Raw genomic sequence first — 55563 nt, forward strand, 5'->3', positions numbered from 1 at the left:
ACTCGAACTGCTGCCTGCTGCCGCCTACGGCACGCAGTGGCTTCAGGTGCAGGACGACAACGGCAAGTTTCTGGCGAAGTGGCCCAGCAATGACGCGGTGAGCGAGATCTACACGCTCGATCGGGACAAGTGGTGGAGGTTGATCAATCCGGATTGGATTGATCCGGCGGGGCAGGCCGGAAAACCCAAGGAAGAAGGAGGAAAGCCGACGAACCAAATAGGCCTGGAAGCCACGACGACCCGGATCGAAGATGCAATGAGATTTGCGGACGCTATCCGGGACACGTTCCATCCACGCACTTATGCGCACTACGGCAGCGACCCAGTGCAGCCGGCTTGGAACGACTTGGTATGGCGCGTGGTCGATGGCGACCCTGTCATCGCCGGCGATCCGTTGACCTGGACCTTGTTGCCCGGAACCGAGGGAGACAACGGCGAGGGGGCGTTACGCGTGAAAGGCGACCGAGGCGAAGTTCTCAAGCTCAAGCTTCAGCCCCCGATGACCCCCAGCGACGGCACAGTGCCCGTGGAACGCAGCGCCGCCAAGGTGCGCGCGAAGGTCAAGTGCGTGCAGGCCGGATACGACCACCAGGGCAGCTACAGCGACGCCAACGCCAGCGCAGCCACGCTCTACGGGATCGTGCGCATCGCGGCGGATTTCGATCCCCAGTGGTGGTCGGAAAAATACTGAACACGGCCACTATCTTTGACGATCAAGGACTCCCCATGAATCGACGCATCGAGACATTGTTCGAGCACACCAAACTGCTGTGCTTCGGGCGCTATGTGCTGACCGCACCGACGGATTCACGACTGGCGTTTGGCCGCGACTTTCCGACGCTGCTCAACCGGGCCAATGACATCGAGCAAGTGATGGCCGCCGACCGCGCAAAGATATTGTCAGCCGACAAGACGGCCGAGATCACCTACTTCGGCAAAGGGCCGGCACCGAACCTCTGGCTCATGCGTTCGTTCAAGAGCGTATCGGCGAAGAAGTACGGGCTGGAGAGCTTCGACGTCTACTACGTTGTGGGGCCTCACATCTTTGTCGGCGGCAACGCCACGGCCAAGAGCTACAACATAACCGCGGATTCAATACTTCAATATACGGTCGAGACGGCCAGCAACCTGCGCGCACGCGAGCCCGACGAGGTCCCCACGGAGCAGGGCCTTTGCCATGAGTACGGCTTCACCCGCGTCGATGGCTCCCGAGGTCCGGCCCTGTCCCAGGCCGGCCTTCACATGGCGGCGCTGCCCGACGTCGTGTTCAGCGTCCAGAGCAACCAGAGCCAGAGCACCAAAGGCAGCAATGGCTACGGCCTGCTCAAGCTCATCAACGACCGCAAGCGAGACGCCGGCAGCAGCTATCCCAAGCTGACGACGCTGCGCGAGGGAAAGAAGAAAGTCCACGGCTGGGACGGCGAGGAGTCGCTGGTCCGCGAAGCCGATGGTTCGCACGACTTCGAGTGGATGTTCATCGGTGAAACCGGCAACGTCGCACGCCCGGCATTGCTGCAAGCGGCAATGTTCACCAAGGTGGCCTCCGACCGCGTGGGCGCTGCCGCAGCCTCCTCGCTCAACGACGAAGAAGCCATCGCCCTCTGGGACAAGCTGCTCGACGGCCTCAAGTTCCGCGTGGCCGTGCCCGGTGCCCCGGCCAGCGCGGTAGCAATCAAATGAATCGATCTGCAATGACACAAACACAAGCTCCCACCCGCCGCGATGCTCTTCAAGCCCTGGCATCGATGCTCGCGCTGCCCCTCTCTCCCCTGCCGCAGGTACAGGCCGCACTGCTTCCGACGCAGGAGGCCGTGAACCGGCTCTGGCGTCCGATCAACGCCTGACGATGCCGGACGTCACATCCAGCAACAACCGGCACCAAGACCCACCACCCGAGGGCGATTCCTGATGTCTGCAGAATAGGAGCCCATGCACGTCCGACTCCCGCGCCATCCGGCGCGCTCTCTCGCCCCCGCCTGCGCCCTCCTCTCCCTCGCGCTCCTCCTGCCCTCCGCATCGGCCGCACCCGATGGGACGACGGCTGCCCCACAGCAGCAACAACAGGACGCAGACGCCCGCATCGAAGCCCTGATCTCCCGCATGACCGTGCAGGAAAAAGCCGGCCAGCTCAGCCTGTACGGCCCCGCCGACATCGACACCCCCAACAACCCGCAGGCCGGCTGGCGCAACGCGCAGCAGGAAACGGCCGACGTGCGCGCCGGCCAGCTCACAGGCCTGTTCAACAACGCGGGCCTCGAAGGCAAGCGGCGGCTGCAGCAGATCGCGGTGAAGGAGTCGCGCCTGGGCATTCCGCTGATCTTCGGTGCGGACGTGATCCATGGCTTTCGCACCATGTTCCCGATGCCACTGGCCGAGGCCTCCAGCTGGGAGCCGGCGTTGGCCGAGCGCACCGCCCGCGCGGCGGCGGTGGAGGCCACTGCGGACGGCTTTCGCTGGACTTTCGCACCGATGGTCGACATCGCACGCGACGCCCGCTGGGGCCGCGGCCTCGAAGGCGTGGGCGAGGACGTCTTCCTCGCGAAGCAGTTCGCGGCCGCGCGCGTGCGCGGCTTCCAGGGCACGGACCTCTCCCGGCCCGACTCGATGCTGGCCACGCCCAAGCACTTCGCCGCCTACGGCGCTGCCGAGGGCGGGCTCGACTACAACGTGAGCGACATCTCGGAGCGCACGCTGCGCGAGGTGTACCTGCCGCCGTTCCGCTCGGCGCTGGATGCGGGCGCGCTGTCGGTGATGAGCGCCTTCAACGAGATCGGCGGCGTGCCCTCCACCGCCAACCCCGCGCTGCTCACGGGCGTGCTGCGCGACGAATGGAAGTTCCGGGGCTTCGTGGTCTCCGACTACACGGCCGACGAGGAACTGGTGGAGCACGGCTACGCCGCCAACCCGCGCGAAGCCGCCAAGCTGGCCTTCATGGCCGGCACCGACGTGAGCATGCAGAGCGGCCTGTACATGCGCTACCTGCCCGACCTCGTGGCCTCGGGCGAGGTGCCGATGGCGCGGCTCGACGAGGCCGTGCGCCGCGTGCTGCGCGTCAAGCAGAAGCTCGGCCTCTTCGACGACCCGATGCGCGGCCTCGACGGCCTGCCCGCCTCGCAACGCCCCGAGAACCCCGAGTTCATCGCGCTGGCCCGCGAGAGCGCGCGCCGCTCCATCGTGATGCTGAAGAACGATCGCATGCTGCTGCCGCTGCCCAAGGCCGGCACGAAGATCGCGCTGATCGGCCCTTTCGCCGAAGGCACCATCGACCTGATGGGCGCGTGGAGCCTGTTCCCGGGGCAGTCGGCGCCGGTGGGCATCGACCAGGGCCTGCGCTCGGCGCTCGGCCCGAACTCTTCGGTGAACGTGGTGCGCGGCTCGGGCATCGAGTCGGCGCTGCCCGGCGGCATCGACGCCGCGGTCGCTGCAGCGCGCGATGCCGACGTGGTGCTGCTGGCCATCGGCGAAAGCCAGAAGATGTCGGGCGAGGCGCGCTCGCGCAGCGACATCGGCCTGCCGCAGGCGCAGCAGGACCTGGCCGAGGCCGTGGCCGCCACCGGCAAGCCGGTGGTCGTGCTGCTGAGCAACGGCCGCGCGATGGCGCTCAAGGGCGCGGTGCGCAGTGCGCGCGCCATCCTCGTCACCTGGTTCCTCGGCGTGCAGACCGGCAATGCGATCGCAGACGTGGTGTTCGGCGACTTCAATCCCTCGGGCCGCCTGCCGGTCAGCTTTCCGCAGACGGCCGGGCAGGTGCCCTACTACTACGCCCACAAGCGCACCGGCCGCCCCTCACCCGAGAACGCACCCGACACGGCCTTCAAGACCCGCTACGTCGACGCGACGAACGAAGCGCTCTACCCCTTCGGCTTCGGCATCGGCTATGCGCCCGTGCGCTACGACAGCGTCGAGCTGAGCACCGAGCGCCTGCGGATGTCGGACACGCTGCGCGTGCGCGCCACCGTCACCAACACCGGCGCGCGCGAGGCGGAGGAAGTGGTGCAGCTCTACATCGACCAGCGCGCCGCGAGCGTGACGCGGCCGGTGCGCGAGCTCAAGGACTTCCGCAAGCTGAGCATCGCGCCCGGTGCGTCGGTGCAGGTCGAGTTCACGCTCACGAAGGACGACCTGCAGTTCATCGGCCGGGACATGAAGCCCACGGTCGAGCCCGGCGAGTTCGACCTGTGGGTCGCGCCTTCGGCTGCCGACGGCATCCGCAGGCGCTTCGTGCTCACGCGCGATTGAAGACTGGCAAAGCCGCGTCTCACTCGCCCATTGCGTGCACGGCCGACGAGTTCGCCGATGCCACGGGCGGCGCCACCTGCGACTCCATGATCTCCGTCGGATGAATGCCGTTGTTCGCACGAATCGCCTCGGCCTGCACCTGCGCACGGTCGGCGCCCGCAACGGACGGCTGCACCTGCGACTCCGGCACCTCCGTCGCGTGGATGCCGTTGTTGGCACGCGCGGCATCGTCGGCGACCGCATCGCGCGACATCGTCGAGTGCGAGATCTGCGGATAGTCGGGGTCGGCGCGGCCACCCGCGTGCGCGAGCGAGGCCAGCGCCAGCGCGGGCACGGCGGCGATGCACAAGGCTGCTGTACGGACTCTCATGGCTGTCTCCTTGAGTGATGACGATGTTTCACTCTAGGACGCGGTACTTACCGGTCGGTGAGGGTCCGCTTAGGCCGCAGTGAGAGTTCGCTTAGGTGGGCGTGAGGGCGCAAGAAACCAGCAGATGACGAGCAAGGGCTTCGGCATACGCAAGGATGCACAGCGCAGGGATCTGTCGGATCACGCGACCCTCATCTATATTCGGTCGATCAGTCCTCCGGAACCACTTGCCGCCGAATGCGCCCCTTGATCGAAACAAAGGCCTTCCCGCAATCGCTGAATGGCGAGGTGGCACGGGTCGCCTCACGACTCGTCCATGAGGAAGATCATCAGGGCAGCGGCAACTTTTGCGTACAGGTACAGGGCGAGTTGCTGGAGATACCGAACCGGCTCTACTACCGCCCAACACTGCTCGACCGCGCGATCGAGGGGTCGGAACTCTCGCACCAGATCGCAGCCTGCCTGGGCACCCGGCACCATGATGGCTTTGCACGCCAACGCTGCCTCGAGCGCCTGCTGCCGATAACGCAGCCATGGGTCGTGCCGTACGTAGTCGCATTGCTGGGCGAGTACGTCCTCCCCATCATCATGGTCATCGAAGCGCATAGCCGAAGCGATGACCTTGGGCTCTATGGCGAGTTCCTAGCGCGAAACACGCAGTACCTCAAGAAGACCGAGCGCCGCGTGATGAGCTACTGGGATGCCTACCACCGGCATCTCTATCCCCAGCGCGCGCAATACCCTGGCTTCCTGGCAATGACCGCGCTCGAGAACGCGGCGAACAACGCAGCAGCAACAATCGGTCTCGATCTGTCCACCCGAGGAGCGAATGTATGACCGCCACCGCAATCCCCCTCGACCACACGCTGACCCTCGTGTCCGACACGGCCATCAACATCTACCGCTTCAATGCGAGCGGCCAGGTCGCCGCCACCATCGGTACGAAGAACGGCCCGGTGTGCGGACCGCTTTTCAGCTGGCGTGTTTTGTCCGCAGATTGCATCGAGATCGCCGACTCGGACGGCCACACCGACCGATGGACGAACATCCGCGTCGAAAGGGACCTGCTGCACGCCGAGTGCAACGGCCTCGCCCGGACCTTCACGATCAGAAAGCCCTCCCAATGAAAGTCAAACGACTGGTCGCCAACTTCGCCACGCCGGAGCCCGCGCGCGCCGCCGTCTTCTACAAGGACATCCTCGGCCTCGACCTGCTGATGGACCACGGCTGGATCCAGACCTACGGCTCGCAAGCCGGCATGACGGTGCAGCTCAGCTTTGCATCGGAGGGCGGCTCGGGCACGCCGGTGCCCGACCTTTCCATCGAGGTCGACGATGTGAACGAAGCCTTCGAGCGCATGAAGGCCGCCGGCTTCGCCATCGAATACGGCCCGGCGGACGAGCCATGGGGCGTGCGCCGCTTCTACGTGCGCGATCCGTTCGGCAAGCTCGTCAACATCCTCGCGCACGCCTGAGCAAGCCTGCGCAAGGCTCGCTCAGTCGAGCCCGTGGAAGACGCTGTCGTCCGGCCCGATATGCGAGGGCGGCGTCCAGGCCGCGTCGCGCATCGAGCGGCTCACCAGCTTTTCGACGCCCAGCAGCGTGGCGAAGATCGCCATGCGCACCGGGATGCCGTTGTCGGTCTGGCGGAAGATGGCCAGGCGCGGGTCGTTGTTGAGATCGACGCTCAGGTCGTGCGAGCCGGGGCGGCCGTCGCGCGGCAGCGGGTGCATCACGACCACGTTGGGCCTGCAGGCCGATTCGACAAGCGCGCGGTTGATCTCGAAGGCGTTGTCGAAGCCTTCCAGCACCTCGTCTTGCGCGAAGCGCTCCTTCTGGATGCGCGTGGCGTAGATGATGTCCGCGCCGGCCAGCGCCTGCGCGGGCGTGGCGGCCGTCTCGACCACGTGGCCGTTGCGGCTCACGGCCTCGACGATCTCCGCGGGCATCGCGAGCGAAGGCGGCGAGATCAGCGTGAACTTCAGCCCCTTGTAGAGCGCCAGCAGCTTGATGAGCGAATGCACCGTGCGCCCGTACTTCAGGTCGCCGACCATCGCGATGTGAGCACCGTCGACCAGCTTGCCCAGGCGCGAGAACTCGCGCTGGATGGTGTACAGGTCGAGCAGCGCCTGGCTCGGATGCTCGCCCGGCCCGTCGCCACCATTGATGACCGGCACGTTGGTGGCACGCGCGAACTCCGCCACCGAGCCCTGCTCCGGATGCCGCACCACGATGGCGTCGACGTACCCGCTGATGACGCGACTGGTGTCGTAGATCGATTCGCCCTTGGCCATCGACGAGAAGGTGAAGCCGGTGGTGTCGCACACCGAGCCGCCCAGCCGGCAGAACGCGGCGCCGAAGCTCACGCGAGTGCGCGTACTGGCCTCGAAGAACAGGTTGGCGAGCACCGCCCCTTCGAGCACGCGGCTGACCTTGCGGCGGCGCGCGATGGGCTGCATCACGTCGGCCAGTTGGAACAGCTCGTCGATGGCATCGCGATTGAACTGGCTGACCGACAGCAGGTGGTGCGAGCCCTCGATGGCCAGCGACTTCCGCAGTGCGCCTTCATGTGCGCTTTGCGTATATTCACTGCGCCGCCCGTCGGATGCCAGGATTTCGCTCACGAAGCGCCGCGCGACCTCTGGCATCGCCCGGAATTCATTGGATTCGTCGGGCAGCAGCCAGGCGTCGAGCGCTCTCCTGCGGCTGCCGATGCGCTCCGCGAAGGCGTCGCGCGTCATGTTGAGTTGACGCATCGCGTCGCGGAGAAGCACTTGCTGCGGCATGTTCATGGGCCGCAAATATATACTCAATGCGTATATTTTCCAAGCATAGGCAGTAAACCAGGAAAAACTATCTCCTGGCCTTCCTCGCTGGCTTCTTCGCGGCGCCCTGCCGTGGCGAACGTTGCCGCAGGGTCGAACCGGAGCCGCGCGGTGGGTTTGGCGGTGCCACGTCGTGCTGGCTTGCCCTCAGGGTGAAATCGCATGTCTTCACCGCCAGCTCGACGATGCGCGCGAGCGCCGGGCTCGAGCTGTCGCGCCGGTAGACCGCGCTGTAGACCAGCGGCGGCGGCATCGGGTCGCTCCTGACGATGCGCAGCAGGCCGCTGCGGATGTCCGGGCGCACGTAGTCGAGCGCCTGCTGGCTGATGCCGAAGCCGCTGATCGTCAGTTCGCGCAGCACGGTGGTGCTGTTCGTCAGCATCACCTTGCCGAAGCGGAAGCCGTGCTCGGCGCGCCACGCTTCGTAGAACCTGTTTTTCGAGGCGCCGGCCGGCTGCTCGATCACCGGGTAGTCGGCGAACTCGTGCGGCTTCAGCGCCCGGTTGGGAATGACGAGGCGCGGGCTCGCGATCCAGGCCTGGTCGACCTGCCCTACTTTCACCGACTCGAAAGCCTGCCCCCAGAAGATGCCCGGCATGATGGTCAGGTCGAGCTTGTTGGCCTCCAGCCGCTCGAAGAGCGTGAGCCCCGCATCCACCACCGGCTCGAGCGTCACCTCGGGATGCAGCTTCTGCAGCAGCTGGATGAGCCGAGTGAGCCAGGTCATCGCGATCAGCTCCGTCACGCCCACCCTGAAGGTGCCACGCAGCGTCTTGTCGACGCTGATGTCGTGCTCGATGCGCTGCCACAGCCGCAGGGCCTCTTCCGCGAGCGGCAGCAGCTCGCGCCCTGCATGGGCCAGCTCCAGCCCGTGCGAGGTGCGATGCAGCAAGGGGCCGCCCAATGAATCCTCCAGCTCGGCCAGGCGCTTGGAGATGGCCGACTGCGTGGTGTGCAGCTTTACCGCCGCGGCGCTGAAGCTCTGGAGCTTGGCGCTGAAGAGAAAGGCCTCCAGCTGCTTGAAGGTGAAGTTCATGCCAGCGGAATGTACGCCCATGGGTTGCCAGGAAAAAAAGGAATACCGCGCCGGTCCGATTTCTCGTTTGTCCTGCGAGGCATGCACTTTGATACTGCATGCATGCTTCACATCGCACCACGCCTGAATCGAATCAAACCGTCTCCCAGCTCCATGGCCGGCCAGCGGGCCCGCGAGCTGCGCGCCGCGGGCCGCGACATCCTCGGCCTGACCGCCGGCGAGCCCGACTTCGAGACGCCCGAGCACATCAAGCAGGCCGCCATCCGAGCCATGGCCGCCGGGCAGACCCGCTACACCGACGTGGGCGGCACGCCTGCCCTCAAGGAAGCCATCGCCGGCAAGTTCCTGACCGAGAACGGACTGGCCTACACGCCGGGCGAGATCATCGTCGGCACCGGCGCCAAGCAGGTGATCTTCAACGCGCTCATGTGCACGGTCGCGGCGGGCGACGAGGTCATCGTGCCGGCGCCCTACTGGGTGTCCTACCCCGACATCGCGCTGCTGGCGGGCGGCGTTCCGGTCTTCGTCGACTGCCCCGCCGCGTCGGGCTTCAAGCTCCAGCCCGCCGACCTCGAGCGCGCCATCACCGGCAAGACGCGCTGGCTGATGCTCAACTCCCCGAACAACCCGAGCGGCGCGACCTACACGCGCGCAGAGCTTCAGGCGCTGGCCGAAGTATTGCGCCGTCACCCGCACGTCTGGGTGCTGACCGACGACATCTACGAGCACCTGATCTACGGCGACGTCGAGTTCGCCACCATGGCCGAGGCGGCACCCGACCTCAAGGATCGCACGCTGACGGTGAACGGCGTGTCCAAGGCCTATGCAATGACGGGCTGGCGCATCGGCTACGGCGCGGGGCCTTCCGCGCTGATCAAGGCGATGGTCAAGCTCCAGTCGCAAAGCACCTCCGGCCCCAACTCGATCGCGCAGGCTGCATCTATCGCGGCGCTCACGGGCCCGCAGGAAACCATCGCCACGAACCGGCTCGAATACCAGAAGCGGCGCGACACGGTGGTCGCGGCGCTCAATGCCATCGACGGCATCCAGTGCGACGTGCCCGATGGCGCGTTCTACATCTTCGCCTCGTGCAGCGCCCTCTTCGGGCTGCGCAACCGCAAGGGCACCGTGATCGAGAGCAGCGACGACTGGGTGATGCACCTGCTCGACTCACAGGATCTCGCAGCGCTCCAAGGCAGCGCCTACGGCGTGCCAACGCATTTCCGCCTCTCCTTCGCCGCCAGCACCGAACAGCTGCTGGAAGGTTGCCGGCGCATCGCGCGGGCACGCGAGGAACTCTCGGGCCAAGCAATCAACCAGGAACCGCAATGAAACTCCGCACCCTTCTGAAGCTGCTGCCGGCCCTTGCCGCGGGCACCGTCTGGCTTGGCGCCCCCCACGCGCAGGCCGCCGACTCCTTTCCCTCGAAGCCCGTGAAGATCCTCGTCGGCTTCTCGCCCGGAGGCTCCAACGACGTGGTGGCACGGCTGATCGCACCGAAGCTGGCCGAAGGACTCGGGCAGCAGGTGCTGATCGACAACCGGCCGGGCGCCGGCGGCAACATCGCGGCATCGGCCATGCTCGCCGCGCCCGCCGACGGACACACGCTGCTGATGTGCACCACGGGAACGCTGTCGATCCAGCCGCACGTGCTCAAGAGCATGCCCTTCGACTCCGAGAAGGACATCGTGCCGGTCACGCAGATCGTCAATGCACCTTACATGCTGCTGGTCAACTCCAGCCTGCCGGTGAAGAGCGTGAAGGAGCTCGTCGCCTACGCCAAGCAGAAGCCGGGCGAGATCAACTTCGCTTCCTCGGGCACCGCCACGGGCGGCCACCTCGCAGGCGAGATGCTGAAGAGCCGCGCGGGCATCGACATCGTGCACGTGGCCTACAAGGGCACGGGCCAGGCCATGACGGACCTCCTCGCCGGCCAGGTCTCGATGATCTTCGACCAGCCCGTGAGCTCGATGCAGTACGCCCGCTCCGGCAAGCTGCGTGCGCTGGCGGTGGCCAGCCCGCGCCGGCTGGCGGCCTTCCCGGACATCCCGACCGTGACCGAAGCCGGTGTCCCCGACTTCGACCCCGTCACCTGGGCTGGCATCTGCGCCGCGAAGAACACGCCTCCGGCCGTGGTCGAGCGCATCCAGCGCGAAGTCGCCAAGGTGCTCGCGATGCCCGAGATCTCCAAGCGGCTCGCGGCCGATGGCCTGGAGCCGGTGGGAAGCACGCCCGAGCAGTTCCGCGCCTTCCTGACGGCGGACAAGCGCAAGTGGGGCCGCGTGGTGAAGGACGCGGACGTCAAGGCCGAATGAGCGGAAACCAGAACATGAACCAGCTTCCGGACATCGTTCGCGACTTCGAGCGCGTTTCCTCCAATCTCGTTCAGCAGGCCTCGGCCTTCCAGCCGGCCATCCTCGCCGACGTGGCCGGCCGCCGGGGCGCCCTGCACGGCCGCATCCAGGCCCTGCGCCACCGGATGAAGCTGGCGGGCAGCGCGCTCACGGTGGAAGTGCGGCCGGGCGACAACTTGATGATCCACGCCGCCATCGCGCTCGCCAAGCCTGGCGACGTGCTGGTGATCGACGGCAAGGGCGACCAGAGCGCGGCTCTCATGGGCACGATCATGATGAACGCCTGCCGCCAGGTCGGCATCGCCGGCGTGGTGATCGACGGCGCAGTGCGCGACAGCGTGGAGATCGACGAGATGGGCTTTCCTGTCTTCTCGGTCGGCACCAATCCCAACGGCCCGACCAAGCTGGCCTCGGGGCGCATCGGGCATCCGGTGTCGGTCGGCGGCGTGGCCGTGCGCCCCGGCGATCTGGTCGTCGGCGATGCAGATGGTGTGGTCGTCGTCGAACGCGAGAAGGTGGAAGCGCTTCTGCTGGCTGCGCAGAAGAAGGTCGAAGACGAAGCCGCGCGCATCGATGCCATCAAGCAGGGCAACACGGCGGCCAAGTGGCTGGACGCCGCCTTGCGCAACGCGGGCGTGCTCAAGGAAGGCGAGAAGCTGTAGGCATTTGAGCCGGGCAATGCCGCAGATGCGGCTGCGGCGACTGCGGGCTTCGGTCCGCCTCGCTCACGTCCAGTTCGTCTGCACCCAGCTGCGCACCGCCGCCCACTCGGGCGAGGTTTCGATGTAGCTCTGCGTTGCACTCACCAGCTCGCCCACGTTCTTGTAGTCGTCAAGGCCGAACGGCTCGGCGAGCGGAACGTTGCCGCGCATGTAGTTGCCGCCGAGCAGCTGGCCGGCCTGGACCGCCGCCAACTCTGCGGTGGCATCCATGGTGAGGTTGAGCAGCGCAGTGGCCGGCACCACGCCGTCGCTGAACGGCCACAGCCAATGCGTGACGCCCCAGTCCAGCGGGTTGGAGACGGAGGTTGGCGGCACGCCCACCGGATTGGCGCCGGTGCCCAGCGACAGCATCACGATGTCCGACGTGGCGCTGGCGTAGCCCTGGTAGATCGCTTCCACGATCGCCGTCATCGAGGGGTTGTTGGCGAAGGTGCCGCCATCGGCGAAGTAGCCGAAGCCGCCCACCTGGTACGGCGGGAAGTACGTCGGCGCGGCCGAGGTGGCCAGCGCGGCATCGACCATGCTGATGCCGCGGTAGGCGTTGTTCGGGCCGTTGGAGATGGTGCACGGCGCCCAGCTGTTCTGGCTTGCGTCCCACAGTCGTGCGGAGTTGACGGCCACGAAGCGGCTCGCCGACGACAGCGCGCCGCTGCCCACCAGCTGCTGGGCGACCGTCTGCAAGCCGGTATTGACGTACTGGCACTTGAAGATGCCCGGGCCGCTGCCCAGCAGCTCTTCCGTCGACTGCGCCGGCGCCTTGTCCTGCTGCTTGGCCTGTGCGTCCAGCAGCCAGCCGTTGGGCTTGAAGATGGTGGAGCCTTCGTTCTCGTAGAGCTTGACGATGGCATCGATGCCAACGTTGTTCACCAGGCCCAGCGAGATCAGGCCACCGGTGGAAGTGCCGGCGAAACCGTTCGCGCTTCCGATGATGCCGAAGCTCTGGTCCAGATCCTGGATCAGCAGTGCCGTGATGACGCCCCGGATACCGCCGCCGTCGCAGCAGAGAATCTTGAAAGACATGGCTGTGCTCCTTGCTCGAGTGGATGGATGGCAAGTGCGTTGCTCGATGCGCGCACCCGTGCCCCTGAACTCAGGCCGGAATGTGCGTCAATCCTTCAAGCGGTGCATCACTCGAACGAGGGAGGTACGGCCTCTCTTGTGCCAACGCGGCAGGTCGGGCTCGACCTTTCATTAATACCAATGTTCAAGAAACGAAGAAAGGGCCCTCGGGCCCTTCTTCTTTTGCACTCATGAAGCCGATGCGATCCGATCGGCTTACCGGTTCGCTCGGCTTACAGGCCAGCCTGGCGCGTGAACGACACGCTGGGCTTCTTGTAGGCAGCCGGCACTTCGTCGCGGTAGAACGCGCGGCGGTCGAGGCTGGCGAGCGGGTCGTGCGCCTTGGCGACGGCTTCGGCCTGCACGGTCGCGCGGTTGGCGGTCGACGTGAAGGTCTGGGCACCGGCGCTCGATGCATCGCTGTATTCGTTGCCGGCACGGGCGGCGGCAGCGGCTTGCGGTGCGACTTCAGCGCGGGTCACGGACGAATTCACGACGTGCACGCCGTCGTAGGTTTCTGCGTGGGCTCCGGCAGCAGCCAGGAGCGAGAGGGCAGCAGCGGCGAGGATCTTCGAGGCATTCATTTCAATCTCCTTCAGGGCAAACGGTTGGTTGGTGAGGAGAAGTTTGATCCTGAATGAGCACGAAAAACGCACGCAAATTGAACCGCGGCGTTCACGGGATTGAAACAATGCGGATCTTGAAATCCGCCCCCGTCAACCGGGTTTGCCCCGAATCGGTCAGGGTTGGGCGCCTGCAACCTCGCCCGCAGGCCGGTTCCACCACCCTCCTCCCAGCGCCTGGAACAGCGCCGCGGTGTCGCCCAGCCTCGTGGCCTGCGCCTGTGCCAGCGCCAGCGCGGCCTGGTGGTGAGCCTGTTCGGCGTTGAGCAGCGCCAGCCTGTCCACATAGCCCCTTCCGAGCTGCCGGCGGATCAGTTCCATCGAGATGCGGCTGGTTCGCTCCAATTCCACTGCCGCGGCCAGCATGTGGAGGGCCAGGGCAGCGGGCTCGGACTGGCGATCGTGCGCGACATCGTGGCGCTGCATGGCGCAACGGTGACGCTGACGCGCAGCGCCTCCGGCGGCGCCTGCGTCACGATCCGCTTCAGTGGCTGATCATCCACGGGCGCCGTGATGGCGCCGACTTCGCGCCGCTGGGCGCCGTCACCGTCGCGCCGCGCTTGCCCGAGCTGCAGCAGCCGCAACCCGCCGGATGCTTGAAGCGCGCATAGTCGCGCGAACTGCCGGGTTCGTGCCGCGCACGCTCGTTGGTTTCCATCGCGCGGCGCGTACCCGAGGCCATCAACGCCAGCCGCGGTGCCGCTGACAGCACGCGCGGCGAAGCGTTGCCGCAGTCGGGGCACGCGGCCGGCTCGTCGCGCAGGCCCGAGGGCCGCAGCGCTTCGAAGCCGCCGCAGTGACCGCAGGCGTAGTCGTAGGTGGGCATGCAGCGTCTTCCTCTTCTCTTCAGCGCAGGTCGTGCGACAGCGGCATGCTGACGCTGCCGTCGATCATCTTCACCGGCCCCGAAGCGTTCGGGTTGATGTCGAAATCGAAGATGCCCGTGGGCAGCCACAGCGTGGCGCACGAGTTGGGCACGTCGACCACGCCGCTGATGTGGCCCTGCACCGGCGCCGTGCCCAGGATCGAATAGGCCTGTGCGCCCGAGTAGCCGAATTTCTTCAAATACTCGATGGCGTTCAGGCAGGCCTGGCGGTAGGCCACATTCACGTCGAGGTAGTGCTGCTTGCCGCTCTCGTCGACCGAGATGCCTTCGAAGATCAGGTAGTCGTTGTACTGCGGCGTGATCGGGCTGGGCTTGAAGATCGGGTTCTTGATGCCGTACTTGGCCATGCCGCCCTTGATGAGCGTGACCTTCATGTGCACCCAGCCGGCCATCTCGATGGCGCCGCAGAAGGTGATTTCGCCGTCGCCCTGGCTGAAGTGCAGGTCGCCCACGCTCAGGCCCGCGCCGTCGACGTACACGGGGAAGAACACCTTCGAGCCGCGCGACAGGTCCTTGATGTCGCAGTTGCCGCCGTGCTCGCGCGGAGGCACGGTGCGTGCGCCTTCGGCAGCGGCCTTCGCCCTCGCCTCGCCGGTCATCTTGCCCATGTGGGCGGTGCCGGCGAATGGCGGATTGGCCAGGCCGGGCACGCGATCAGGGTCGGTGGCAATGAGTGCCTTCTCGCGCTCGTTCCACATGTCGAGCATGGGCTTGTCGGGCAGGCAACCGATCAGGCCGGGATGGATCAGGCCCGCGAAGTTCACGCCCGGCACGTGGCGCGAGCTGGTGAACATGCCCTTGAAGTCCCAGATCGATTTTTGCGCTTCGGGGAAATGATCGGTGAGGAAGCCGCCGCCGTTCTTCTTCGAGAAGAAGCCGTTGAAGCCCCAGAGGCTGTCCTGCTTGGCGCCGATGTCGAGCAGGTCGACCACCAGCAGGTCGCCGGGCTCCGCGCCCTTCACGCCCACGGGGCCCGAGAGGTAGTGCACCGTGCTCAGGTCGATGTCGCGCACGTCGTCCGCGCTGTCGTTGTTCTTGATGAAGCCGCCGGTCCAGTCGAAGGTCTCGAGGATGAAGTCGTCGCCCGGGTTGACCCAGCATGCCATCGGGATGTCCGGGTGCCAGCGGTTGTGAATCAACTCGTTCTCGGTAGGCGACTTGGTCAGATCGACCTTGATCAGCGTGTCCGTCATTTGCAGTGGCTCCTGGGGTTGTGGTTAAACAGAGAGATAGGCCTTGATGTGGTCGACGTCGGTCTTGTCGCGCGCGGTCTCGTGCACCAGCCGGCCGCCTTCAATGACGAACAACCTGTCGGCCACATCCATCGCAAAGCTGAGCACCTGCTCGGACACGACGATGGTGATGCCGCGCAGCTTGCGGATCTCGTTGAGCGCCTTGGCGATGTCCTTGATGATCGAAGGCTGAATACCTTCCGTGGGCTCGTCGAGCAGCAGCACCTTGGGATCGGTGACGAGGGCGCGCGCGATGGCGAGCTGCTGCTGTTGCCCGCCCGAGAGGTTGCCGCCCTTGCGGTTCTTCATGTCCCACAGCACGGGGAACAGCGCGTAGATCTCCTCGGGAATGCGGCGGGTCTGCGAGTTCTCCAGTCCGGTCTGGATGTTCTCCTCCACCGTCAGCGTCGGGAAGATCATCCGGCCCTGCGGCACGTAGGCGATGCCCTTGGCGACGCGGCGAAAGCTCTCGTCGCGCGACACGTCCTGGCCCGCCACCTCGATGCGCCCGCTCTTGAGCGGCAGCACGCCCATCAGGCTCTTGAACAGCGTGGTCTTGCCCATGCCGTTGCGGCCCATGATGGCGACGGTCTCGTTGGCATGGCCATCGAACGAGATGCCGTGCAGGGCCTCGCTCTGGCCGTAGGCGACGTGAAGGTCCTCGACCTTGAGGTTGATGTTGCTCATGTCAGTGCCCCAGGTAGACGTCGATGACCTTCGGATCGGCCTGCACCTTCTCCATCGGCCCCTCGGCGAGGATCTTTCCCTGGTGCATCACCGTGACCTTGTGCGCGATCTGCTTCACGAAGGCCATGTCGTGCTCGATGACGATCACGGCGCGGTTCTGGCAGATGCGCTTGAGCAGGTCGGCCGTGAGTTCGCGCTCGCGCGCGCTCATGCCGGCGATGGGCTCGTCGAGCATCAAAAGTTCGGGTTCCTGCATCAACAGCATTCCGATCTCCAGCCATTGCTTCTGGCCGTGGCTCAGCAATCCTGCCTCGGTATCGAGCCTGTCGGCAAGGCCGATTTCTTCGGCGACGGCCTGCACCCTGGCCTTGACCTCTTCGTCGCACTTGAAAGCAAGCGCTCCGAACACCGAACGGCCCTTGGGAAACGAGACCTCCAGGTTCTGGAATACCGAAAGGTTCTCGTAGATCGACGGCGTCTGGAACTTACGGCCTATGCCCAGCCGCACGCGCTTGTGCTCGGCCATCTTCGTGAGTTCGGTGTTCCTGAACTTGATGCTGCCTGCGCTCGCGCGCGTCTTGCCGCAGATCAGGTCGAGCAGCGTGGTCTTTCCCGCGCCGTTGGGGCCGATGATCACGCGCAGCTCGTTGCGGTCGATGTACAGCGTGAGGTCGTCGATGGCCTTGAAGCCGTCGAAGGAGACGGTGAGGTCTTCCACTGCGAGCGCGAAGTCTGTGTTGCTCATGGGGGTGCTCCGTGCTCAGGCGCGCTGGCTGCCGACGCCTTCGGGCAGCGTCGGTTCGGGTTGTGATGGCACGGTCGGTGCCACGGGTGCGGTTGCAACTGGAGGCGGCTTGACGGCTGCATCGCGCAGCGCCTGCCGGCGCGACTTCCACCAGGGCCGGATCTTTTCCTCCCACACACCCGCAAGCCCCATCGGGAAGGCCATCGTCACGCCGATGAAGAGCCCAGCCATCAGGAACAGCCACAGATCCGGGAAGCTCTCCGAGAACAGCGTCTTTCCCGCATTCACCAGCAGCGCGCCGTACACCGCGCCCACCAGGCTCATGCGTCCGCCGACCGCGCAGAAGATCACCATTTCGATGGAGGGCACGATGCCCACGAAGCTCGGCGACATGAAGCCCACCTGCAGCGCGAACATCGCACCGCCGATGCCCGAGAGACCGGCGGCCAGGCAGAAGATAAAGACCTTGAAGTTCGACACGTCGTAGCCCGAGAAGCGCACGCGGTCTTCCTTGTCGCGCATCGCCAGCAGCAGCGTGCCGAGCTTGCTGGTCTGTATCCAGCGGCACAGCAGGATGCTCGCCACCAGCAGGCCGACGCAGACGTAATACAGCACGTACTTGGCGCCGTCGGTGCGCGTGTCCCACCCAAGCATGGTCTTCAGGTCGGTCATGCCGTTCACGCCACCGGTGTAGCCCTGCTGGCCGATGATGAGCACCGTGCAGATCAGTGCCACCGCCTGCGTGATGATCGCGAAATACACCCCGCCCACGCGGCGCTTGAACATCGCGAAACTCACGAGCCAGGCCAGTGCCATCGGCGCCAGCACCACCAGCACGAGGCTCAGCGGCAGGCTCTTGAAGGGCAGCCACAGCGCGGGCAGCTCGGTGATCTGGTTCCAGTCCATGAAGTCCGGGATGCCGGGCGTGGTCTGGATCTTGGTGGAGACCGGGTCGGAGGCCTCGAGCTTGAGGAACATCGCCATCGCGTACCCGCCGATGCCGAAAAACACACCCTGCCCCAGGCTCAGCACGCCGCCGTAGCCCCACACCATGACGAGGCCCACGGCCACGAAGGCGTAGGTGAGGTACTTGCCCACGAGGTTGAGGCGGAAGATGTCGAGCGACAGCGGCAGCACCACCGCGAGCAGCAGCACCAGGAGCAGCAGGCTGCCGAGCTGGTAGCGCTGGATCGAGGCCTTGATGAAATTCATCGGAACGTTCTCCAAAGAGGAATCGGGTTCAACGTCGCACTTTCACGGCGAACAGGCCTTGCGGTCGCATCATCAGGATCAGCACGATCAGCGACAGCGTGAGCACCTTGGCCATCGAGCCGGTCATGAAGAACTCGGAAATCGACTGCGTCTGGGCAATGCCGAAGGCCGAGACCACGGTGCCGAAGAGGCTGGCCGCGCCGCCGAAGGTGACGACCAGGAAGGCGTCGACGATGTAGAGCGAGCCCGAGGTCGGCCCGGTCGAGCCGATGGTGGTGAAGGCCGCGCCCGCCACGCCCGCAATGCCGCAGCCGATAGCGAAGGTCAGGCGGTCGGTCTTCTTGGTGTCGATGCCGGTGGCGTTGGCCATCGTGCGATTGGCCACGGTGGCGCGCACCCTGAGGCCCCAGCGGCTCTTGTGCAGCGCGATCAGCACGCCGCCCGTGACCAGCGCGGTGAGCGCCAGCACGAACAGGCCGTTGATCGGAATGTCCAGGCCCTCGTGCGGCGTCCACGAGCCCATGAGCCACTCGGGCAGCGTGGGGCTCACCTCCTTCGGGCCGATGAAGGTGCGGAAGATCTGCTGCAGCCCCAGGCTCACGCCCCAGGTGGCCAGCAGCGTATCGAGCGGGCGCTTGTAGAGATGGCGGATCAGCGCCCACTCCACGATCCAGCCGACGATGAATGCGAAGACGAAGGCCAGCGCGATGGCGATCGGGAAGTAGTACGGCATGAACTCGGGCGCGAGGCTCTCGGTGACGCGCGCCGCGAGGTAGATCGAGTAGGCGCCGATGGTCATGAACTCGCCATGCGCCATGTTGATCACGCCCATCTGGCCGAAGATGATCGCCAGGCCCAGCCCCATCAGCAGCAGCACCGCGAAGAGGCTCAGCCCCGCGAAGCCCTGCATGAGGCCGATGTTCAGCATGTCCGACAGAGTCATGGCTAGTTGTTCCGGGGTTGTGGTGTCGGCTCCCTCCCCCGCGCGGGGGAAGGAGCAACGGGACAGGCTTGCGGCTTACTGGTAGCCCTTGGGGAACGGATCGGGCTTGATGAGCTCGGCCGATTCGGCAACCACCTTGAAGGTGCCGTCCGCCTGCCCCTGCCCGATGCGGGCCTTGCTCCACAGGTGGTGGTTGGCGTCGAGCTTCACGTAGCCCTCGGGCGCGGTCTTCAGCTCGATGCCCGGCGAGCCGGCCACCACCTTGTCCACGTCGAAGCTGCCGGCCTTCTCCACCGCGGCCTTCCACAGCCAGGGGCCGAGGTAGCCCGCCTGCGTCACGTCGCCGATGACGGCGTCCTTGCCGTACTTCGCCTTGAAGGCTTCCACGAACTTCTTGTTGTTCGCGTTGTCCAGCGTCTGGAAGTACTTCATCGACGAGTAGAAGCCCGCGAAGTTCTCGCCGCCCACGCCGGTCATTTCGTCTTCCGTCACGGCCAGCGTCAGCAGGAACTGCTTGTCGCCCGTGATGCCCGCGGCCTTGAGCTGCTTGTAGAAGGCCACGTTCGAGCCGCCCACCACCGCCGCGAAGATGCAGTCGGGCTTGGCCACCTTGATCTTGTTGATCAGCGAGTTGAAGTTGGTGTGGCCCAGCGGGTAGTACTCCTCGCCCTTCACCGAACCCTTCTGGAAGTTCTCGATGTGCTTGCGCGCGATCTTCATCGAGGTGCGCGGCCAGATGTAGTCGGAACCCACGAGGAAGAAGGTCTTGGCCTTCTTCTCCTTCGCACCCCAGTCCAGGCCCCAGATGATCTGCTGCGTAGCCTCCTGGCCCGTGTAGATCACGTTCTTGCTCTGCTCCAGGCCTTCGTAGAAGGTCGGGTAGTACAAGAGGCCGTTCTCCTTCTCGAACACCGGCAGCACGGCCTTGCGCGAGGCGCTGGTCCAGCAGCCGAAGACGGCCGCGACCTTGTCGTTGACCAGCAGCTTCTTCGACTTCTCGGCGAAGGTGGGCCAGTCGGAGGCGCCGTCTTCCTTGATGACCTTGATCTTGCGGCCCAGGATGCCGCCCATGGCGTTGATCTGGTCGATGGCGAGCTGCTCGGCCTGGATGGAGCCGGTCTCCGAGATGGCCATGGTGCCGGTGGACGAATGCAGTTGGCCCACCGTCACCTCGGTGTCGGTCACGGCGAGCTTGGTGGTGTTGACCTTGGCCGTGGGGAACTGGCCCTGGCCGAAGCTCAGGCCGCTCAGGCCCATCACGGGCAGCGCGGCGGCGCCCTGCAGCAGGCGGCGGCGGCGCAATGCCATGGCATCGAGGGAAAGATCGGTATCACGCGACATCAGGAAACTCCAGGCAGGTTGTTGGAAAGGAAGGCCGCGCACCATCGCAGTGCATCGGACGGTGCCCCAAGCACCATGGCTGGAACTTTAGAAATCACTCGGGTTTGCGCGAATACGTCATTCAACGTAGCGGCGGAGGTCCGCCCTGCCTGCAGACTCGCGAGCCAGACATCGGCCGAAGTCATCACGAAAGGGGCACAGGGAGCGCTTCTTGCTGTACCCGCCTCATGCCACCGCCGCCGCGAGAACCCGCCATGCAATCCGTCTCCGGACAGAAGATCTTTCGCATCCGCCGCGACTACAACGCCTGGGTCGCGAACGAGACGCTGGAGGACTACGCGCTGCGCTATACGCCGCGCAGCTTCCGCAAGTGGTCGGAGTTCCGCGTGGCCAACGCGGCCTTCGGCGCGACCTCCTTCCTGGCGCTGGAGGCCATCGGCGGTGCCATCGCGCTGAGCTACGGCTTCTCGAACGCGCTGTGGGCCATCCTCGTGGTCGGGCTCATCACCTTCCTGACGGGCCTGCCGATCTCGTACTACGCGGCGCGCCACGGCGTGGACATGGACCTGCTCACGCGCGGCGCGGGCTTCGGCTACCTGGGCTCCACGCTCACATCGCTGATCTACGCGAGCTTCACCTTCATCTTCTTCGCGCTGGAGGCGGCCATCCTCGCGCTGGCGCTGCAGATGTACCTCGACTGGCCGCTGTGGCTGCTGTACATGGTGTCGTCGATCGTCATCATTCCGCTGGTGGCGCGCGGCATCACGCTCATCTCGGGGCTGCAGCTGTGGACGCAGCCGATCTGGATCGTGCTGTTCGTCTGCCCCTTCATCGCGGTGCTGGTGAAGAAGCCCGAGCTGTACGCCGACTTCACCGGGCTGGTCGGCCGCACCTCCGACAGCAGTGGCTTCGACCCGCTGATGTTCGGCGCCGCCGCCACCGTGGCCTTCTCGCTGGTGGTGCAGATCGGCGAGCAGGTCGACTACCTGCGCTTCCTGCCCGAGAAGACCGCCGCCAACCGCGTGCGCTGGTGGACGGCCGTGCTGGTCGCGGGGCCGGGCTGGATCGTGCCGGGCATGCTGAAGATGATGGGCGGCGCGTTCCTGGCCTTCCTGGCGCTGCAGCACGAGATTCCGGGCAACCATGCGATCGAGCCCACGCAGATGTACCTCACGGGCTTCTCGTACGTGCTGCGCGATCCGGCCTGGGTGCTGGGCATCACGGTGCTGTTCGTGCTGGTGTCGCAGATGAAGATCAACCTGACGAACGCCTACGCGGGTTCGCTGGCGTGGTCGAACTTCTTCGCGCGGCTCACGCACAGCCACCCGGGGCGCGTCGTGTGGCTGGTGTTCAACGTGGTCATCGCGATATTGCTGATGGCGCTGGGCGTGTTCGCCGCGCTGGAGCACGTGCTGGGCTTCTACAGCAACATCGCCATCGCCTGGGTCGGTGCGCTGGTGGCCGACCTGGTCATCAACAAGCCGCTGGGCTGGAGCCCGAAGACCATCGAGTTCAAGCGCGCGCACCTGTACGACATCAACCCGGTGGGGCTGGTGTCGATGCTGGTGGCGGCGGCGCTGGCCATGCTCGCCTACTCGGGTGCCCTGGGGCACTGGGCGAAAGCCTTCTCGCCCTTCATCGCGCTCGCAACGGCGATGGCGCTGTCGCCGCTGCTCGCGTGGCGCACGCGCGGGCGCTACTACCTCGCGCGCAACGACATCGAGCGCTGGAAGCCGGGCCAGGGCGTGAAGTGCTCGGTGTGCGACAACAGCTTCGAGTCGGAGGACATGGCGCACTGCCCGGCCTACAGCGCGCCGATCTGCTCGCTGTGCTGCACGCTCGAATCGCGCTGCCATGACCGCTGCAAGACCGACTCGCGCGCCGCCGAGCAGATGAGCGGCTGGCTGCAGGCGCTGCTGCCGCCTGCCCTGTCGGCGCGGCTCAACTTCCGCGTGGCGCACTACATGCTGGTGGCGGCCTCGCTCATCGCGCTGCTGGCCACCGTGGTTGGCGTGGTCTATGCGCAGGAGGCGCTGGCGGGCACCAGCGATTCGGTCATGGCGACTGCCTTCCTGAAGGTGTTCGCGCTGCTTTCCGTCGTGGCCGCGGTGGCTGCGTGGTGGGTGGTGCTGGGCAGTGAGAGCCGGCAGATGGCGCAGGAAGAATCGAACCGCCACAACAACCTGCTGGCGCTGGAGATCGAGGCGCACCGCCGCACCGATGCCGCGCTGCAGACCGCCAAGGAAGCCGCCGAGGCCGCCAACCAGGCCAAGACGCGCTACGTGGCCGGCATGACGCACGAGCTGCGCACGCCGCTCAACAGCATCCTCGGCTACTCGCAGATCCTGCTCAAGGGCGATGCCGTCACGCCGCCGCGCGATGCGGTGCAGACCATTCACCGCAGCGGCGAACACATGCTGGGCCTGATCGACGGCCTGCTCGACCTAGCGCGCATCGAGGCCGGACGGCTCCAGCTCGAACCAGCGCCGCTCGCGCTGCCGGCCTTTCTCGACCAGCTCGTGCACATGGTTCGCCCGCAGGCCGAGAACAAGGGCCTGGCCTTCGTCTACACGCATGCGGGTCGGCTGCCGCCGTGGGTGCATGCGGACGCGAAATGGCTGCGGCAGATCCTCATCAACCTGCTGACGAACGCGGTGCGCTTCACAGACAGCGGTACCGTCACGCTGCACGTGGACGCGCGGCGCGAGGTGCTGCGCTTCGACGTGGTCGACACCGGCATCGGCGTGGCGCCGCAGGACCATCAGCGCATCTTTTTGCCCTTCGAGCGCGGCGCCGCGGGCCGCCGTCGCGGCGAGCCGGGCACGGGGCTGGGCCTGACCATCACCGGGCTGCTCACCTCGCTGATGGGCGGCGAGCTCAAGCTGGCATCGACCTCGTCGCAAGGCAGCACCTTCAGCGTGCGCGTGTACCTGCGCGAGGTGGCCGACCCGGGCCCGCAGGCCGGCAAGGCCGGCGCGCTGCGACAGCCGGTGTCGGGCTACATCGGCGCGCGCCGCACGCTGCTGGTGGTGGACGACCAGCCGGTGCAGCGCCAGATGCTCGCCGGCATGCTCGCGCCGCTGGGCTTCGAGGTGCGCGAGGCCGCGAGCGGCACCGAATGCCTCGACAGCCTGCGCGAGGAGCTGCCCTCGGCCATCCTGCTCGACCTGACGATGGACGACATGGACGGCTGGCAGACCGCAGCCTCGGTGCGCGCCGCGGGCTTCGGCGACATCCCGATCATCATCGTCTCGGCCAACATGTTCGAGAACCAGGCCGAGCGGCTGCGCGCGGCAGGCTGCCAGGCCTTCGTGGGCAAGCCGGTGATCGAATCGGAGCTGATCGCCACGCTGGAGCGGCACCTGGGCCTCGAATGGCTATCGGGCAGCGCTGCCTTGCCGGGCACAGGCGGCGAGGAAGAAGACGTGCCGCAGCGCCCGTGCCAGCTCGCCCTCTCCGAAGACGACCGCGCCGAACTCATGCGCCTCGCGCAGATGGGCCACGTGCGCGGCCTTCACACCACGCTCGACCGGCTGGCCGCCGCATCGCCCGCGGCAGCATCGACCTGCACCTGGCTGCGCGGCATGGTCTCGCGCTTCGAACTCGACAAACTCCGCAACGCACTGGCCGAAGATGCAGACACCCTCGCCTCCTGAATCGCCATCGTCCGAACGCCCCGTCGTGCTGGTGGTGGACGACGCGCCCAGCAGCCTAGGCATGCTGTGCGACACGCTGGAGGCAAGCGGCTACACCGTGCTGGTGGCGGCCGACGGCGAGGCCGCTCTGCAGCGGCTCGAACTGGTGGTGCCCGACGCGATATTGCTCGACGGCCTGATGCCCGGCCTCTCAGGCTTCGAGACCTGCAGGCGCATCAAGGCCAACCCGGCGTGGGCGCACATCCCCGTTCTGTTCATGACGGGCCTGTCGGAAACCACGCACGTGGTCGAAGGCTTCGAGTGCGGCGGTGTCGACTACGTAGTGAAGCCGATCCGCGCGCAGGAGGTGCTGGCGCGGCTGCACACGCATGCGCGCAACGCCCGCATCACGCGCATGGCCCGCGACGCGGTGGACGTGGCCGGCATGGGCGTGGTGTTCGTCGACACGCGCGGGCGCATCGCGTGGCGCTCGCCGCAGGCCGCGCTGTGGCTGCATGCGCTGGAAGACCCTGTGGCGCCGGGACTGCTGCCGGCGTCGCTCGATGCGGCGCTTGCGCCCGGTGCGGCCATTGCCATCGGCACGGCCACCGGCATGCGACTGTCGGTGCGCAACCTCGGCGCGGCGGCGCTCGGCGAGACGATGCTGCTCTTCGCCATCCAGCGCGAGGGGCCGGCAACCCGCCTGGCCGAGGCCGCGCTCACGCCGCGCGAGACGGAAGTGCTGTCATGGCTCGCCAAGGGCAAGACCAACCGCGACATCGGCGAGATCCTGGGCACCAGCCCGCGCACGGTGAACAAGCACCTGGAGCACATCTTCGAGAAGCTGGGCGTGGAGACGCGGGCGGCGGCTGCGGCGCTGGCGAGCGGTATGTAACCTCCATGGGGTAACTGCCCCAACGGCACTGGGCTATAGCGCCCGGGAGCGCCGGTTGCGCCCAGAATGGGCTGGCCACCGGAGAAAGAAATGCTGTCCAGCCTTCTGCCGTTTCCGCCCCGCGAAAGCGCCTACAGGCGCAAGTTCCTCGCCAACACGGACGAGAACCTCTTCATGGGTTCGTTCGAGAGCTTCGCGGCGGCCGAGGCCGGAGCGCCTTCCAGCAAGGCCGTGGGCTATGCCAATGCGGACGCGGGCGAGCTCTACAGCCCGCAGATCTACTTCTACGACTACCCCGGCCTCTTCTGGCTCGGCCGTTCCATCGACGCGGGCATGACGCGCGTGTTCGACCTGGGCGGGCACGTCGGCATCAAGTACTACGCCTTCCGGCGCGTGCTGAGCTACCCCGACAGCCTGCGCTGGACGGTGTGCGACGTGCCCGGCGTGGTCGAGAGCGGCCGCGCGATGGCCATCAAGCGCGAGGCGACAGCGCAGTTGAGCTTCACCACCGACTACCGCGATGCGAGCGGCTGCGACCTGCTGTACGTGTCGGGCAGCCTGCAGTACCTGCCGGTGCGCATGGACGCGATTCTTTCCTCGCTGGCGGTGAAGCCCCGGCGCATCGTGATGAACACAACCGCCGTGCACCCGGAGCGCACGATCTACACGCTCAACAGCATCGGCGTGGCGGTGTGCCCGTATCGCATCCAGCATCACGACGAACTGCTGGCCGATCTCGCGCGATCCGGCTACCGGAAGCGGGATGTGTGGCGCAACGAGGGCAAGCCGATCGAGGTGCCCTTCGTCGACGGCGGCGACAAGCCGTACTACGCGGGCTGCTGCTTCGACCTCGCCGACTGATGCACCTCGTCAGGGAATGACGGCCGGCAGGTTCTGGTCGGCGATGTGGCGCTGCTCGGGCGTCATCGCTTCATAGAGCTTCGCGAGCGTGTCGCTCACCGCCTGCACGTGCCGCGCGCGGTCTTGCGCCTGGACGGCGCGCTGCTGGGCGAACTGCACCGCGGTCTGGTCGTCCGATGGCGCCGCGGCGGCCATGCCGGCGCGGCCGGCGAGATCCCACACCGCATCGGAGAAGCGGTCCCACAGCGGAGACTGCTCGGGCGTGATCATGAGCTGAACGCGCAGGTCGTAGAGCTTGTCGCGGACCTTGGCCGCTGCGGTTGCGGGCGTAGAGAGGCCGTCACCGGTGCGCGGACTCGTGGTGCTGTCGGGCCTTGCGCCGCGCCGGCCGCCGCCCATGCCTGCGCCGCCTCCACCGAACTGCGCGAATCCGTGTCCGCTCACGGCGACGAGGGCCGCGGCGAGCGCGAGGCGTTGCAGAGAGCGATTCATTGCTGGTTCCTTCCTCGATGGCCGGCCCTCGAAGGACCACCGCGCATTTCAGATGCGGCGGCTGTCCGGTGCGTTGCGAGCCGGTAAACCGGGGGTAAAGCAGGCCGTCTTTACTTCGGCGCGGGCAGCAGGCGGCGCAACTCGCGAAGCGGCATGGTCTGCGTGGTGTCGATGCTGGTTGGCGCGCCCTGGATGAAACCATGCACCGCATCGCCCCGGACTTCGAGGATCGAGCCGCAGGGGCCGACGTTCAGGGAACCCTCGCCGTTGTCCCACGCCAGCACGATCCATTCGGAGCCCTGGGGCAGCGGCTCCAGGCGCCCCGGCGGTGCCACGTTGAGCATGAAGTGCAGAACGCCGTTGCCGATGAAGCGGCCTGCGGCCTTGCCGCCGCGTCTGCCGTCGAGGAACTCGACCGGCTCGAACATGAAGGAGTCCGGCGGTGGCGTGTAGTTCGGCACACCCAGGTCGAAGGGCACCACCCGCACGCGCATCACGCGGGCGCGTGGCTCCGCGCGCGCGGCCGTGACCGAATCGAGGAATGAGGTGCGGCCGGCGCATGAAGTGGCGCTGGCCGGCACAGCGCCAAGCAGGCTCGTCGCCAGCACGGCGACGGAAAGCCAGAACGGTCGTCGGGAAATCGGAAACATCTTGACTGCCCTCAAAAAGATATTAAAGTGATATCACTTTCAACGGAGGCATCGATGCCAGAGAAGACCCCCAACACCAATCCCCGACCGGTCCGCAAGGAGCGCCCCTACCGGTCGATCAACGGCTACGGCGTGACCGCCGTGGTGCTGCTGCTGATCGCCGTCGGCGTCTGGGCGATCGTGCAGCGCCTGATGCCGCTGCCCATGAGCATCCTGCTGATCGTGATCGGCCTCGTGCTCATTCCGGGCCTGTACATGCTGCAGCCCAACGAGGGCATCATCCTCACGCTCTTCGGCGAGTACCAGGGCACCGACCGCACCGAGGGCCTGCGCTGGACCAACCCGCTGCAAAGCGGCCAGAAGATCTCGCTGCGCGCGCGCAACCTCAACACGCCGCCGCTGAAGGTGAATGACAAGCGCGGCAATCCGGTGGAGATCGGCGCGGCGGTGGTGTGGAGGGTCTACGACACGGCGCAGGCCGTGTTCGAGATCGACGACTACAACAAGTTCGTCGCCATCCAGGCCGAAGCCGCCATTCGCCACCTCGCCACCCTCTACGCATACGACAGCGGCGACGACCTGCAGAGCGAGGAAACCACGCTGCGCGCCGGGCTCGACACGGTGGCCGATGCACTCAAGGCCGAGCTGAACCAGCGCTTCGCCAGCGCGGGCGTCGAAGTGCTCGACGCCAAGCTCACCCACCTCGCCTACGCCCCCGAGATCGCGCAGGTGATGCTGCGCCGCCAGCAGGCGGTGGCCATCGTCAGCGCGCGGCACCAGATCGTGGCGGGCGCGGTCGGCATGGTCGAGGCGGCACTCAGGGGCCTGTCGGAGCGCAACCTCGTGGTGCTCGACGACGAGCGCAAGGCTTCGATGGTGTCGAACCTGCTGGTGGTGCTGTGCTCCGACCGCGAGACGCAGCCCGTGGTGAACACCGGTACGCTCTACACCTGAGGCCAAGGTCTCCACCCGCACCCGATGGCCAGTCCCGGAAAAAAATCCTACCCCTTGCGCATCGATCCAGCCCTGTGGGCCGAGATCGAACGCCTGGCGGCGCAGGAGCTGCGAAGCGCGAACGCGCAGGTTGAATTCCTGCTGCGCGAAGGGCTGGCCCGGCGCGGGCGGCTGCCAGCCACGGATGCAGGCAAGCCCGACGAGCCCGCGGCGCCTCAGTGATAACCCCGAATTCGCTGAAGGCCGAATGACAGCCCCGGCTTCTACGATGACGCCAGCAGACGGCAACCACGCCGCAGCCCTCTTCCTCCTGGAGACATCGTGACGAAGCCCCTTTCCTCCTTTCGCACCCTCACCCGCCGCGCAGCCCTCCCGCTGGTCGCGGCCCTCGCGCTCGCCGGCTGCGGCGGCCTCGGCGGCAGCGCCAAGCCCGCCGGCGGCGCCGACATCCACGTCATGACCTCCGGCGGCTTCACCGCCGCCTACAACGACCTGCGCCCCGAGTTCGAGCGCAGCAGCGGCCGCAGCGTGAAGACGGCCTACGGCGCCTCGATGGGCAACGCCGACGACTCCATCCCCAGCCGCCTCGCGCGCAACGAGCCGGCCGACGTGGTGATCCTCGCGCGCCCAGCACTCGACGCGCTCGTTGCGCAGGGCAAGGTGGTGCCCGGCAGCCAGGTCGACCTGGTGCGCTCGGCCATCGGATTCGCAGTGCGCAAGGGCGCGCCCAAGCCCGACATCAGCACCGTCGATGCGTTGAAGCGCACACTGATCGCCGCGCCTTCCATCGCCTACTCGGCCAGCGCGAGCGGCACCTACTACGAGACCGAACTGCTCAAGACGCTGGGCATCGAGGAGCAGGTCAAGCCCAAGAGCAGGCGCATCCTGAGCGAGCGCGTCGGCTCGGTGGTGGCGCGCGGCGACGCGGCGCTCGGCCTGCAGCAGGTGAGCGAGCTGCTGCCCATCGCGGGCATCGACTACATCGGCCCGCTGCCGGCCGAGGTGCAGCGCGTGACGGTGTTCTCCGCCGGCGTCGCCACCGCGTCGAAGCAGCCCGATGCGGCGCGGCAGCTGATCCGCTATCTCAACTCGCCCGCTGCCGCGCCCACCATCGCGAAGACGGGGCTGGAGCCGCTGACGGCTCGCTGAAAGGCGCAAGCCGTCAGAGCGTCCAGCCGTCGCGCCGGAAGAACTCGACCAGCGCATCGCCGACCTTCTCCGCCTGATCGAAGGCGATGGTGTGGCCCGCATCGGGCAACAGCTCGACGCGCACCTGCGGCGCCAGGGCCTTCACGCGTGCGCTGGCGCGCACCGCGTCGTACAGCACCTCGTCCTCGCCGAGCATCAGCAGCGAGCCCTTCGGCAGCGCGCGCAAGTCGGCGTCGGTCATTCGGCCCGGCGGCCGTGGACTGCCGCGCTGGCAGCGCCAGCGCACGAGCATGTCGTCGATGGCCCAGGGCGGCGGCTCGGGCGCCATCGGCGACGACACCAGCGCCTGAAGGGCACGCACCTGCCGCTCGGAGGGAAACGCCGCCGCAAGCCCCGCGCGCAGCACGGTGCCGATGCGCAGCGACTCGAGGTTGGGCGGTGCCAGCAGCGCGAGCTTGGAGACGCGGCGCATGGTCTGGCGCGTGTACGCAGCCGCGAGCCAGGCGCCGAAGGAGGCGCCGCACAGCCCCACCTTCGGCCGGCCCAGCCCGATCAGCACGTCTTCCAGCCAGTTGCAGTACGCGTCTTCAGTCGAAGGCCGGTGTCCCTCGGTGCGGCCGGCGTCTCCGATGATGTCGACCGCGTAGACCTGCAGCGAGCCCGCGAGCCGCGCGATGTTGTGAACCCAAGTGGTGGCGTTGCCGCCCCCGCCGTGCAGCAGCACCACCGGCGGCGCGTAGGTCGGCCCCGAAGCCAGCACGTGCGCGCGGCCATAGCGCGTTTCCACGTAGCGGCTCTCGTGCGGCACCGGCCAGCGCGCAAGCACTTGCGCATACGAAGCCAGCAGCGAGGAATGGGCTTCCGGCGAGCGGAAGTTGCCGGCGAAGAGGCGCGCTTCGGAAAGGCTCATCGGTGTCTCGTTCTCTTCTTCGTGGTGTTGGACGAACACCCGCATGGTGAAGCGCATAGATGAAGGTCTGCTGAAATTCCGGCACCCTGCCACCGCGCCAGCGCCCCCGTTTCTTTGGGATTCCTTCAGCTTCGCCGGGTAGATTGCCCGCCATGAAGATCCTGCTGGCCGAAGACGATTTCGACCTTGCCACCGGCATTCGCGTCGCCTTGCAGACCCAGGGGATGGAGGTGGTGTGGGTGCGCCGCGTCGAGGAAGCGCTGCGCATCCTCGAGACCGAAGGCTGCGACCTGCTGCTGCTCGACCTGGGCCTGCCCGACGGCGACGGCCTCGAGGTGCTCGAACGCCTGCGACGCGACGGCACGCGGCTGCCCGTGCTGATCCTCAGCGCGCGCGACGGCCTGCACGATCGCCTGCAGGGGCTGGACAGCGGCGCCGACGACTACATGGTCAAGCCCTTCGCGCTGGCCGAGCTGCTGTCTCGCGTGCGCGCCCTCGCGCGGCGCAGCTACGGCGGCGACGGCGCCACCTTCGAGGTGCGCGGCCTCTGGCTGCACGAGCCGACCCACCGCGTGCGCGTCGACGGCGTGCCGGTCTCGCTGTCGCGCAGCGAATTCAAGCTGCTGAGCCTGCTGATGCGGCGAGCCGACCGCGTGGTCGCGCGGCGCGTGCTCGAGCAGCTCATGCTGGCAGGCTCCCAGGGCACCGCACAAGGCCAGAGCCAGGGCAGCAACGTGCTCGACGTGCACGTCTCCAACCTGCGCCGCAAGATCGGCGACGGCTACATCCGCACCGTGCGCGGCATCGGCTACGTGATCTACCTCGCCGCGCAGCAACCGCTGGAGCGGACATGAGCGAGCTGGTCGCGTCCATCGCGCTTGCGCCCGCCAGGCTGCTGCGCAGCGGCTGGCGCCGCATCCGGAGGCCTTCGCTGGTGCGCCGGCTCATGTTCGCGCAGATCGCGATGATGACGCTGCTGTGGAGCCTCGCGGTCGGCCTGCTGCTGGGCTCCGCGTTCACCGACGACCTGTCGGTCATCGACTCGACGCAGCGCAGCATGCTCGTCGTCGCGCGCAACCTCACCGATCAGCCCGCCAGGCAGTACGAGAGCCTGCGCGCGATGGACATCGCCATGCGCAACGGCTTCGGCAACGGCGACGACGTCTACATGTCGCCGAGCGTCATCGTCTGGCAGAACGGCCACGAGGTCTACCGCTCCAGCGGCCTGCCGGGCGGCATCGCCAACACGCGGCCCGACATAGGCGAGACGGTGGAAGCCGACGGCAAGAGCTGGCGCGCGCGCACCATCGAGTCACCCTCGGGCAAGACCCGCGTCACGCTGGTCACGCCCGGCACCGTGCAGATGTGGCTCACCTTCCAGTCGCGCGGCTACTACATCCTGCCGCTGGTGATCAGCATTCCCTTCCTGCTGCTCCCCGCATGGCTGTCGATCCGGCTCGCGCTGCGGCCATGGCGCAAGGTGGCCAACGAGATCGCCTCGCGCGGCCCGCATGACCTGGCGCCCGTGTCGGTGCTGCCACGCCACGACGAGCTGCGGCCGTTGGTGAGGAACTTCAACGCGCTGATGGAGCGGCTGCGCGCCAGCATCGCGCGCGAGCAGAGCTTCATCGCCGACGCGGCGCACGAGCTGCGAACGCCCATCGCCGCGATGCGCGTCAACGTCGAGGCGCTGCAGTCGCTGCTCATCGAGCACATTCCAACCGAGCGGCAGGACGAGCTGTTCGCGCGCGTGCTCAGCAGCAACGCCCGCGCCGAGCGGCTGGTGGGTCAGCTGCTGCGGCTCATGCGCAGCAACGCCCAGGCTTCGGCGCCGCGCGCGCTGCGGCTCGACGACCTCGTGCAGGAGCGGCTGGCGGCGCTGTCTGCGCTGGCATACGTGCGCGAGGTCGAGATCGAGCTGGTGGAAGACGAGCCCGTCGAACTCATGGGCGACCGCGACAGCCTGGTCTCGATGATCGACAACCTGATCGACAACGCGACCAAGTACAGCCCCGTCGGCGCGGTGGTGAGCGTGGGTATCCGGCGCGACGGCGACCTCGCCGAGCTGACGGTGTGCGACCAGGGCCCAGGCATCATGCCGGCGCTGCGCGAGCGCGTGTTCGACCGCTTCTTCCGCGACCCCGACCAGACGCAGACTGGCAGCGGCCTCGGGCTGGCCATCGTGCGATCGGTGGTCGATGCGCATGGCGGCGCGATCGCGCTCGGCGACGCCGGCACGGGGCCGGGCCTGCGCGTCACGGTGCGGCTGCCGCTCGGGCCGCTGGGCTCGCTCGGGATCGTGACACCGGCCGGGTCCTAGGCACGCCCGGGGGCGCCCGTAAACTGGCGGCCATCTCCACCCATCGCTGCCGCAACGCCATGACCCAGCCGACGACGATCTCCCCCGCCCTCGTTTCCGCCTTCGCGCCCAACGGCACGCTGCGCGCCTCGATCAACCTCGGCAACCCGATCCTCGCCAACAAGGACGCGGCCACCGGCGAGCCGGTGGGTGTTTCCATCGACCTGGCGCGCGAGTTCGCACTGCGGCTGGGCGTGGGCATCGAACTGGTGGTGCTCGAGAAAGCGGCCGCGTCGGTCGATGCGGTGAAGAACGAGAAGGCCGACATCGGCTTCTTCGCCATCGACCCGGCGCGCAGCGAAGGGCTGCTGTTCACCGCACCGTACGTGCTCATCGAAGGCAGCTACCTGGTGCCCGATGCCTCGGCGCTCAACGACAACGCCCAGGTCGACACCAAGGGCAACCGCATCTCCGTCGGCTCGGGCAGCGCCTACGACCTGTTCCTCACACGCGAAATCAAGGCGGCCGAGATCGTTCGCCTGCAAGGCGCGGGGCCTGCACTGGCCGCACTGCGCACGGGCGAGGTCGAAGTGGCGGCCGGCATCCGCCAGATGCTCGAAGGCGAGGCGCAACGCGCGCCCGGCGTGCGCGTGCTGCCGGGGCGCTTCATGGTGATCCAGCAGGCCATGGGCACACCGGCCAGCCGTGGCCTCGAAGCGCAGGCGCTGCTCGCGGCCTTCGTCGAGGAGATGAAGGCCAGCGGCTTCGTCGCCGATGCGCTGAAGCGCCACCGCATCGAGGGCGCGAGCGTGGCGCCCGCGGCCTGAGCCTTCAGAGCTTGTACGCCTCCACCGGCCCGCGCGAATAGAACAGGAAGTAGCCGGTCGAGGTCTTGAAGCCGTTCTTCTGCCAGCCCGCCGGCACCTTGAAGATGCCGAGCTGCTCGCTCGCCACGCCGACGAAGGCGGTGTTCTCCCTGTCGGTGGTGATGCGGGCCCAGTGCTCGCGCGTCACCGGCTTGAGCTGCATCTTCGGCTCGCTCCACTCGGGCGTGCGCACCTTGTCGCGCATCACGTAGCCGTCGCCCTGCTTCTCGATCTTGATCAGCTCCTTGAGCGCGCCGTCCTGCTTCACGGCGTAGGTGCCAACCAGCTCGGCCTCGGGTGCGCTACCGCCGCTGTTCGCTCCGCAGGCGGCCAGCAGCAAGGCCGATGCGCCAGCAGCCAGCCATTTCAGTGCTGTGTTCATGATGTTCCTTGTCGAAGGGGCGCGCGCCACCCCTGGGGCGAGCGGCGCGCGCCGGTTTCAGGCGAAGAGGCTCAACGCTTCTCGTTGTCGCGCAGCTTCAGGCTGCCCTGGAAGCGCAGTGCGTGCGGATACTCTTCCTTCTGCTCGCCCGCGGAGACCGCCGCCATCGTCTGCTCGCTCAGCTGCGTCTTGGCCAGCAGCGGCGCCGGCAGGTTCACCACGCCCTTGATCTGGTCGTACTGCGCCTGCGTGATGCGGCCCACGCTCAGCAGCCTGAACGCATCGCGCTCGATGTTCAGCAGCAGCGGCTTGTTGCCCGCGAAGCTCTGCGCCTTGGCCAGCAGCGCGCTCCACGATTGCGCGCTGTAGTTGCTCACGTAGTAGTCCTGCCCGGTCGGCCCGGCCAGCACCGCCGTGCAGCCCGGCAGCTCCACCTGAGTGCTGTTGCCCGACATCACGAAGGTCTTGCGCTGCTCCATCGAGTCGCCGTAGGCGAGCGTGACGGGAATGGTCCACGTCGAGGCCGGGTACAGGTTCTGGTTGGGGAACGACTCCTGCGTGATGTTCACGTAGGTGCTGTTGCCCGCGCACTGCGCATCCACCGTGAGCAGCGGAATGCCGGTCTGGCGGATCAGGCTGTCGCCGATCTCGCTCACCTTCTTGCCGTTGCTGGCCTTCTCCAGCGAGCTCCACAGGCGCGAGGGCGTGACGTTGCCGAAGGCGTAGTCCTTCAGGTAGATGCGCAGGCCCTTCTGCATCGCCTCCTCGCCGATGTAGTTCTGGATGGTCTCCAGCACGTGGCTGCCCTTGTTGTAGACGAAGATCGACGGGCTGATGAAGCCGAACGAACCCGCGTCGTTGAGGTTGCGCTGCACCGGCACGGCCGTGCTCTTCAGGTCGGCCACGATCACGTTGTGCTTGTCCAGCACGTAGTCGGAGAAGCTGTAGTACTCGGGGTGGAACTTGATCGTGGTGCGCCTTTCGAACCAGCGCGCGAACGACTCGTTGAGCCACACGTTGTCCCACCAGTCGAGCGTGACCAGGTCACCGAACCACTGGTGCGCCACCTCGTGCGTCACCACCGTCACCGAGTACAGCGTGGGCTTGTCGCCCGGCTTGGTGAGCACCGCATCGGCGAACTCGAAGATCGAGCCCCAGTTCTCCATGCCGCCGAAACCGGTGTTGGGCTTGTTGTTGTAGCTGTCGTTGGCAGCCACGGTGTCGAACTTCTTGAAGGGCAGCGGGATGCCGGTGTACTTGTAGTAGTAGTCCATCGACACCTTGGTCCACTCCATCGCGAACTTCGCCCAGTCGGAGCGGCCCGGCGGCGTGAACCAGCGCAGCGGCATGTCGCTGCCGTCGAGCGGGTTCTTGAAGGTGTCGGCCAGGATGTCGAACTTGCCGCCGCCGAAGAAGGTGAGGTACATCGGCATCGAGGGCGTCTTCTCGAAGGCCACGCGCTGGTAGCCGTCGGGCAGCTTCGTGGCCTCGATCTGCGCACCGTTCGACACCGTCTTCCAGTCGCCCGGCACCTCGGCCGAGATCTCGAAGGTGTGGCGGAAGGCCGGCTCGTCCCACCCCGGGAACCACTGCCGCGCGTAGTTGGTTTCGCCCTGCGTCACGATGGCGTCGCTGCTCACGCCCTCGGGCGTCGACAGCCCCACCTTGAAGATGCCTGTGGCAGCCGAGCAGAACGGGTTGCGCGCCACTTCGGCGGGCGGGCAGTACTCGGCGTCGGAGAACTGGATCTTGCCGTCCCACTCCATGTGCAGCAGATACTTGCCCTTGGCGATCTGCCCGTCGTTCAGGCGCAGCTGCACGAAGTCGCCCAGCGTCTGCGGCGTGGGGATCAGCGGAATCGCCTCGCCTGGCTTCGACACCTTGCGCAGCGTGGTGCGGCCTCTTGCAAAGTTCAGGTTGTGCGCGGCGACCACGATGGCATCGACCGGCTTGAGCACCTCGATCTCCACATCGCCGCGGCCCACGAAGGTCTTGAGCGCCGCATCGGGACGGAACCACAGCTTGTAGTTGCTGGGCCAGATGGTGTCGGGCAGTTCCATCGGCCTGGCCGAGCGATCCACTGCGGATGCCGCGGCATCCGCCAGGTTGTTGGGCACTCCATCGTCGGGAGTCTTGGCCGTGGGATCGGACACCGGCGCGCTGGCTACCTGATCCGACGGCGCACTGAGACCGACGCCACCGCCGCCGAACGATGAGCCACCACTGTCTCCGCCGCCGCCGCATGCCGTGAGAACGGCAAGGGTCACTGCGGTGATGGCAAGATGATTGACCACGGGTGTACTGAATTTTTTCATGATCGCCTCTGAGTACTCTTGGTAAGAAGGAACATGCGCCGTCCCGCAAGCGCCCGGCGGATAGCCGGCGATGCGCGTGACGCGCGCGGTGATGAGATGAACAACGGGGTTATCTGAAAGAAAAGGGCAACACAGCGCCCTCCCGGCGAACGCAAGCGTTCGTCAGGACCACACAGTCATGCAGGGTCACACCGCGCCTGAAGAGGCGGTCCCAGGATGCGTGGCGTAAGAGGTTCCATTCCCGTCAAGACGCGGGGTGATGGGATGCGAACGGGGGCGTGTAGCGCGAGGGCCTTCGTTCAGTACCTGCGCATCGGCGCGATGCATTTCCGCGAAGCGGAAGCGGCACGGGCCGTGTCGATGATGGCAAGACTTGCTGCGGCTCTTGTCGTTGATTTCACGCGCATTCCCTCGTCCATTGATGTGCGCACAGTTGTAGCTGATGCATGCTGCGCGCTCAACGAATCGCGGAACTTTTCTTTCTCAAAATGTTCGCGCGCGATAGGCCGAATGGCGTCATGGCATGCAACGCATGCCATGCAATACGAAGATGGTTCCGCCGCCGAAACACCTGCTCACGCAGATGACAGAAACAGGCCGCGCGCAGTGTGACTGCGCGGCGACAGTACGAAGGTACAAGCCTTCGAAAAAGCTATGAAAGCTGTGAACCTGAGACTGTGGCAACACCGCGCGAACGCTCGCGCAGCCACAGCATGAAGCCGCATCCGAACACCACGACCTGCGTACCGATGAGCAGCGCGAAGCCCGCGAAGAAGCCCGAGGCCGAAGAGCTCGCCGCTGCGGGGCCGGCACCCGCTCCATGCGACATCGCGCCGATCACGCCGCCCATCAACGCAGGCATGAAGCCCGCGACAAGGCTGCCCACGCCATTGGTCACGCCGAACGCACTGGCCGTGTGTTCGGGCCGCGAGCAGTACTGCACCGTGCTCGGAATCGCCGGGCTCTGCAATCCCCAGAAGAAGTTGGCTGCGACGAGGCAGCACGCGGCCGCATACGGATCGCGCGCGTTGATGGCCATCAGCACCGACAGCGCCACGCCTGCGCTTGCGCCCATGAAGATGAAGGGCACGCGCTCGCGCCCGACCTTGTCGATGAGCGCGCCGCCCACGAACACCGCGAGCACCGTTGCGTATTGCGGCAGCGAGGCCAGCCAGCCCATCTCGCGCATCGAGAAGCCGCGCGCCTCGCGCAGGTAGGTCGGCAGCCAGTTGCTGCTGCCCCAGAGATAGGCCAGCGCAGCCGAGGTCAGCAGCGTGATGAGGAACAGATGCCGCGTCTGCAGCGCACCCTTCACGATGCCGCCCACGCGCGCCATCGCTTCGCCGAACGACGACGGCTTCACGCCGTCCGCATGTGCGGGCGGCATGCGCACGAAGGCCAGCACCAGCGGAATGCCGAGCAGGATGTTCAGCACGCCCAGCACGTGGAACGAGGTGTCCCACGCGAACTGCGTGAGCAGCCAGCCCACCAGCGGATAGCCGATGGCCAGACCCAGCCCCGTGCCCATGTTGACGAAGGCGTTGGGCTTGCCGTTCTCGTCGCTGCGGAAATGGGCCTTGATGTACGCGGAGGCCAGCGAGAACAGGGGCCCTTCCGACACGCCCAGCAGCACGCGCGAGGCCAGGAGCATGCCGTAGCTGTGGAACATCGGCGACGCCCACGTCACCACACCCCAGAGGATCAGCCCGAAGACCAGGCTTCGCCGAACGCCGAACAGCGCCGAGCAGAACGGCGTGAGCACGAAGGCCGACACGCCGTAGCCCAGCATGAAGGCCGTCGCCAGGAAGCCCTGGCTCACGCGGTCGGTGGCCGCGATGCCCACGTGGTTCAGGAACGCCGCATCGGTGATGAGCACCGCGATGTTGATTCGGTCCACATAGGAGATCGCGACGATCACGAACAGCGTGATGACGCCGTACCAGCGAAAGCTCTTGCCGCTGTTGTTGTTGTTGCTGCTGCTCTGCATGACCTGTCCTGCCGGTGTGAGGGTGGTGGCGCGCCCGCGCGCCTAGAACATGTGGCGCATGCCGAACTCGGTGCCGCTGGAGGCACGGTTCGGCGCGGTGATCGCGCCCGAGAGAGCCTGCGACGCACCGTTGCTGTTGCTGATGCGTGCGATGGTTGCGTAGAGCGCCGTGCGCTTCGACAGGTTGTGCACGTAGCCGATGGCCAGCTTCGACGAAGTGGGCTTCAGCGCCGCGCCGGCAGGCTCCAGCCGGTAGCGCGCATACGAGGCCTTGATCTCGCCGGGCCCGATGGGCAGCTGCAAGCCGATGAGCGCACCCTTGGCGTCGGTGCTGCCCTTCGACTCCTTGTACAGCTCGCTCGTGAGCTTGAGGTTCATGAGCGCGGCGTCGAAGGTGTAGGAGGCACCGAGGTTGGTCACGCGCAGGTCGCCGCTCGCATAGCGCGTGCGGCCGGTGGCCAGCGCGATGTTGAGCCCGCCGCTCTGGTACCCGAAGCGCGCGCCCGTGTGGTCGCCGTCATGCCTGTTCGACACCTTCGTACCCGGCAGCACCGAGCTGGAGTCGTTCTCGCCCATGGCGTACATCACCTGCCCGTAGAAGCCGCCGAGGTTGGCTGGCAGCAGGTAGCCGATGCTGTTCGATGCGCGCGTGCCCGTGGGTGCGACGAGGCCGCCCAGGCCAGAGAAGTAGATCTGGTTGGCGCCGATGCCGCCGCCCGTGCCGAAGGGATCGAAGATGGCCGTGTTCCAGAAGGCCGGCACATAGTCGCGCCCAAGCCGCACTTCGCCGAACAGCCCCGCGAGGCTCACAGTGGAGCGACGGTTGAAGCTCAGCACGCCCGCCGGTCCGTTGCCGCTGGCCTGGTTGTTGGCGTTCGACGGAAAGCCCGTGCCGCTGTCGTTCTGCAGACCCATCTCCAGCCAGAAGTTGGCCGAATAGCCTCCGCCCAGGTCTTCCGTGCCGCGAAAGCCGAGTCGGCTGAACATGTTGCCGCTGTTGGTCAGCTGCGTCTTGCTGGCGGAGCCGTTGCCGCTTCCCTTGGTGTAGGTGACGGCGGCATCGACCACGCCGAAGAGCGTGAGGGAAGACTGGGCCAGCGCTCCGCCAGCCGTGCTGGCCGCAGCCAGCGCGATCAAGTAGTTTTTCATTGAGTTGTCTCGGTTGGTTTTTCTCTTGCTGCGGGTCTCGTTTCAGATGTCGAGCACCAGCCTCTCGCCCTTGCAGCGGGAGACGCAGATCATCATGGTCTTGTTCGACGCGCGTTCGATCTTGGTGAGGATGCCGTCGTGGTGGTCGACCTCTCCTTCGAGCACTGCCGTCTCGCAGGCGCCGCACACGCCTTCCTTGCAGCTGTGGTCGGGGTTGAGGCCGGCGTCGATCAGGCTGTCGAGGATCGACTTGCCTGCCGGCACCTCGACGCTCTTGCCGCTCTTCGCGCACTGCACCACGTAGCCCTGCGTGGCGGCAGGCGCTTCCACGTGCACGGCAGCGAAGCGCTCGATGTGCGCATTGGCATAGCCCAGCTGCTCGCAACCCTTCTCGAAGGCATCGAGCATCGGCGTGGGGCCGCAGCAGTAGTAGTGGCTGGCGGCGCCCTTGCCCGACAGCAGCTCGACCAGATTGGGCGGCGCGCCCTTCTCGTCGTCGAAGTGCCAGGTCAGCTGCACCGACTTCTCCTTCGCCAGCGCCTCGATGGCGTCGCAGAAGGCAGCCTCCTTGCGGGTGCGCGCGCAATACAGGATCTCGACCGGCTTGCCGATGGCCACCAGCCGCTGCAGCATGCACCAGATGGGCGTGACGCCGATGCCGCCGGCCACGAGCACCGAGCGCTCGGCGCCCTCCTCCAGCCTGAAGTTGTTGCGCGGGGCCGAAATGGGCAGCGTCATGCCCACGCGCAGCTGCTGGTGCACGTAGCGCGAGCCGCCGCGGCTCTTGCGGTCGTTGAGCACACCCACCACGTAGCGCTGGCGGTCGCTCGACGGATTGCACAGCGAGTAGCTGCGCACCAGCCCGTTGGGCAGGTGCAGGTCGATGTGGGAGCCGGCCTCGAAGGCGGGGAAGTCCACCGCGGACGTGGCCGGCCGGAACTCGACGCTCACGATGCCGTCGGCCTCGTAGCGCATGGTGTGCACGAGGGCGTTGAGCGTTGGGGAAGACATGGCGAAGCTCTCCCCCTGTCAGGTTGCAGTGCCGGCTTCCGCCAGCTGCGCCTGCGCCAGGTTGCGCATGTGGCGGCGCAGGCGAACGATGCCCAGGTCATGCTGGTACAGGTTCTCGTGCTGATTGGCGTCGGCTTCCATCTCTTCCAGCATCACGCGGTCCTGCTCCAGCACGTGCCAGTGGCGCGCTTCGAGGCGGTTCTTGTAGAGGAAGCGCCAGGTGTCGCGCTGCCAGCCCGGCTCCAGCTTGCGCACGCGCCAGAAGAAGGTGGCCGTCATGCCCTTCACGATGGGCGAGAAGGCGCCGACGATGATGAAGTTGCCGCCGGGGCCGCCGGTCTTCGGGTACGGAATCTCGAGCCGCATCCAGTGGATGCCGGTGTCGGCCCACTCGGTCCAGTCGAAGTTGACGTTGCGCTGGCCTTCCTTCTCGAACACGAAACCGATGTCGGTCGGGCGGATGCCGAACTTCGCGCTGGAATCGCCCTCGGCCATCGAATGCGACTGCTTGTGCAGGTAGGTGCCGTGCATCGGGTCCATCACGTTGTCGAGCACGTAGCGGTAGTCGCCCTTCCACTCGGTGTAGCAGAGGAAGCTGCTGTACCCGGCCTCGTCGGTCAGCTGCTCGGGCAGCACCAGCGGCGGCGGCACGTCCACCGGCTCCTTCGAGTTGTAGATGAACACCGCGCCCGCGCGCTCCTGCACATGGAAGTGCCGCGTGGCCTTCGAGCCTTCGAGCTTGCAGCCGGGGCTGCCGGGCACGCGCGTGACCACGCCGTCATGGCGCACTTCGACGCCGTGGTACGGGCACGAGAGCCGGTCGCCCAGCACCACGCCCTGCGACAGCGGCGCACCGCGGTGCGGGCAACGGTCTTCCAGCGCATGCAGCACGCCTTCGCCGTCGCGCCACAGCGCGAGCTTGCGGCCGAGGCGGCGCAGGGAGATGGGGTTCTCCTTGATGAAGTGCGAGGGGCAGATCGGATACCAGAGGTCCTTCAGGCCGATCTCGAGCAGGTGGTCGACCGGATCGGCGGGAACGGGTTGGATGGCGATGGTCATGATGTTCGTTCCTCTCAGGCCGCCAGCGCGGCCATCTCCTTGCGGTACAGCTCTTCGGTCCATTGCTGGCCGCCCGGCGTGGCGAGGCCGCTGTCGTTCAGTCGCTGAACGAGCCCCGGCAGGTCGTGGATGCCGTCCGCGAAGGCGCGCTCGATCACGTCGCCCAGCAGGTCTTCGTAGGTGGTCGCGGGGCGCCTGCGCGCCTGGTGCGGTTGCAGGTAGCGGTCTTGGGTTTGCATCGTGTGCCTCCGTGGGGCGAGGTGGAGCGGTGTGAAATGAATCAGGCGGTCATGGCCGGGGTTGCGAGCGGCGCGGTCCAGGCGTCGTAGCCGTAGACCCAGTCGGCGTTGCCGCCCTCGCGCAGCCAGTTGTTGCCGCGCGAGCCGAGCTGCACCTGGCTGGCGCGCTCGATGCGTGCCTTCTCGAAGCCCTGCAGCGCGGCGGGAATGTCGGCCATGGCCACGCCTTCGAGGTGGCGCGACAGCACCACCGCGTCCTCGATGGCCATGCCCGCGCCCTGCGCCATGAACGGCAGCATCGGGTGGGCGGCATCGCCCAGCAGCGCCATGCGGCCTCGCGCCCAGGCGGGCATCGGGTCGCGCTCGTACAGCGCGGTCTTCAGCACCGTGTCGCAGGCGTCCAGCAAGGCACGCGCCTCGGGGTGGTAGGCCACGTACTGCTCGCGCAGCTCGTCGACGCTGCCCGGCGCGGTCCATGACTCGAGGTGCCAGGTGTCCTGCGGCGTGGTGGCGAATATGAAGATGTCCTTGCCGCGGTTCAGCGGGAAAGTGACGATCTGGCTCTGCGGATTGGGGCCCCACCACTTGGTGAAGGCGCCGAGGTTGGGCACGCCGGCCACGCGCTCGGCGGGCACCACGGCACGGTAGGCAACGATGCCGGTGAAGCGCGGGCTCTCGGCGCCGAACATCGCGGTGCGCACGCAGGAGTGAATGCCGTCTGCGCCGATCAGCGCTCCGACGCGGGCGCTGGTGCCGTCGGTGAAGGAGATGCTCACGCCCTTGTCGTCCGGCGCGATGGTTTCCGCGCGCTTGCCGAGGGCCACCTGATCCGCCGGGAACATGTCCGCCAGCGCGGCCAGCAGGTCGGCGCGGTGGATGGTGAGTTGCGGCGCGCCGTAGCGCTGCTCTGCGGTATCGGCCATCTCCAGGCGCGAGGTCTCTTCGCCGGTGTCGTAGGTGCGGCTGATGCGGTGCGACGGGCGCGCCGCCGTCACGCGGGCGGCCTCGCCCACGCCGAGGCCGTCGAGAGCGCGCACGGCATTGGGCGTGAGGTTGATGTCCGCGCCGACGCGGGCGAACTGCTTCGCCTGCTCGAACACGATCACGTCGTGGCCCGCCCGCCGCAGCGCGATGGCAGCCACGAGGCCGCCGATGCCTGCGCCGACGATGCCGATGGTGGATTCAGTGGTGGTCTTCATGGGTGTCTCCCCCTTTGTGCCTGTAGGTGTGCTTTGGTGCGTGTGTGCCTGCGCCGGCTTACTCGGCCACGATGTTTCGGGCCTTGATGATCTTTGCCCACACGGCCGTCTCGTCGCGGATGTAGGCGGCGAACTCGGCCGGCTTCATGGCCGCGTCGGTCATGCCCTGCTGCTTCAGGCGCTCGCGCACGTCGGGCTGCGACAGCATCTCGGCCGCGTCCTTCGCGAGCTGTTCGACCACGGCGGGCGGCGTGCCCTTGGGCGCCATCAGGCCGTACCACGAGGTCACCGTCACGCCCTGGATGCCCTGCTCCGCCAGCGTCGGGATGTCGGGTGCGGCGGGGCTGCGCTTTGCTTCTGTGACGCCGAGGGCCACCAGCTTGCCGTTCTTCAGAAAAGGCAGCGTCGCTGGCAGGTTGCTGAACATCAGCGGCACCGAGCCGCCGAGCACGTCGTTGAGCGCGGGCGGCGTGCCCTTGTAGGGCACGTGCAGCATATCGATGCCGGCCTGCTGCTTGAAGAGCTCACCCGCAAGATGCAGGCCGCTGCCCACGCCGGGCGAGGCGTACGACAGCGTGCCGGGCTTGGCCTTGGCCTGCGCCACGAGCTCCTTCGCATTCCTGATGCCCGATGCGGGCGATGCCACCAGCACGTTGGGCGCCTTCGCCAGCATGGTGATGGGCACGAAGTCCTTCGCCATGTCGAAGGGGAAGTTGGGCATCAGCGTCGGGTTGATGGTGACGTTGCCCGCCGGGATCACCATCAGCGTATGGCCATCGCCCTTGGCGCGCTTGACCTTCTCCATGCCGATGTTGCCGGCCGCGCCGACCTGGTTGTCGACCACGGCCGCCTGGCCGTAGCGCTTGGCAAGGCCGTCGGAAAGCACGCGGGCCAGCGTGTCGACCGGGCCACCGGGCGGGAACGGCGAGATGATGGTGAAGCGCTCGCTGGCGAGCTGCTTCTGCGCCTCGCTCTGCTGCGCGTGCACGGGCACAGCGAGCGTGAAGGCCGCCAGCGCGGCGAACAGGACGGAGAAGGAGAAACGTCGTTGCATGTCGGTCGGGTAAGTCATTTCTTTTCGGTAAGGAAGGCGCCCTTGGGACCTTCGGCGTTCTTCTGGCGGCGCGTGTTGCCGTCGAGCCCGCCGTCCACTGCCCATTCCGCGAACACCGTGGGGCCCGGCTCGAACTCGCGCGGCTGCCAGTCGGCGGTGAGCTGGTCTTCGTCGGCGTAGTACTCGATGAGGCCGCCCGCCGGATTCTTGAAGTACCAGAAGTAAGCCGACGACACCGGATGGCGGCCCGGGCCGAGTTGCGTTTCCCAGCCGCAGCGCGAGAAGTGCAGCCCGCCGCCGAACACCTCGTGGATGTCGCGCACGGTGAAGGCCACATGGTTCAGCCCGCGCTTGCCCGAGGGGATCTGCAGCAGGAACAGGTCGTGGTGGCCGCCTTCGGCCGCGCAGCGCATGAACGCTCCGCGGTTCGGATAGCTGTCGGAACCCACGAAGCTGAAGCGCTCGGCGTAGAACGCGCTGGTGGCCTTCACGTCGCTCACGAAGAACACGACGTGACCGACCTCGATGGGCGTGGCGCGCTCGTAGATGGGCGCGGGCTGGTTGATGCGCAGCTTCGCGTTCCAGGTGTTCATGGCACCGCAATCGACCTGCACCGCGCGCTTGCGGCTGACCTGCAGGCGCACGGCCAGGCCGTTGGGGTCGATGCAGCCGATGCGGCGCGCGCCGTCGATCGTGCCGTCGAAGAAGGCCGGGTCTTGCGAAATGGCGGCGGCGTAGCGGTCGAGGTCGGCATCGCTTTCGACGCCCCACACCACTTCGCGCAGCGTCGGACCCTCTTCCATCGCGGGCGGCAGGCCCGGCTTGTCCAACGCCGCGACGACAACCTTGCAGCCGTTGAGGCACTCGAAGACGAGTTCGTCGGCGGCCTCCGACTTCAAGGAAAGGCCCCAGTCCTGGAAGAACTGGCGGCATGCGGGCAGGTCGTCCGCGCCGTAGGTGATCTGGTCGATGCCAAGTACGCTCATTTCAATCTTTCTTTCATGCCGACCGGCACACGCGCGGCACCGAACATCTCGTTCCAGGAATACCGCGGAACCGGCTTTGCCGGGCCGCAGGTATTGCCCCCTGCAAGGGGGTTGGCGCAGCGACACGAAGTGCGCGAAGCCTGGGGGTTTTCATGGTGCTGCCCAAGGCAGGGGCTGTTCATTCGTGCCCCAGTACATGCTCTTCTGCTCCATGTACTGGAAGATGCCTTCGCGGCCCTTCTCGCGGCCCAGGCCGCTGTCGCGCCAGCCGCCGAACGGCGTGGACACCGAGAACTGCTTGTAGGTGTTGACCCAGACCGTGCCGGCCTGCACCGCGCGGCCCAGCTTCCAGGCGCGCTTGAAGTCGCGGCTCCACACGCCGGCCGCCAGCGCGTAGACGCTGTCGTTGGCCTGCGCGATCAGCTCTTCCTCGCTGTCGAAGGGCATGGCGACCAGCACCGGGCCGAAGATTTCCTCCTGGCTGATGCGGGCGCCGTTGTCCAGCCCTTCGATGATGGTCGGCTTGTAGAAGTAGCCCCGGTCATAGCCGTCGCCGTGCGGGCGTACGCCGCCCGTGCGAATCCTGCCGCCTTCGGAAACGCCGAGGTCCACGTAGCGCTCGATGCCCTCGCGGTGCTTCGCGGTGATGAGCGGGCCCATCTGCGTGCGCTCGGAAGCTGGATCGCCCACGCGCAGCGCGTTGGCGCCTTCGGCCAGCCGCGTGAGGAATTCGTCGTAGATGCCGCGCGCCACGAACAGGCGCGAGCCCGCGATGCACGACTCGCCCGACGAGCTGAAGATGCCGTAGAGCACGCCGTTCACCGCATGGTCGAGGTCTGCGTCATCGAGCACCATGGTCGGCGACTTGCCGCCGAGCTCGAGCGACACCGGCATCATCTTGTCGGCCGCGATGTGGGCGATGTGCTTGCCGGTGGTCGTGCCGCCGGTGAAAGACACGCGCTTGACCAGCGGATGCTTGGTGATCGCGTCGCCAATCACCGAGCCCCTGCCCGGCAGCACGCTGACGATGCCCTTGGGCACGCCGGCCTGCTCGCAGATGCGCGCCAGCTCCAGCGCCATCAGCGGCGTGACTTCGGCGGGTTTCACGACCACGGCGTTGCCCGCGGCCAGCGCGGGCGCCAGCTTCTGCGCCTCGCTGGCGATGGGCGAGTTCCACGGCGTGATGGCCGCGACCACTCCCATGGGCTCGTGCACGCTCATCGTGACGAAGGCGCCGCGCGACGGCGTGATGGTTTCTTCCAGCGTCTCCAGCGCGGCGGCGAAGAACTGGAAGGTGCCCGCGGCGCTGGCCACGAGGTTGCGCGTCTCGTTGATCGGCTTGCCGTTGTCCAGGCGCTGCTTCTGCGCGAGCGATTCACTCTCTTCGCGGATCAGCTGCGCCACACGGTGAAGCACGGCCGCGCGCTCGTGCGGCAGGCGCTGTGCCCAGCCGCTGGTACGGAATGCATGGTCGGCACGGGTGATGGCCTCCTCGACGTCGGCAAGGCTTGCGGCCTTCAGGCGTGCGATGGGCTCGCCCGTTGCGGGGTACAGGCTTTCGTAGACATCGCCGCCGCCCAGGCGCCATTCGCCGGCGATGCAGATCGGAAGGAGTTCGGAAGAAATCATGGAGCGACTCAGATAGCAAGCGCGGCGACGCGGTTGCGCAGCGCGCGCACGGCGCTGTACACGGTCAGTGCGGATGTCTTGGGGTTGGCCGCGAGCGGCTTGTTGCGCATGGTCAGCTCGAAGCTGCCGAAGGCGCCTTCGGCTTCGACCGTGTGCACGTTCTCGGTGGTCGTGGGGTCGGCGATCAGGCGCACCAGCGTCCTGTCGAGCCCCAGCCCCGCGAGCGAAACGGTGGCCGCGACGTTGGCGTTCTTCGGATAGAGCAAGGCCGCCTCGCGCGCGCTGCCCTCGAAGATCACGGTGGGCTGAGCCAGCGCGTCGAGGTCGCGGCCCTGCTCCGCCGGCGTGCCCTTCCACGCCTTGGGCGGCTTGCGGCCGGTGTAGCGCACGCTGTCGAGGCCGCCGATGCGGGCTGCGGCGAGTGCGTCGATGGCGCCGATGGCACCGGGAATCAGCTGAACCTGCGTCTTGCCGGCCACGGCAGCGGCTTCGAGCTTCTCAGCGAAGCCGGCGGCCGACAGCGCGCCGACCGAGGCGACCACGCAGGGCGTGCCGCGTGCCAGCGCGGGCAGTACGTGCTGTTCGATGGCGGCATGGCCCGCGGTCTCGACCACGAGGTCGATGCCGGCGGCAGGCAAGGCGCTGCCCACCTGCGCGTCGGGTGCCGCCTTCTGCGCGGCGGCAATGGCGTCGGCGGGCACGACGACAGCCACCACCTTCAGGGCGGGATCGCCGCGGAGCAGTTCGAGCACCGAGGTACCGATGGCTCCGCAGCCGACGAGTGCGATGCGCGTGGGGGTGGACATGGAACGGGCTTCGCTCACTTGCCGGCCGTGCCGAGCGCCGGGATCTGCGTGACCGTGTTGGTCGGCGGGCCGGCGAAGGTGGTCTTGAAGCTGCCGATCGAGAGCATGTCGATCTCCAGCAGGAACGGGCCTTCGGCCGCCAGCGCCTCGCCGAGGCGGGCGGGCAGGTCCGACAGGTTCTGCACACGGGCATGCGGCAGCGCGATCGACTTGCACAGCAGGTCGTAGTCGGGCGTGTGCAGCTCGGCATAGCACTGGCGGCCGCCGTACTGCGCGTCCTGGATGTTCTTGATGACACCGTAGCTCTTGTCGTTCATGAGCACGATCACCATGGGCGCCCTCTCCTGCACCATGCAGGCCAGCTCGCCCAGGTTCAGGATGAAGCCGCCGTCGCCGGCCAGGCAGAAGGTCTTGCGACCCGAGCCGGTCACCGCCGCGCCGATGGCGGCGCCGATGGCCATCGGCATGCCCTGGCCGATGCCGCCGCCCGTGGCGTGCACGCCGGCGCCCGGTTCGAAGACGCGCAGCTCGCGATTGCCCCAGGTGCTGTTGGAGACAGTCACGTCTCGCACCCAGTTGAAGTTGCGGCCGGCCGCCGACTGGAGCTGGCGCACGAGTTCGGCGTATGGGCCGAGGCCGTCGCGCAGCGCCGCGACAGCCTGGTCGTGCGCGGCGCGCAGGTCGACCAGCAGTTGCGGGTCGGCCTTGTACCCGGCGGCTTCGAGGCGGTCGGCCAGGCCTTCGAGGGCCAGCGCGGAATCACCGCAGACGAAGGCTTCGGATGCGTAGCAGCGGCCTTCGGCGGCGGCATCGGCGTCGATGCGGTACAGCGGGCGGGGCAGCTTCAGCTCGTACTTGAGCGTCTCGTTGCCACGCAGGCGCGAACCGACCACGAGCATCGCGTCGCAGGTCTGGTACAGGGCCTCGACCGGCTTCTGGATGTTGTAGGCGCCGAGCGAACCGGCGTCGTCCTCGGGCACCGTGCCGCGGCCCTGCGTCGTGGTGACGACACCGAAGCCGAGTTTCTGCAGGCGCTGGATGGCGGCGCGGGCGTGGCGGGCACCGCCGCCGACCCACAGCATCGGGCGCCGGGCCACGGCGAGGCGCGCGGCCAGCGCGTCGAGCGCGGCGGCGGACGGCACGGGGCGCTCGATGGGCAGCGGCGACAGGTCGGCCGGCATGGTGGTCAGCGCCGACTGGATGTCGATCGGGATCTCGACGCTGACCGGACCGGTCGGTGCGGTCAGCGCGAGCTGCACCGCGCGCTTGAGCGTGCCGAGCACCGTTTCGACGCTGCGCACGCGCAGCGCGGCCTTCGACACGGCCTTGAGCATGGTGAGCTGGTCGGGCGCCTCGTGGATGTACGACATGCCCTTGTCGAGGTACGGCGTCTCGATCTGCCCCGTGATGTGCAGCAGCGGCGCGCCGGCCGTCAGGGCCTCGACCATGCTGCCCGCGATGTTGCCCGCGGCGGGGCCCGTGCTGGTGATGCACACGCCCAGGCTGGCGGTGGAGCGTGCGTAGGCGTCGGCCATGTTGCCCGCGCCGGCCTCGCCCCGCGCCGAGATGAAACGCACCGTGCCGCGCTGCGCGAAGGCATCGAGGATCGGCATGTTGTGGATCGAGATCACGCCGAAGGCCGCCTTGACGCCGCACTGTTCGAGAAAGGCGGCGACGACGGCGCCGACGGTGACGGTGTTGTTGGGGTTATGCATGGCGTGACAGGCCTCCGGAGATGTCGATGTGGCTGCCCGTCGTGTACGACGCGAGGGGCGAAGCGAGGAAAAGGATCGCGCGAGCGGCTTCGGATGGAAGCCCCAGGCGACCCAGCGGGATGTGCTTGTTCTTCGCGAGCTGGCCGCTCCATGCGGCCCAGTCGAGTGACTTGTCTTCGCGCGCCTCGAAGCGGCGGCGCCACTGGCCCGACTCCACGAGGCCGATCAAGATGCCGTTGACGCGCACGCCCTGCGGTGCGAACTCGGTGGCCATGGAGCGCACCAGGTTCAGCAGGCCGGCGCGCGCGGCCGAGGTGGCGACCATGTGCGGCTCGGGCTGGCGCGCCAGCAGCGAGTTGGCGCAGACGATGGAGGCATCTCCCAGCACCGCATGCTGCGCAGCGAGCTGCGGCAGGAAGGCGCGCGTCGGGTTGATGACGGAGAAGAATTTCAGGTTGAGCTCTTCGGTCCAGGCTGCATCGTCGGTGTCGGCGAAGGTGGAGACACGGCCCTGCCCCGCGTTGTTGACGAGCATCGAGGCCGGGCCGAGCGCGGCTTCGCTGGCGGCGGCGAAGGAGCGGACCGAAGCGGCGTCGAGCACGTCGCATGGCTGCGCGAAGAGCTTCGCACCGGGGTGACGTTCGCGCAGGCCGGCAACTGCGCCGTCGAGCCGCGCTGCATTGCGGCCGCACAGCGCGACCGCCGCGCCGCAACCGAGCAGCAGCTCGACGGTGGCCAGGCCGATGCCCGACGAACCGCCCGTGACCACGGCCACGCGGCCGGACAGCGCGTCGGCGGCGAAGAAGGAAGGAAGAGCTTGGGTTGTCATGGTCCCGGTGTCATGCGGAGCGAAGCGGCACCACGTTGGCGGCGCGCGCGGGCGAGTAATTGAGCAGCCCCGAGATCTCGTCGGCCGTGACGCGCACTCGCTGCACCATCTCGTCGATGCGGCTTTCCTCTATGTGGCTGGCGGTGACGGTGGCGCCCAGGGCGGCAACGATGTGGCCGCTGTGGTCACGCACCGGCGCGGCGATGCTGGAGATGTTCGATTCGAAGAAGCCTTCGCCCAGCACGTAGCCGCGCTGGCGGTCGGCCTGCACCATGTCGAAGAGTTCGTTCACGGTCTTGGGCGTGCTCGGCGAGAAGGTCTCGAGCTTTTCCTCGGGGTAGAGCGCGCGCAGCTGCGGCAGCGTGAGGTCTTCGAGCAGGATGCGGCCCAGCACCGTGGCATGGGCCGGCAGCCGCGTGCCCACGGTGACGGAGCTGGCGAAGGGCGTGGGCGGAGCCACCTTGGCGACGTAGACGATGGAGCGGCCGTCGCGCACCACCAGGTTGCAGGGTGTGCGCAGTTCGTCGCACAGGCGGTTGAGCAGCGGCGTGCCGAGCTGGGTGAGTTCCAGCGAGGCGAGGTATTCGAAGCCCAGGCGCAGCACGGCCAGGCCCAGGCGGTAGTCGCGCCCGCCCTCGGCGCGCTCGAGGAAGCCCATGTTCTCCAGCGTGGTGAGCAGGCGGAAGACGGTGGAGCGCGGCAAGTCGAAGCGGCGCGCCAGTTCGGGCGCGGAGAGCGTGCGGTTCTCGCGGCTGAACTCGCACAGCACGCGCAGGCCGCGCTCCAGCGCAGGCACGTTGTAGCGGTCTGCGCCCTCTTCCATCGCTTCGTTGTCGTTGTTGTTGGCCATGCCAGTGGTTCCTTCCTCGGGTGTCTCTGTGTCGGTTGCGGTCAGCCGGCGAGCGATTCGCGCAGCAGCTTGGCGACGGCCTGCGGTTGCTCCACATAGCCGGCGTGGCCCGCATCGTCCACCAATTCGAGCCGCACTCCGCACTTGCGCGCGACTTCTTCGCAGGCTGCCGGCGGCGTGACGACGTCGAGCGCGCCGCAGGCCACGCGCACCGGCATGGGCGGTGGCAGGTCCGACAGCAGGTCGGCGTTGCACAGCAGCTCGATCGCCTGGCGATAGCCACGGTCGTTCAGGCGGGCCATGTTCCAGCGCACCCACTGGCGGGCATGGTCGGTGGCCTTGTCGGAAACCAGCCGGCCGGAGCGCTTCGCGGCCATGCCGGCGATGCCGAGTTCGTCCAGTGTGGCGAGGCGCTCGGTGCGGACCTTGGCTCGAGCTTCCGAGCGGGACGGTGCGCCGTAGCCGATGGCCGGGCTGACGAGCACGAGGCGGCGGACGCGTGAATCGCTGCGGGCGGCCGACGCGGCGGTGATGGCGCCGAGCGAATGACCGACCAGCACGCACGAATCGATCTTCAGCGCATCGAGCAAGGCGCCCAGGCGTGCCGCGTAGTCGGTGGCTGCCGGCGAGTCGGATTCAAGAGGCGTCGATGTGCCATAGCCCGGCGCGTCCCACGCGATCACGCGGGCCTGCGGTGCGAGCAGCGCGGCGGTGTCGATCCACGACGCAGCGCCCGAGCCGATGCCGTGCAGGCACACGATGGCCGGGCCCTGCCCGCACTCGCGCACCGACACCACGGCGCCGCCGCCGACCGCGACTTCGCGGGCAGGAAAGCGGGCGTCGAGCCGTGCCAGCTCGGAAGCCGGCAAGGTCAGTGCATCGGATGCGACGGCGTTGCTCATGGCCTGCCCGTTCAGCGCTTGATCTTCGCCAGCGGGTGATCGGCCGGATAGGTCGGCGTCACCGGCTTCTTCGCGCCGAGCATCACGCACATCAGCGCGTCCTCGTCGCCGATGTTGATCTCTTCGCGGTACACGCCGGGCGGCACCGAGATCAGGTCGCGGTCGGTCATGATGGTCTCGAAGCGCTCGCCGTCCTTCTCGATCACCACCTTGAGCTTGCCGCGGATGAGGAAGAACACTTCTTCCACGTCGGTGTGCAGGTGCGGCGGGCCTTCATGGCCGGCGGGGATCACCATGGTCGAGAAGGTGAAGTGCTCGGCGGGCACGGTGTTGACGTCCTTCGCGACACCGGTGCCGCCGGTGCCCACGTAGCGCATCTGCGCGCGGCGGAACTTGGGGTCGAAGTCGGCCTGGAACTTCAGCGCGTCCCAGTCGTACTTGCGGGTTTCGTAGCGCGCGATGCGGGTGTTCATCCACTCCGCGAGGCTGCTGCCTTCGGGCTGCGCCAGGCTGTTGGTGCCGGCATCGTTGATCTTCTGCTGTTCGGACAGATCGCTCATCGGGTTCACTCCTTGGTCGGAAAAATCGGGGCGTGCTTTCAGTGCATCGCGAAGCCGCCGTTGACGGCCAGCAGCTGGCCCGTCACGAAGCGCGCGAGGCCGGAAAGCAGGAACACGGTCGCGCCGCACACGTCGGCGGCCTGCTGCTCGCGCGGGATGGCGCGGCCTTCGAGGTACTTCTGGTGGCGCGCCATCGGCACGTATTCGGTGGCCTCGACCAGCGTGAGGCCCGGCGCCACGGCGTTGACGGTGATGTTGTCGCCGCCCCACTCGCGCGCCAGCGAGCGCGTCATGGAAATCACGGCGCCCTTGCTCGACGCATAGGCCAGCAGGTTGGGCGCGCCCCACAGCGCGGTGTCGGAGGCGAGGTTGACGATGGCGCCGCGGCCGCTTTCGGCCAGCGCGGCGCGGCAGGCGCGGCCCATGAGCCAGCTGCCGCGCACATTGACGTTCATCACGCGGTCCCACATGTCGATCTCGAGCTGGTGCGCGTCCTTGCCGCCCGAGTTGGTGATCGCGGCGTTGTTGACGAGCCCGTCGAGGCCGCCGAGCAGGCGGATCGCCTCGTCGGCGCAGGCCACGATGGAACCGGGGTTCGACAGGTCGACCGGCAGCGCATGCGCGATGCGGCCCGCTTCGCGCAGCGCCTTGGCCTCGGTCTCCGCCAGCTCGCCGAGGATGTCGGCCAGCACCACGCTCGCGCCCGCGGCGGCGATACATTGCGCAAAGGCGAGGCCCAGGCCGCGCGCGCCGCCGGTCACGAGGATGCGGCGGCCGGCCAGCAGGTTGGCGGGCAGTTCGGCCAGCAGCGCCTGCAGGCTCGACGGGTCGGCAATGGCTTTGAGTTCGGTCATGGGAGATGAGGTGCGTGGATCGGTCGTGCGGGTCAGTCGGCCTGGATGCCGAGCTCCTTGATGACCTTGCCGAAGCGCGCGTAGTCGGCCGCGTTGGTCTTGCCGAGCACGTCGGCGTCGCCGCCCACGGGCGTGGTGCCGAGCACGGCCATGCGCGAGACGATCTCGGGCATCTTCAGGATCTCGTTGAAGTGGCCGTTGAGCATCTTCACGATCTCGGGCGGCAGGTTGCGCGGGCCCCACAGGCCGTTCCAGGCGCTCACCTCGACGTCCTTGTAGCCCTGCTCCGCCAGCGTCGGCACGTTGGGCGCGAGCGGCGAGCGCTGGGCCGAGGCCACGGCCAGCGGGCGCAGCTTGCCGTTGGCGAGGTACGGAGCCACCGGGCCGAGCGTGATGAAGGTGACGGGCACGTGGCCGCCCAGCACGTCGTTGATGGCGGGCGCCACGCCCTTGTACGGCACGTGCGCGAGGCTGGCGCCCGAGGCGCGCGCGAACATCTCGCCGAGGATGTGCATCGGCGAGCCGCTGCCCGGGCTCGCATAGCTCAGCGACTTGCCGCCCTTCGCCGCGGCCACTGCGTCCTTCAGACCGGCGAAGCCGCTGTTGCCGCCGGCCACTAGGAACAGCGGCTGGCTGCCGGTCTGCACGATGGGCGTGAAGCCGTTCAGCACGTCGTAGCCCGAGCCGTTGGTCTTCAGCACCAGCTGCGCGATCGAGAAGGTGCTGGGTGCGAGCAGCAGCGTGTAGCCATCGGGCGCGGCCTTCGACACGTAGGCGCTGCCGATGATGCCGCTGGCGCCGGGACGGTTGTCGACCAGCACCGTCTGGCCGACGCGCGCCGACAGCTTCTCGGCGAAGAGCCGCGCCAGCGCGTCGGTGTCGCCGCCGGCCGGATATGCGACGACCAGTGTGATCGGCTTGGCGGGGTAGCTGTCGGCTGCCCATGCAAGTCCGGCGGTGCAGGCGGCAGCCAGGGAAATGGCAGCGGCGATGGCGTGGCGGCGTGTGTGTTTCATCGTGTCCGTGGATCGCAGTTTTGTTTCACTAAAGAAACAACGATTTATTAATGGAACGCCACGAAGAATAACGAGGAAGACAACTTCGTGACTAAGTAAAAACCCTAGTCTTTGTTTCCAACGAAAACAGGGCGGCCTTTGCGGGCCGCCCTGTGGAATGAGGAGCGTCGGGTTGTTGGTTCTTCAGCCGCCGTAGCGCGCCACGGTGAGGCCTTCCATGTCGATCTCGGGCGCCCTGCCCGCGACCAGGTCGGCCATCACGCGGCCGGTGCCCGCCGCCATGGTCCAGCCGAGCGTGCCGTGGCCGGTGCTCAGCATCAGGTTGGGAACACGGGTGGCGCCGATCACCGGTGTGCCGTCGGGCGTCATGGGGCGCAGGCCGGTCCAGAAGGAGGCGTCGCGCACGTTGCCGCCCTTGGGAAACAGGTCGGTCACGACGTGTTCGAGCGTGTCGCGCCGGCGCTCGTTGAGCCGCAGGTCGAAGCCCGAGAGCTGTGCTGTGCCGCCCACGCGGATGCGGTCGCCCAAGCGCGTGACCGCCACCTTGAAAGTCTCGTCCATCACGGTGGATTCGGGCGCGCCGCCGGCATCGGTGATGGGCACGGTGATCGAGAAGCCCTTGACCGGATACACCGGCAGGCGAATGCCCAGCGGCCGGACCAGCGCGGGCGAATAGCTGCCGAGCGCGACCACGTAGCGCTCGGCGGTGAAGCTGCCCGCGTCGGTGCGCACGGCCGTCACGCCCTTGGCCGCATCGTGCTCGAGGGCCTGGATGTTCACGCCGAACCGGAACTTCACGCCTTCGGCCTCGGCAAGTTTGGCCAGCGCCTGAGTGAACTTGAAGCAGTCGCCCGTCTCGTCGCCGGGCAAGCGCAGGCCGCCGACGAACTTGTCCTTCACAGCCGCGAGCGCGGGCTCGTACTGAACGCAGCCCTCGCGATCGAGCACCTGGTATGGCACGCCGGAAGCCTTGAGCACCTCGACGTCCTTCGAGGTGCCATCGAGCTGCTGCTGGGTGCGAAAGAGCTGCAGCGTGCCCTGCATCCGCTCGTCATAGGAGATGCCCGTGTCGGCGCGCAGCGCCATCAGGCAATCGCGGCTGTATTCGGCGAGCCGCACCATGCGGCTCTTGTTGATTTCGTAGCGCGCCTGCGTGCAGTTGCGCAGCATCGCGAGACCCCAGCGCCACATGGCCGGATCGAGCATGGGCTTGATGACCAGCGGGCTGTGCTGCATCAGCATCCACTTGATGGCCTTGACCGGCACGCCGGGCCCGGCCCATGGCGCCGAATAGCCGGGCGAGACCTCGCCCGCATTGCCGAAGCTGGTTTCGAGCGCGGGCGCCGGCTGGCGCTCCAGCACCGTCACCTCGTGCCCGGCGCGTGCCAGGTAGTACGCGATCGAGGTGCCAATGACACCGCTGCCGAGAATCAGGACCTGCATGAAAACAACCCTTTGAAAGCTGCCGCAACGCAGCCGAGGGTACAGGGCCGGACGCTACAGGCCCAGCGCGTCCTGCAATTGCCGTGCCGTCCAGCGCTTCGGCTGTTGCGGCCATGCCTCGAGCAGCGCGACCATGCGCGCGTTGCGCGGCGCGCTCAGGCCGTGCTCCTGCGCGAGGCGTACCACCTCGCCGCTGAGCGCGTCGATCTCGGTGCGGCGGCCGAGCGCGAGGTCGTCGGCCATGCTCGAACGCGCCTTGGCATCGATGCGCAGCATGCGCGCCGCGACGATGCGGAAGATCCAGTCGGGCAGCCGCAGCAGGCTGACCAGCCGGTGCGCGGGCACCGCCGCCACCTGCGCCGGCGCGATGCCTGCGACGTTGAGGATGCCCAGCGCCTCGTCGATCAGCGACGCGAAGCAGCGCCGGTAGCCGCGCTGCATCAGCTCTTCGCGCAGCGGCAGGCCCGAGAGCGCATTGACGGGGTTGTTGAGGTTGAGCATCAGCTTGCCCCACTGCACGGGCAGCAGGTCGGCGTGCAGGTCGAGCGGCACGCCGGCGCGCTCGAAAACCGGGAGCCACGGGCGCAGCGCCGC

55 protein-coding genes and 2 pseudogenes (1 of these 57 only partly in view) are annotated in these 55563 nt (G+C 67.4%); 20 read left to right on the plus strand and 37 right to left on the minus strand.

Annotated features, from left to right (window positions below; all coding sequences use genetic code 11):
- The 4 genes and pseudogenes from EJO71_RS32205 to EJO71_RS32215 all read left to right on the plus strand — a co-directional run.
- Positions 1-691 (plus strand): annotated as a pseudogene (locus tag EJO71_RS32205) (hypothetical protein); the annotation flags it as partial.
- A 35-nt stretch (positions 692-726) separates the two neighbouring features.
- Positions 727-1680 (plus strand): T6SS immunity protein Tli4 family protein, encoded by a 954-nt coding sequence (locus EJO71_RS32210; RefSeq protein ID WP_125952772.1) that lies wholly within the window; start codon positions 727-729, stop codon positions 1678-1680.
- An 11-nt stretch (positions 1681-1691) separates the two neighbouring features.
- Entirely contained in the window at positions 1692-1844 is a 153-nt protein-coding gene (locus EJO71_RS34550; protein WP_164546962.1) for a hypothetical protein, read from the plus strand.
- An 85-nt stretch (positions 1845-1929) separates the two neighbouring features.
- A complete protein-coding gene (locus EJO71_RS32215; protein WP_125952771.1) occupies positions 1930-4239 on the plus strand; it encodes a glycoside hydrolase family 3 N-terminal domain-containing protein in 2310 nt (769 codons plus the stop codon).
- Positions 4240-4258: 19 nt separating this feature from the next.
- On the opposite strand, the gene EJO71_RS32220 is transcribed toward EJO71_RS32215, so the two are convergent.
- Positions 4259-4609 (minus strand): hypothetical protein, encoded by a 351-nt coding sequence (locus EJO71_RS32220; protein WP_125952770.1) that lies wholly within the window; start codon positions 4607-4609, stop codon positions 4259-4261.
- A 237-nt stretch (positions 4610-4846) separates the two neighbouring features.
- On the opposite strand from EJO71_RS32220, the gene EJO71_RS32225 reads away from it, so the two are divergent.
- From EJO71_RS32225 to EJO71_RS32235, 3 genes are read left to right on the plus strand one after another with little or no spacing between them, the layout of a single operon-like run.
- A complete protein-coding gene (locus EJO71_RS32225) occupies positions 4847-5446 on the plus strand; it encodes a hypothetical protein (RefSeq protein ID WP_137860729.1) in 600 nt (199 codons plus the stop codon).
- Complete coding sequence (locus EJO71_RS32230) at positions 5443-5736, plus strand: hypothetical protein (RefSeq protein ID WP_125952768.1); 294 nt, start codon at positions 5443-5445, stop codon at positions 5734-5736. The genes EJO71_RS32225 and EJO71_RS32230 overlap by 4 nt, the downstream gene beginning before the upstream one ends.
- Positions 5733-6083 (plus strand): VOC family protein, encoded by a 351-nt coding sequence (locus tag EJO71_RS32235; RefSeq protein WP_125952767.1) that lies wholly within the window; start codon positions 5733-5735, stop codon positions 6081-6083. Before EJO71_RS32230 ends, EJO71_RS32235 begins: the two co-directional genes overlap by 4 nt.
- 21 nt (positions 6084-6104) lie before the next feature.
- On the opposite strand, the gene EJO71_RS32240 is transcribed toward EJO71_RS32235, so the two are convergent.
- Positions 6105-7400, minus strand: coding sequence for an aspartate carbamoyltransferase (locus tag EJO71_RS32240; RefSeq protein ID WP_125952766.1), 1296 nt, complete (start codon positions 7398-7400; stop codon positions 6105-6107).
- Between the two features lie 61 nt (positions 7401-7461).
- Positions 7462-8490: a LysR family transcriptional regulator gene (locus EJO71_RS32245; RefSeq protein ID WP_240651863.1), complete on the minus strand. Its 1029-nt coding sequence runs from the start codon at positions 8488-8490 to the stop codon at positions 7462-7464.
- An 81-nt stretch (positions 8491-8571) separates the two neighbouring features.
- Between EJO71_RS32245 and EJO71_RS32250 the strand changes: the two genes are divergently transcribed.
- Genes EJO71_RS32250 through EJO71_RS32260 form a run of 3 tightly spaced genes read left to right on the plus strand, consistent with a single transcriptional unit; the run spans position 8572 to position 11485 of the window.
- Complete coding sequence (locus EJO71_RS32250; protein WP_125952764.1) at positions 8572-9801, plus strand: pyridoxal phosphate-dependent aminotransferase; 1230 nt, start codon at positions 8572-8574, stop codon at positions 9799-9801.
- Positions 9798-10784, plus strand: coding sequence for a tripartite tricarboxylate transporter substrate binding protein (locus tag EJO71_RS32255; RefSeq protein WP_125952763.1), 987 nt, complete (start codon positions 9798-9800; stop codon positions 10782-10784). The genes EJO71_RS32250 and EJO71_RS32255 overlap by 4 nt, the downstream gene beginning before the upstream one ends.
- A 14-nt stretch (positions 10785-10798) precedes the next feature.
- A complete protein-coding gene (locus tag EJO71_RS32260) occupies positions 10799-11485 on the plus strand; it encodes an RraA family protein (RefSeq protein WP_125952762.1) in 687 nt (228 codons plus the stop codon).
- Positions 11486-11548: 63 nt separating this feature from the next.
- Here the strand turns inward: EJO71_RS32260 and EJO71_RS32265 are convergent, their stop codons facing one another.
- The 3 genes from EJO71_RS32265 to EJO71_RS34895 all read right to left on the minus strand — a co-directional run bounded on the left by EJO71_RS32265 (position 11549) and on the right by EJO71_RS34895 (position 13548).
- The gene (locus EJO71_RS32265; protein ID WP_125952761.1) at positions 11549-12565 is read right to left on the minus strand and encodes a patatin-like phospholipase family protein; all 1017 of its coding nucleotides are present in this window, start codon (positions 12563-12565) and stop codon (positions 11549-11551) included.
- A 272-nt stretch (positions 12566-12837) separates the two neighbouring features.
- Complete coding sequence (locus tag EJO71_RS32270) at positions 12838-13188, minus strand: alpha/beta hydrolase (protein ID WP_125952760.1); 351 nt, start codon at positions 13186-13188, stop codon at positions 12838-12840.
- Positions 13189-13344: 156 nt separating this feature from the next.
- Positions 13345-13548, minus strand: coding sequence for a hypothetical protein (locus tag EJO71_RS34895; protein WP_240651591.1), 204 nt, complete (start codon positions 13546-13548; stop codon positions 13345-13347).
- Between the two features lie 54 nt (positions 13549-13602).
- On the opposite strand from EJO71_RS34895, the pseudogene EJO71_RS34900 reads away from it, so the two are divergent.
- Positions 13603-13722: pseudogene (locus tag EJO71_RS34900) on the plus strand (ATP-binding protein); the annotation flags it as partial.
- Here the strand turns inward: EJO71_RS34900 and EJO71_RS32280 are convergent.
- The 7 genes from EJO71_RS32280 to urtA all read right to left on the minus strand — a co-directional run bounded on the left by EJO71_RS32280 (position 13712) and on the right by urtA (position 20273).
- Positions 13712-14053, minus strand: coding sequence for a zinc ribbon domain-containing protein (locus EJO71_RS32280; RefSeq protein WP_125952758.1), 342 nt, complete (start codon positions 14051-14053; stop codon positions 13712-13714). The pseudogene EJO71_RS34900 and the gene EJO71_RS32280 sit on opposite strands and share 11 nt — an antisense overlap.
- Before the next feature lie 20 nt (positions 14054-14073).
- Positions 14074-15306: a formamidase gene (gene fmdA / locus EJO71_RS32285; protein ID WP_125952757.1), complete on the minus strand. Its 1233-nt coding sequence runs from the start codon at positions 15304-15306 to the stop codon at positions 14074-14076.
- Between the two features lie 24 nt (positions 15307-15330).
- Positions 15331-16032 (minus strand): urea ABC transporter ATP-binding subunit UrtE, encoded by a 702-nt coding sequence (gene urtE, locus EJO71_RS32290; protein ID WP_125952756.1) that lies wholly within the window; start codon positions 16030-16032, stop codon positions 15331-15333.
- Between the two features lies 1 nt (position 16033).
- A complete protein-coding gene (urtD, locus tag EJO71_RS32295; RefSeq protein WP_125952755.1) occupies positions 16034-16777 on the minus strand; it encodes an urea ABC transporter ATP-binding protein UrtD in 744 nt (247 codons plus the stop codon).
- Positions 16778-16792: 15 nt separating this feature from the next.
- Entirely contained in the window at positions 16793-17989 is a 1197-nt protein-coding gene (urtC, locus tag EJO71_RS32300) for an urea ABC transporter permease subunit UrtC (RefSeq protein WP_125952754.1), read from the minus strand.
- A 28-nt stretch (positions 17990-18017) separates the two neighbouring features.
- Positions 18018-18932 (minus strand): urea ABC transporter permease subunit UrtB, encoded by a 915-nt coding sequence (gene urtB / locus EJO71_RS32305; RefSeq protein WP_125952753.1) that lies wholly within the window; start codon positions 18930-18932, stop codon positions 18018-18020.
- Positions 18933-19007: 75 nt separating this feature from the next.
- Positions 19008-20273 (minus strand): urea ABC transporter substrate-binding protein, encoded by a 1266-nt coding sequence (gene urtA / locus EJO71_RS32310; RefSeq protein WP_125952752.1) that lies wholly within the window; start codon positions 20271-20273, stop codon positions 19008-19010.
- 254 nt (positions 20274-20527) lie between these two features.
- On the opposite strand from urtA, the gene EJO71_RS32315 reads away from it, so the two are divergent.
- The 3 genes from EJO71_RS32315 to EJO71_RS32325 all read left to right on the plus strand — a co-directional run bounded on the left by EJO71_RS32315 (position 20528) and on the right by EJO71_RS32325 (position 25664).
- Complete coding sequence (locus EJO71_RS32315; protein ID WP_240651590.1) at positions 20528-23929, plus strand: ATP-binding protein; 3402 nt, start codon at positions 20528-20530, stop codon at positions 23927-23929.
- Positions 23907-24803: a response regulator transcription factor gene (locus EJO71_RS32320; protein ID WP_125952750.1), complete on the plus strand. Its 897-nt coding sequence runs from the start codon at positions 23907-23909 to the stop codon at positions 24801-24803. The genes EJO71_RS32315 and EJO71_RS32320 overlap by 23 nt, the downstream gene beginning before the upstream one ends.
- 90 nt (positions 24804-24893) lie before the next feature.
- Complete coding sequence (locus EJO71_RS32325) at positions 24894-25664, plus strand: TIGR04325 family methyltransferase (protein WP_125952749.1); 771 nt, start codon at positions 24894-24896, stop codon at positions 25662-25664.
- 9 nt (positions 25665-25673) lie between these two features.
- Here EJO71_RS32325 and EJO71_RS32330 read toward each other — a convergent pair whose 3' ends face one another.
- Positions 25674-26156, minus strand: coding sequence for a Spy/CpxP family protein refolding chaperone (locus tag EJO71_RS32330; protein WP_125952748.1), 483 nt, complete (start codon positions 26154-26156; stop codon positions 25674-25676).
- Between the two features lie 110 nt (positions 26157-26266).
- Entirely contained in the window at positions 26267-26806 is a 540-nt protein-coding gene (locus tag EJO71_RS32335) for a hypothetical protein (protein ID WP_125952747.1), read from the minus strand.
- Between the two features lie 54 nt (positions 26807-26860).
- Between EJO71_RS32335 and EJO71_RS32340 the strand changes: the two genes are divergently transcribed.
- The 3 genes from EJO71_RS32340 (at position 26861) to EJO71_RS32350 (ending at position 28909) form a co-directional block, all read left to right on the plus strand.
- A complete protein-coding gene (locus EJO71_RS32340; protein WP_125952746.1) occupies positions 26861-27760 on the plus strand; it encodes an SPFH domain-containing protein in 900 nt (299 codons plus the stop codon).
- A 54-nt stretch (positions 27761-27814) separates the two neighbouring features.
- Positions 27815-27982, plus strand: coding sequence for a hypothetical protein (locus EJO71_RS32345; RefSeq protein ID WP_240651589.1), 168 nt, complete (start codon positions 27815-27817; stop codon positions 27980-27982).
- Positions 27983-28081: 99 nt separating this feature from the next.
- Positions 28082-28909, plus strand: a complete 828-nt coding sequence (locus EJO71_RS32350; RefSeq protein WP_125952744.1) for a substrate-binding domain-containing protein — start codon at positions 28082-28084, stop codon at positions 28907-28909.
- Between the two features lie 13 nt (positions 28910-28922).
- On the opposite strand, the gene EJO71_RS32355 is transcribed toward EJO71_RS32350, so the two are convergent.
- The gene (locus tag EJO71_RS32355; protein WP_164546961.1) at positions 28923-29819 is read right to left on the minus strand and encodes an alpha/beta fold hydrolase; all 897 of its coding nucleotides are present in this window, start codon (positions 29817-29819) and stop codon (positions 28923-28925) included.
- A 152-nt stretch (positions 29820-29971) separates the two neighbouring features.
- Between EJO71_RS32355 and EJO71_RS32360 the strand changes: the two genes are divergently transcribed.
- The 3 genes from EJO71_RS32360 to EJO71_RS32370 are packed head-to-tail and all read left to right on the plus strand — an operon-like array spanning position 29972 to position 32945.
- Positions 29972-30673 carry a response regulator gene (locus EJO71_RS32360; protein ID WP_125952742.1) on the plus strand — a complete coding sequence of 234 codons (702 nt, stop codon included), beginning with the start codon at positions 29972-29974 and terminating at the stop codon, positions 30671-30673.
- Entirely contained in the window at positions 30670-32139 is a 1470-nt protein-coding gene (locus EJO71_RS32365) for a HAMP domain-containing sensor histidine kinase (protein ID WP_125952741.1), read from the plus strand. The genes EJO71_RS32360 and EJO71_RS32365 overlap by 4 nt, the downstream gene beginning before the upstream one ends.
- A 59-nt stretch (positions 32140-32198) precedes the next feature.
- Positions 32199-32945 carry a transporter substrate-binding domain-containing protein gene (locus EJO71_RS32370; RefSeq protein WP_125952740.1) on the plus strand — a complete coding sequence of 249 codons (747 nt, stop codon included), beginning with the start codon at positions 32199-32201 and terminating at the stop codon, positions 32943-32945.
- 4 nt (positions 32946-32949) lie between these two features.
- On the opposite strand, the gene EJO71_RS32375 is transcribed toward EJO71_RS32370, so the two are convergent.
- The 21 genes from EJO71_RS32375 to EJO71_RS32480 form a co-directional block, all read right to left on the minus strand.
- Positions 32950-33366 carry a hypothetical protein gene (locus EJO71_RS32375; RefSeq protein WP_125952739.1) on the minus strand — a complete coding sequence of 139 codons (417 nt, stop codon included), beginning with the start codon at positions 33364-33366 and terminating at the stop codon, positions 32950-32952.
- Between the two features lie 71 nt (positions 33367-33437).
- Positions 33438-35681, minus strand: a complete 2244-nt coding sequence (locus EJO71_RS32380) for a M1 family metallopeptidase (protein WP_125952738.1) — start codon at positions 35679-35681, stop codon at positions 33438-33440.
- Between the two features lie 652 nt (positions 35682-36333).
- Positions 36334-37668 carry an MFS transporter gene (locus EJO71_RS32390; protein WP_125952736.1) on the minus strand — a complete coding sequence of 445 codons (1335 nt, stop codon included), beginning with the start codon at positions 37666-37668 and terminating at the stop codon, positions 36334-36336.
- Between the two features lie 42 nt (positions 37669-37710).
- Entirely contained in the window at positions 37711-38817 is a 1107-nt protein-coding gene (locus tag EJO71_RS32395; protein ID WP_125952735.1) for a porin, read from the minus strand.
- Positions 38818-38859: 42 nt separating this feature from the next.
- The gene (locus EJO71_RS32400) at positions 38860-39828 is read right to left on the minus strand and encodes a PDR/VanB family oxidoreductase (protein ID WP_125952734.1); all 969 of its coding nucleotides are present in this window, start codon (positions 39826-39828) and stop codon (positions 38860-38862) included.
- 18 nt (positions 39829-39846) lie between these two features.
- Positions 39847-40887, minus strand: coding sequence for an aromatic ring-hydroxylating dioxygenase subunit alpha (locus tag EJO71_RS32405; protein WP_125952733.1), 1041 nt, complete (start codon positions 40885-40887; stop codon positions 39847-39849).
- 14 nt (positions 40888-40901) lie between these two features.
- A complete protein-coding gene (locus tag EJO71_RS32410; protein WP_019652127.1) occupies positions 40902-41126 on the minus strand; it encodes a recombinase-like helix-turn-helix domain-containing protein in 225 nt (74 codons plus the stop codon).
- Between the two features lie 41 nt (positions 41127-41167).
- Positions 41168-42325, minus strand: a complete 1158-nt coding sequence (locus tag EJO71_RS32415; protein WP_125952732.1) for an FAD-dependent monooxygenase — start codon at positions 42323-42325, stop codon at positions 41168-41170.
- Between the two features lie 58 nt (positions 42326-42383).
- Positions 42384-43379, minus strand: coding sequence for a tripartite tricarboxylate transporter substrate binding protein (locus EJO71_RS32420; RefSeq protein ID WP_125952773.1), 996 nt, complete (start codon positions 43377-43379; stop codon positions 42384-42386).
- A 14-nt stretch (positions 43380-43393) separates the two neighbouring features.
- The gene (locus EJO71_RS32425; protein WP_125952731.1) at positions 43394-44365 is read right to left on the minus strand and encodes a VOC family protein; all 972 of its coding nucleotides are present in this window, start codon (positions 44363-44365) and stop codon (positions 43394-43396) included.
- 150 nt (positions 44366-44515) lie between these two features.
- The gene (locus EJO71_RS32430) at positions 44516-45994 is read right to left on the minus strand and encodes an aldehyde dehydrogenase (RefSeq protein ID WP_125952730.1); all 1479 of its coding nucleotides are present in this window, start codon (positions 45992-45994) and stop codon (positions 44516-44518) included.
- 8 nt (positions 45995-46002) lie between these two features.
- On the minus strand, positions 46003-46800 hold the full coding sequence (locus EJO71_RS32435; protein ID WP_125952729.1) for an aspartate dehydrogenase: 798 nt from the start codon (positions 46798-46800) through the stop codon (positions 46003-46005).
- A gap of 14 nt (positions 46801-46814) precedes the next feature.
- Complete coding sequence (locus EJO71_RS32440) at positions 46815-48515, minus strand: thiamine pyrophosphate-binding protein (protein ID WP_125952728.1); 1701 nt, start codon at positions 48513-48515, stop codon at positions 46815-46817.
- Entirely contained in the window at positions 48508-49344 is an 837-nt protein-coding gene (locus tag EJO71_RS32445; RefSeq protein WP_125952727.1) for an SDR family oxidoreductase, read from the minus strand. The genes EJO71_RS32440 and EJO71_RS32445 overlap by 8 nt, the downstream gene beginning before the upstream one ends.
- Before the next feature lie 10 nt (positions 49345-49354).
- A complete protein-coding gene (locus EJO71_RS32450) occupies positions 49355-50194 on the minus strand; it encodes an IclR family transcriptional regulator (RefSeq protein ID WP_125952726.1) in 840 nt (279 codons plus the stop codon).
- A gap of 41 nt (positions 50195-50235) precedes the next feature.
- A complete protein-coding gene (locus tag EJO71_RS32455; protein WP_125952725.1) occupies positions 50236-51096 on the minus strand; it encodes an alpha/beta fold hydrolase in 861 nt (286 codons plus the stop codon).
- 11 nt (positions 51097-51107) lie between these two features.
- Entirely contained in the window at positions 51108-51656 is a 549-nt protein-coding gene (locus tag EJO71_RS32460; protein ID WP_125952724.1) for a cupin domain-containing protein, read from the minus strand.
- Between the two features lie 38 nt (positions 51657-51694).
- Positions 51695-52510, minus strand: coding sequence for an SDR family oxidoreductase (locus tag EJO71_RS32465; RefSeq protein ID WP_125952723.1), 816 nt, complete (start codon positions 52508-52510; stop codon positions 51695-51697).
- A 32-nt stretch (positions 52511-52542) separates the two neighbouring features.
- The gene (locus EJO71_RS32470; RefSeq protein WP_125952722.1) at positions 52543-53526 is read right to left on the minus strand and encodes a tripartite tricarboxylate transporter substrate binding protein; all 984 of its coding nucleotides are present in this window, start codon (positions 53524-53526) and stop codon (positions 52543-52545) included.
- Positions 53527-53709: 183 nt separating this feature from the next.
- Complete coding sequence (locus tag EJO71_RS32475) at positions 53710-54969, minus strand: D-amino acid dehydrogenase (RefSeq protein WP_125952721.1); 1260 nt, start codon at positions 54967-54969, stop codon at positions 53710-53712.
- Positions 54970-55023: 54 nt separating this feature from the next.
- Positions 55024-55563, minus strand: partial view of a 2-dehydropantoate 2-reductase gene (locus EJO71_RS32480; protein WP_125952720.1) — the 3' portion only. It continues 477 nt past the right edge of the window; 540 of the gene's 1017 nt are visible here — the last part of the coding sequence; its start codon lies off the right edge, out of view — the gene reads right to left on this strand; its stop codon occupies positions 55024-55026.

Origin of the sequence: Variovorax sp. 679, from assembly GCF_003952185.1 — a bacterium.
In the GTDB taxonomy this organism is placed as follows: Bacteria; Pseudomonadota; Gammaproteobacteria; order Burkholderiales; family Burkholderiaceae_C; genus Variovorax.

Coding starts and splice junctions, on each gene's coding strand:
- urtA (WP_125952752.1), bottom strand. CDS start 20,273: ATGTCGCGTGATACCGATCTTTCCCTCGATGCCATGGCATTGCGCCGC.
- EJO71_RS32315 (WP_240651590.1), top strand. CDS start 20,528: ATGCAATCCGTCTCCGGACAGAAGATCTTTCGCATCCGCCGCGACTAC.
- EJO71_RS32395 (WP_125952735.1), bottom strand. CDS start 38,817: ATGAAAAACTACTTGATCGCGCTGGCTGCGGCCAGCACGGCTGGCGGA.
- EJO71_RS32360 (WP_125952742.1), top strand. CDS start 29,972: ATGAAGATCCTGCTGGCCGAAGACGATTTCGACCTTGCCACCGGCATT.
- EJO71_RS32370 (WP_125952740.1), top strand. CDS start 32,199: ATGACCCAGCCGACGACGATCTCCCCCGCCCTCGTTTCCGCCTTCGCG.
- EJO71_RS32245 (WP_240651863.1), bottom strand. CDS start 8,490: ATGGGCGTACATTCCGCTGGCATGAACTTCACCTTCAAGCAGCTGGAG.
- EJO71_RS32280 (WP_125952758.1), bottom strand. CDS start 14,053: ATGCCCACCTACGACTACGCCTGCGGTCACTGCGGCGGCTTCGAAGCG.
- EJO71_RS32440 (WP_125952728.1), bottom strand. CDS start 48,515: ATGCATAACCCCAACAACACCGTCACCGTCGGCGCCGTCGTCGCCGCC.
- urtC (WP_125952754.1), bottom strand. CDS start 17,989: ATGAATTTCATCAAGGCCTCGATCCAGCGCTACCAGCTCGGCAGCCTG.
- EJO71_RS32250 (WP_125952764.1), top strand. CDS start 8,572: ATGCTTCACATCGCACCACGCCTGAATCGAATCAAACCGTCTCCCAGC.
- EJO71_RS32265 (WP_125952761.1), bottom strand. CDS start 12,565: ATGTCTTTCAAGATTCTCTGCTGCGACGGCGGCGGTATCCGGGGCGTC.
- EJO71_RS32455 (WP_125952725.1), bottom strand. CDS start 51,096: ATGAGCAACGCCGTCGCATCCGATGCACTGACCTTGCCGGCTTCCGAG.
- EJO71_RS32425 (WP_125952731.1), bottom strand. CDS start 44,365: ATGAGCGTACTTGGCATCGACCAGATCACCTACGGCGCGGACGACCTG.
- EJO71_RS32215 (WP_125952771.1), top strand. CDS start 1,930: ATGCACGTCCGACTCCCGCGCCATCCGGCGCGCTCTCTCGCCCCCGCC.
- EJO71_RS32420 (WP_125952773.1), bottom strand. CDS start 43,379: ATGCAACGACGTTTCTCCTTCTCCGTCCTGTTCGCCGCGCTGGCGGCC.
- EJO71_RS32240 (WP_125952766.1), bottom strand. CDS start 7,400: ATGAACATGCCGCAGCAAGTGCTTCTCCGCGACGCGATGCGTCAACTC.
- EJO71_RS32355 (WP_164546961.1), bottom strand. CDS start 29,819: ATGAGCCTTTCCGAAGCGCGCCTCTTCGCCGGCAACTTCCGCTCGCCG.
- EJO71_RS32390 (WP_125952736.1), bottom strand. CDS start 37,668: ATGCAGAGCAGCAGCAACAACAACAACAGCGGCAAGAGCTTTCGCTGG.
- EJO71_RS32335 (WP_125952747.1), bottom strand. CDS start 26,806: ATGTTTCCGATTTCCCGACGACCGTTCTGGCTTTCCGTCGCCGTGCTG.
- EJO71_RS32235 (WP_125952767.1), top strand. CDS start 5,733: ATGAAAGTCAAACGACTGGTCGCCAACTTCGCCACGCCGGAGCCCGCG.
- EJO71_RS32430 (WP_125952730.1), bottom strand. CDS start 45,994: ATGATTTCTTCCGAACTCCTTCCGATCTGCATCGCCGGCGAATGGCGC.
- EJO71_RS32330 (WP_125952748.1), bottom strand. CDS start 26,156: ATGAATCGCTCTCTGCAACGCCTCGCGCTCGCCGCGGCCCTCGTCGCC.
- EJO71_RS32270 (WP_125952760.1), bottom strand. CDS start 13,188: ATGAATGCCTCGAAGATCCTCGCCGCTGCTGCCCTCTCGCTCCTGGCT.
- EJO71_RS32365 (WP_125952741.1), top strand. CDS start 30,670: ATGAGCGAGCTGGTCGCGTCCATCGCGCTTGCGCCCGCCAGGCTGCTG.
- EJO71_RS32445 (WP_125952727.1), bottom strand. CDS start 49,344: ATGACAACCCAAGCTCTTCCTTCCTTCTTCGCCGCCGACGCGCTGTCC.
- EJO71_RS32210 (WP_125952772.1), top strand. CDS start 727: ATGAATCGACGCATCGAGACATTGTTCGAGCACACCAAACTGCTGTGC.
- EJO71_RS32410 (WP_019652127.1), bottom strand. CDS start 41,126: ATGCAAACCCAAGACCGCTACCTGCAACCGCACCAGGCGCGCAGGCGC.
- EJO71_RS32465 (WP_125952723.1), bottom strand. CDS start 52,510: ATGACCGAACTCAAAGCCATTGCCGACCCGTCGAGCCTGCAGGCGCTG.
- EJO71_RS32255 (WP_125952763.1), top strand. CDS start 9,798: ATGAAACTCCGCACCCTTCTGAAGCTGCTGCCGGCCCTTGCCGCGGGC.
- EJO71_RS32435 (WP_125952729.1), bottom strand. CDS start 46,800: ATGTCCACCCCCACGCGCATCGCACTCGTCGGCTGCGGAGCCATCGGT.
- EJO71_RS32375 (WP_125952739.1), bottom strand. CDS start 33,366: ATGAACACAGCACTGAAATGGCTGGCTGCTGGCGCATCGGCCTTGCTG.
- EJO71_RS34895 (WP_240651591.1), bottom strand. CDS start 13,548: ATGGAACTGATCCGCCGGCAGCTCGGAAGGGGCTATGTGGACAGGCTG.
- EJO71_RS32400 (WP_125952734.1), bottom strand. CDS start 39,828: ATGTCTTCCCCAACGCTCAACGCCCTCGTGCACACCATGCGCTACGAG.
- EJO71_RS32470 (WP_125952722.1), bottom strand. CDS start 53,526: ATGAAACACACACGCCGCCACGCCATCGCCGCTGCCATTTCCCTGGCT.
- EJO71_RS32325 (WP_125952749.1), top strand. CDS start 24,894: ATGCTGTCCAGCCTTCTGCCGTTTCCGCCCCGCGAAAGCGCCTACAGG.
- EJO71_RS32380 (WP_125952738.1), bottom strand. CDS start 35,681: ATGAAAAAATTCAGTACACCCGTGGTCAATCATCTTGCCATCACCGCA.
- EJO71_RS32340 (WP_125952746.1), top strand. CDS start 26,861: ATGCCAGAGAAGACCCCCAACACCAATCCCCGACCGGTCCGCAAGGAG.
- EJO71_RS34550 (WP_164546962.1), top strand. CDS start 1,692: ATGACACAAACACAAGCTCCCACCCGCCGCGATGCTCTTCAAGCCCTG.
- EJO71_RS32220 (WP_125952770.1), bottom strand. CDS start 4,609: ATGAGAGTCCGTACAGCAGCCTTGTGCATCGCCGCCGTGCCCGCGCTG.
- EJO71_RS32225 (WP_137860729.1), top strand. CDS start 4,847: ATGCGCCCCTTGATCGAAACAAAGGCCTTCCCGCAATCGCTGAATGGC.
- EJO71_RS32450 (WP_125952726.1), bottom strand. CDS start 50,194: ATGGCCAACAACAACGACAACGAAGCGATGGAAGAGGGCGCAGACCGC.
- EJO71_RS32320 (WP_125952750.1), top strand. CDS start 23,907: ATGCAGACACCCTCGCCTCCTGAATCGCCATCGTCCGAACGCCCCGTC.
- EJO71_RS32415 (WP_125952732.1), bottom strand. CDS start 42,325: ATGAAGACCACCACTGAATCCACCATCGGCATCGTCGGCGCAGGCATC.
- fmdA (WP_125952757.1), bottom strand. CDS start 15,306: ATGACGGACACGCTGATCAAGGTCGATCTGACCAAGTCGCCTACCGAG.
- EJO71_RS32260 (WP_125952762.1), top strand. CDS start 10,799: ATGAACCAGCTTCCGGACATCGTTCGCGACTTCGAGCGCGTTTCCTCC.
- EJO71_RS32405 (WP_125952733.1), bottom strand. CDS start 40,887: ATGACCATCGCCATCCAACCCGTTCCCGCCGATCCGGTCGACCACCTG.
- EJO71_RS32460 (WP_125952724.1), bottom strand. CDS start 51,656: ATGAGCGATCTGTCCGAACAGCAGAAGATCAACGATGCCGGCACCAAC.
- EJO71_RS32475 (WP_125952721.1), bottom strand. CDS start 54,969: ATGCAGGTCCTGATTCTCGGCAGCGGTGTCATTGGCACCTCGATCGCG.
- urtD (WP_125952755.1), bottom strand. CDS start 16,777: ATGAGCAACACAGACTTCGCGCTCGCAGTGGAAGACCTCACCGTCTCC.
- urtB (WP_125952753.1), bottom strand. CDS start 18,932: ATGACTCTGTCGGACATGCTGAACATCGGCCTCATGCAGGGCTTCGCG.
- EJO71_RS32230 (WP_125952768.1), top strand. CDS start 5,443: ATGACCGCCACCGCAATCCCCCTCGACCACACGCTGACCCTCGTGTCC.
- urtE (WP_125952756.1), bottom strand. CDS start 16,032: ATGAGCAACATCAACCTCAAGGTCGAGGACCTTCACGTCGCCTACGGC.